Source organism: Enterococcus sp. AZ109 (genome assembly GCF_051714625.1).
In the GTDB taxonomy this organism is placed as follows: Bacteria; Bacillota; Bacilli; order Lactobacillales; family Enterococcaceae; genus Enterococcus_A.
In genome coordinates this window covers 1,620,586-1,677,456 of the sequence record NZ_JBIOSF010000001.1, presented here as the reverse complement: position 1 = coordinate 1,677,456, position 56,871 = coordinate 1,620,586, and the positions used below count along the sequence as shown (strand labels likewise).

At 41.3% G+C, this 56,871-nt stretch carries 69 protein-coding genes (2 of these 69 cut by a window edge); 64 read left to right on the top strand and 5 right to left on the bottom strand.

What is annotated here, in order from left to right; genetic code table 11:
* From IGI42_RS07970 to IGI42_RS07940, 7 genes are all read left to right on the top strand, one after another.
* Positions 1-2,526, top strand: partial view of a sigma 54-interacting transcriptional regulator gene (locus IGI42_RS07970; protein ID WP_438715294.1) — the 3' portion only. The gene continues 246 nt to the left of window position 1, outside the view; the window shows 2,526 of its 2,772 coding nt (coding positions 247-2,772); its start codon lies off the left edge, out of view; the stop codon is at positions 2,524-2,526.
* 73 nt (positions 2,527-2,599) lie between these two features.
* Positions 2,600-3,019, top strand: a complete 420-nt coding sequence (locus IGI42_RS07965) for a PTS sugar transporter subunit IIA (RefSeq protein WP_438715293.1) — start codon at positions 2,600-2,602, stop codon at positions 3,017-3,019.
* A gap of 18 nt (positions 3,020-3,037) precedes the next feature.
* The gene (locus IGI42_RS07960; RefSeq protein ID WP_438715292.1) at positions 3,038-3,508 is read left to right on the top strand and encodes a PTS sugar transporter subunit IIB; all 471 of its coding nucleotides are present in this window, start codon (positions 3,038-3,040) and stop codon (positions 3,506-3,508) included.
* 16 nt (positions 3,509-3,524) lie between these two features.
* Positions 3,525-4,310 carry a PTS mannose/fructose/sorbose/N-acetylgalactosamine transporter subunit IIC gene (locus tag IGI42_RS07955; RefSeq protein ID WP_438715291.1) on the top strand — a complete coding sequence of 262 codons (786 nt, stop codon included), beginning with the start codon at positions 3,525-3,527 and terminating at the stop codon, positions 4,308-4,310.
* On the top strand, positions 4,294-5,115 hold the full coding sequence (locus tag IGI42_RS07950) for a PTS system mannose/fructose/sorbose family transporter subunit IID (protein WP_438717026.1): 822 nt from the start codon (positions 4,294-4,296) through the stop codon (positions 5,113-5,115). The genes IGI42_RS07955 and IGI42_RS07950 overlap by 17 nt, the downstream gene beginning before the upstream one ends.
* A gap of 10 nt (positions 5,116-5,125) precedes the next feature.
* Positions 5,126-6,169: an SIS domain-containing protein gene (locus IGI42_RS07945; RefSeq protein WP_438715290.1), complete on the top strand. Its 1,044-nt coding sequence runs from the start codon at positions 5,126-5,128 to the stop codon at positions 6,167-6,169.
* A 10-nt stretch (positions 6,170-6,179) separates the two neighbouring features.
* A complete protein-coding gene (locus IGI42_RS07940) occupies positions 6,180-7,184 on the top strand; it encodes an SIS domain-containing protein (protein ID WP_438715289.1) in 1,005 nt (334 codons plus the stop codon).
* Positions 7,185-7,238: 54 nt separating this feature from the next.
* Here IGI42_RS07940 and IGI42_RS07935 read toward each other — a convergent pair whose 3' ends face one another.
* A complete protein-coding gene (locus IGI42_RS07935; protein ID WP_438715288.1) occupies positions 7,239-7,859 on the bottom strand; it encodes a 50S ribosomal protein L25/general stress protein Ctc in 621 nt (206 codons plus the stop codon).
* A 478-nt stretch (positions 7,860-8,337) separates the two neighbouring features.
* On the opposite strand from IGI42_RS07935, the gene IGI42_RS07930 reads away from it, so the two are divergent.
* The 4 genes from IGI42_RS07930 to udk all read left to right on the top strand — a co-directional run bounded on the left by IGI42_RS07930 (position 8,338) and on the right by udk (position 11,111).
* Entirely contained in the window at positions 8,338-8,868 is a 531-nt protein-coding gene (locus tag IGI42_RS07930; RefSeq protein WP_438715287.1) for an HdeD family acid-resistance protein, read from the top strand.
* A 132-nt stretch (positions 8,869-9,000) separates the two neighbouring features.
* Positions 9,001-9,717 carry a 16S rRNA pseudouridine(516) synthase gene (locus IGI42_RS07925; protein WP_438715286.1) on the top strand — a complete coding sequence of 239 codons (717 nt, stop codon included), beginning with the start codon at positions 9,001-9,003 and terminating at the stop codon, positions 9,715-9,717.
* Between the two features lie 12 nt (positions 9,718-9,729).
* Entirely contained in the window at positions 9,730-10,413 is a 684-nt protein-coding gene (locus IGI42_RS07920) for a YjjG family noncanonical pyrimidine nucleotidase (RefSeq protein ID WP_438715285.1), read from the top strand.
* A 71-nt stretch (positions 10,414-10,484) separates the two neighbouring features.
* Positions 10,485-11,111 carry a uridine kinase gene (udk, locus tag IGI42_RS07915; RefSeq protein ID WP_438715284.1) on the top strand — a complete coding sequence of 209 codons (627 nt, stop codon included), beginning with the start codon at positions 10,485-10,487 and terminating at the stop codon, positions 11,109-11,111.
* Between the two features lie 99 nt (positions 11,112-11,210).
* On the opposite strand, the gene gpmA is transcribed toward udk, so the two are convergent.
* Positions 11,211-11,897, bottom strand: a complete 687-nt coding sequence (gpmA, locus tag IGI42_RS07910) for a 2,3-diphosphoglycerate-dependent phosphoglycerate mutase (protein WP_438715283.1) — start codon at positions 11,895-11,897, stop codon at positions 11,211-11,213.
* Between the two features lie 116 nt (positions 11,898-12,013).
* Positions 12,014-12,694 carry a ribose-5-phosphate isomerase RpiA gene (gene rpiA, locus IGI42_RS07905; RefSeq protein WP_438715282.1) on the bottom strand — a complete coding sequence of 227 codons (681 nt, stop codon included), beginning with the start codon at positions 12,692-12,694 and terminating at the stop codon, positions 12,014-12,016.
* A gap of 346 nt (positions 12,695-13,040) precedes the next feature.
* Between rpiA and rpsL the strand changes: the two genes are divergently transcribed.
* The 42 genes from rpsL (at position 13,041) to IGI42_RS07695 (ending at position 41,543) form a co-directional block, all read left to right on the top strand.
* Positions 13,041-13,454, top strand: a complete 414-nt coding sequence (rpsL, locus tag IGI42_RS07900) for a 30S ribosomal protein S12 (RefSeq protein ID WP_438715281.1) — start codon at positions 13,041-13,043, stop codon at positions 13,452-13,454.
* A gap of 50 nt (positions 13,455-13,504) precedes the next feature.
* Complete coding sequence (rpsG, locus tag IGI42_RS07895; protein WP_438715279.1) at positions 13,505-13,975, top strand: 30S ribosomal protein S7; 471 nt, start codon at positions 13,505-13,507, stop codon at positions 13,973-13,975.
* A gap of 80 nt (positions 13,976-14,055) precedes the next feature.
* Entirely contained in the window at positions 14,056-16,143 is a 2,088-nt protein-coding gene (gene fusA, locus IGI42_RS07890; protein WP_438715278.1) for an elongation factor G, read from the top strand.
* Positions 16,144-16,300: 157 nt separating this feature from the next.
* A complete protein-coding gene (gene tuf / locus IGI42_RS07885; RefSeq protein WP_438715277.1) occupies positions 16,301-17,488 on the top strand; it encodes an elongation factor Tu in 1,188 nt (395 codons plus the stop codon).
* A gap of 1,007 nt (positions 17,489-18,495) precedes the next feature.
* Positions 18,496-18,804: a 30S ribosomal protein S10 gene (gene rpsJ, locus IGI42_RS07880; RefSeq protein WP_010756438.1), complete on the top strand. Its 309-nt coding sequence runs from the start codon at positions 18,496-18,498 to the stop codon at positions 18,802-18,804.
* Between the two features lie 21 nt (positions 18,805-18,825).
* Complete coding sequence (gene rplC, locus IGI42_RS07875) at positions 18,826-19,455, top strand: 50S ribosomal protein L3 (protein WP_438715276.1); 630 nt, start codon at positions 18,826-18,828, stop codon at positions 19,453-19,455.
* A 27-nt stretch (positions 19,456-19,482) separates the two neighbouring features.
* Positions 19,483-20,106, top strand: a complete 624-nt coding sequence (rplD, locus tag IGI42_RS07870) for a 50S ribosomal protein L4 (protein ID WP_438715275.1) — start codon at positions 19,483-19,485, stop codon at positions 20,104-20,106.
* On the top strand, positions 20,106-20,396 hold the full coding sequence (gene rplW / locus IGI42_RS07865; protein WP_438715274.1) for a 50S ribosomal protein L23: 291 nt from the start codon (positions 20,106-20,108) through the stop codon (positions 20,394-20,396). Before rplD ends, rplW begins: the two co-directional genes overlap by 1 nt.
* Positions 20,397-20,434: 38 nt before the next feature.
* A complete protein-coding gene (rplB, locus tag IGI42_RS07860; RefSeq protein WP_438715273.1) occupies positions 20,435-21,268 on the top strand; it encodes a 50S ribosomal protein L2 in 834 nt (277 codons plus the stop codon).
* A gap of 42 nt (positions 21,269-21,310) precedes the next feature.
* A complete protein-coding gene (gene rpsS / locus IGI42_RS07855) occupies positions 21,311-21,589 on the top strand; it encodes a 30S ribosomal protein S19 (RefSeq protein WP_438715272.1) in 279 nt (92 codons plus the stop codon).
* Between the two features lie 21 nt (positions 21,590-21,610).
* Positions 21,611-21,961, top strand: coding sequence for a 50S ribosomal protein L22 (rplV, locus tag IGI42_RS07850; protein WP_438715271.1), 351 nt, complete (start codon positions 21,611-21,613; stop codon positions 21,959-21,961).
* A gap of 13 nt (positions 21,962-21,974) precedes the next feature.
* On the top strand, positions 21,975-22,631 hold the full coding sequence (rpsC, locus tag IGI42_RS07845; RefSeq protein WP_438715270.1) for a 30S ribosomal protein S3: 657 nt from the start codon (positions 21,975-21,977) through the stop codon (positions 22,629-22,631).
* Positions 22,632-22,633: 2 nt separating this feature from the next.
* Positions 22,634-23,068, top strand: coding sequence for a 50S ribosomal protein L16 (gene rplP / locus IGI42_RS07840; protein WP_010756446.1), 435 nt, complete (start codon positions 22,634-22,636; stop codon positions 23,066-23,068).
* Positions 23,058-23,249, top strand: coding sequence for a 50S ribosomal protein L29 (rpmC, locus tag IGI42_RS07835; protein WP_207672740.1), 192 nt, complete (start codon positions 23,058-23,060; stop codon positions 23,247-23,249). The genes rplP and rpmC overlap by 11 nt, the downstream gene beginning before the upstream one ends.
* Positions 23,250-23,270: 21 nt before the next feature.
* Complete coding sequence (gene rpsQ, locus IGI42_RS07830; protein WP_438715269.1) at positions 23,271-23,534, top strand: 30S ribosomal protein S17; 264 nt, start codon at positions 23,271-23,273, stop codon at positions 23,532-23,534.
* A 225-nt stretch (positions 23,535-23,759) separates the two neighbouring features.
* A complete protein-coding gene (gene rplN / locus IGI42_RS07825; protein ID WP_010756449.1) occupies positions 23,760-24,128 on the top strand; it encodes a 50S ribosomal protein L14 in 369 nt (122 codons plus the stop codon).
* 36 nt (positions 24,129-24,164) lie between these two features.
* Positions 24,165-24,476: a 50S ribosomal protein L24 gene (rplX, locus tag IGI42_RS07820; protein WP_438715268.1), complete on the top strand. Its 312-nt coding sequence runs from the start codon at positions 24,165-24,167 to the stop codon at positions 24,474-24,476.
* A gap of 25 nt (positions 24,477-24,501) precedes the next feature.
* Positions 24,502-25,041, top strand: a complete 540-nt coding sequence (rplE, locus tag IGI42_RS07815) for a 50S ribosomal protein L5 (RefSeq protein ID WP_207672743.1) — start codon at positions 24,502-24,504, stop codon at positions 25,039-25,041.
* Between the two features lie 18 nt (positions 25,042-25,059).
* Positions 25,060-25,245 carry a type Z 30S ribosomal protein S14 gene (locus IGI42_RS07810; RefSeq protein WP_003128010.1) on the top strand — a complete coding sequence of 62 codons (186 nt, stop codon included), beginning with the start codon at positions 25,060-25,062 and terminating at the stop codon, positions 25,243-25,245.
* A 33-nt stretch (positions 25,246-25,278) separates the two neighbouring features.
* Entirely contained in the window at positions 25,279-25,677 is a 399-nt protein-coding gene (gene rpsH / locus IGI42_RS07805) for a 30S ribosomal protein S8 (protein ID WP_207672744.1), read from the top strand.
* Between the two features lie 31 nt (positions 25,678-25,708).
* Positions 25,709-26,245: a 50S ribosomal protein L6 gene (gene rplF / locus IGI42_RS07800; RefSeq protein WP_438715267.1), complete on the top strand. Its 537-nt coding sequence runs from the start codon at positions 25,709-25,711 to the stop codon at positions 26,243-26,245.
* A 52-nt stretch (positions 26,246-26,297) separates the two neighbouring features.
* Positions 26,298-26,654, top strand: coding sequence for a 50S ribosomal protein L18 (rplR, locus tag IGI42_RS07795; RefSeq protein WP_438715266.1), 357 nt, complete (start codon positions 26,298-26,300; stop codon positions 26,652-26,654).
* Positions 26,655-26,674: 20 nt separating this feature from the next.
* On the top strand, positions 26,675-27,172 hold the full coding sequence (rpsE, locus tag IGI42_RS07790) for a 30S ribosomal protein S5 (RefSeq protein WP_438715265.1): 498 nt from the start codon (positions 26,675-26,677) through the stop codon (positions 27,170-27,172).
* A gap of 14 nt (positions 27,173-27,186) precedes the next feature.
* Positions 27,187-27,366 carry a 50S ribosomal protein L30 gene (gene rpmD, locus IGI42_RS07785; protein WP_438715263.1) on the top strand — a complete coding sequence of 60 codons (180 nt, stop codon included), beginning with the start codon at positions 27,187-27,189 and terminating at the stop codon, positions 27,364-27,366.
* A gap of 35 nt (positions 27,367-27,401) precedes the next feature.
* Positions 27,402-27,842: a 50S ribosomal protein L15 gene (gene rplO, locus IGI42_RS07780; RefSeq protein ID WP_207672749.1), complete on the top strand. Its 441-nt coding sequence runs from the start codon at positions 27,402-27,404 to the stop codon at positions 27,840-27,842.
* The gene (gene secY / locus IGI42_RS07775) at positions 27,842-29,143 is read left to right on the top strand and encodes a preprotein translocase subunit SecY (RefSeq protein WP_438715262.1); all 1,302 of its coding nucleotides are present in this window, start codon (positions 27,842-27,844) and stop codon (positions 29,141-29,143) included. The genes rplO and secY overlap by 1 nt, the downstream gene beginning before the upstream one ends.
* A gap of 57 nt (positions 29,144-29,200) precedes the next feature.
* Positions 29,201-29,848: an adenylate kinase gene (locus IGI42_RS07770; RefSeq protein WP_438715261.1), complete on the top strand. Its 648-nt coding sequence runs from the start codon at positions 29,201-29,203 to the stop codon at positions 29,846-29,848.
* A 173-nt stretch (positions 29,849-30,021) separates the two neighbouring features.
* Positions 30,022-30,240 carry a translation initiation factor IF-1 gene (gene infA, locus IGI42_RS07765; protein WP_010756460.1) on the top strand — a complete coding sequence of 73 codons (219 nt, stop codon included), beginning with the start codon at positions 30,022-30,024 and terminating at the stop codon, positions 30,238-30,240.
* A gap of 33 nt (positions 30,241-30,273) precedes the next feature.
* Complete coding sequence (gene rpmJ / locus IGI42_RS07760; protein WP_010742772.1) at positions 30,274-30,390, top strand: 50S ribosomal protein L36; 117 nt, start codon at positions 30,274-30,276, stop codon at positions 30,388-30,390.
* An 18-nt stretch (positions 30,391-30,408) separates the two neighbouring features.
* Positions 30,409-30,774: a 30S ribosomal protein S13 gene (gene rpsM / locus IGI42_RS07755; protein ID WP_438715260.1), complete on the top strand. Its 366-nt coding sequence runs from the start codon at positions 30,409-30,411 to the stop codon at positions 30,772-30,774.
* 23 nt (positions 30,775-30,797) lie between these two features.
* Positions 30,798-31,187 (top strand): 30S ribosomal protein S11, encoded by a 390-nt coding sequence (rpsK, locus tag IGI42_RS07750; RefSeq protein ID WP_438715259.1) that lies wholly within the window; start codon positions 30,798-30,800, stop codon positions 31,185-31,187.
* Between the two features lie 81 nt (positions 31,188-31,268).
* Positions 31,269-32,207, top strand: a complete 939-nt coding sequence (locus IGI42_RS07745; protein ID WP_438715258.1) for a DNA-directed RNA polymerase subunit alpha — start codon at positions 31,269-31,271, stop codon at positions 32,205-32,207.
* Positions 32,208-32,234: 27 nt separating this feature from the next.
* On the top strand, positions 32,235-32,615 hold the full coding sequence (gene rplQ, locus IGI42_RS07740; protein WP_438715257.1) for a 50S ribosomal protein L17: 381 nt from the start codon (positions 32,235-32,237) through the stop codon (positions 32,613-32,615).
* A gap of 265 nt (positions 32,616-32,880) precedes the next feature.
* On the top strand, positions 32,881-33,717 hold the full coding sequence (locus IGI42_RS07735) for an energy-coupling factor ABC transporter ATP-binding protein (protein ID WP_438715256.1): 837 nt from the start codon (positions 32,881-32,883) through the stop codon (positions 33,715-33,717).
* Positions 33,693-34,562, top strand: coding sequence for an energy-coupling factor ABC transporter ATP-binding protein (locus tag IGI42_RS07730; RefSeq protein ID WP_438715255.1), 870 nt, complete (start codon positions 33,693-33,695; stop codon positions 34,560-34,562). Before IGI42_RS07735 ends, IGI42_RS07730 begins: the two co-directional genes overlap by 25 nt.
* Positions 34,552-35,349 carry an energy-coupling factor transporter transmembrane component T family protein gene (locus IGI42_RS07725; protein ID WP_438715254.1) on the top strand — a complete coding sequence of 266 codons (798 nt, stop codon included), beginning with the start codon at positions 34,552-34,554 and terminating at the stop codon, positions 35,347-35,349. Before IGI42_RS07730 ends, IGI42_RS07725 begins: the two co-directional genes overlap by 11 nt.
* A gap of 130 nt (positions 35,350-35,479) precedes the next feature.
* Complete coding sequence (truA, locus tag IGI42_RS07720) at positions 35,480-36,229, top strand: tRNA pseudouridine(38-40) synthase TruA (RefSeq protein WP_438715253.1); 750 nt, start codon at positions 35,480-35,482, stop codon at positions 36,227-36,229.
* Between the two features lie 159 nt (positions 36,230-36,388).
* Positions 36,389-37,435, top strand: a complete 1,047-nt coding sequence (locus IGI42_RS07715; RefSeq protein ID WP_438715252.1) for a hypothetical protein — start codon at positions 36,389-36,391, stop codon at positions 37,433-37,435.
* A gap of 320 nt (positions 37,436-37,755) precedes the next feature.
* The gene (gene rsxC / locus IGI42_RS07710) at positions 37,756-39,093 is read left to right on the top strand and encodes an electron transport complex subunit RsxC (protein WP_438715251.1); all 1,338 of its coding nucleotides are present in this window, start codon (positions 37,756-37,758) and stop codon (positions 39,091-39,093) included.
* Between the two features lie 4 nt (positions 39,094-39,097).
* Positions 39,098-40,162 (top strand): RnfABCDGE type electron transport complex subunit D, encoded by a 1,065-nt coding sequence (locus IGI42_RS07705; RefSeq protein ID WP_438715250.1) that lies wholly within the window; start codon positions 39,098-39,100, stop codon positions 40,160-40,162.
* Positions 40,163-40,178: 16 nt separating this feature from the next.
* Positions 40,179-40,760, top strand: a complete 582-nt coding sequence (locus IGI42_RS07700) for a hypothetical protein (protein ID WP_438715249.1) — start codon at positions 40,179-40,181, stop codon at positions 40,758-40,760.
* 18 nt (positions 40,761-40,778) lie between these two features.
* On the top strand, positions 40,779-41,543 hold the full coding sequence (locus tag IGI42_RS07695) for an SDR family oxidoreductase (RefSeq protein WP_438715248.1): 765 nt from the start codon (positions 40,779-40,781) through the stop codon (positions 41,541-41,543).
* Positions 41,544-41,598: 55 nt separating this feature from the next.
* Here IGI42_RS07695 and IGI42_RS07690 read toward each other — a convergent pair whose 3' ends face one another.
* Entirely contained in the window at positions 41,599-44,205 is a 2,607-nt protein-coding gene (locus tag IGI42_RS07690; protein WP_438715247.1) for a YfhO family protein, read from the bottom strand.
* 52 nt (positions 44,206-44,257) lie between these two features.
* Between IGI42_RS07690 and IGI42_RS07685 the strand changes: the two genes are divergently transcribed.
* The gene (locus tag IGI42_RS07685) at positions 44,258-44,422 is read left to right on the top strand and encodes a hypothetical protein (RefSeq protein ID WP_438715246.1); all 165 of its coding nucleotides are present in this window, start codon (positions 44,258-44,260) and stop codon (positions 44,420-44,422) included.
* A gap of 1 nt (position 44,423) precedes the next feature.
* On the opposite strand, the gene rpmB is transcribed toward IGI42_RS07685, so the two are convergent.
* Positions 44,424-44,612, bottom strand: a complete 189-nt coding sequence (rpmB, locus tag IGI42_RS07680) for a 50S ribosomal protein L28 (RefSeq protein WP_010756473.1) — start codon at positions 44,610-44,612, stop codon at positions 44,424-44,426.
* Positions 44,613-44,891: 279 nt separating this feature from the next.
* Between rpmB and IGI42_RS07675 the strand changes: the two genes are divergently transcribed.
* The 10 genes from IGI42_RS07675 to ftsY form a co-directional block, all read left to right on the top strand.
* Positions 44,892-45,254: an Asp23/Gls24 family envelope stress response protein gene (locus IGI42_RS07675; RefSeq protein WP_438715245.1), complete on the top strand. Its 363-nt coding sequence runs from the start codon at positions 44,892-44,894 to the stop codon at positions 45,252-45,254.
* A 27-nt stretch (positions 45,255-45,281) separates the two neighbouring features.
* Positions 45,282-46,967 carry a DAK2 domain-containing protein gene (locus IGI42_RS07670; protein ID WP_438715244.1) on the top strand — a complete coding sequence of 562 codons (1,686 nt, stop codon included), beginning with the start codon at positions 45,282-45,284 and terminating at the stop codon, positions 46,965-46,967.
* A 63-nt stretch (positions 46,968-47,030) separates the two neighbouring features.
* Positions 47,031-49,064, top strand: coding sequence for an ATP-dependent DNA helicase RecG (recG, locus tag IGI42_RS07665; RefSeq protein WP_438715243.1), 2,034 nt, complete (start codon positions 47,031-47,033; stop codon positions 49,062-49,064).
* Positions 49,065-49,104: 40 nt separating this feature from the next.
* Positions 49,105-50,100 carry a phosphate acyltransferase PlsX gene (gene plsX, locus IGI42_RS07660; protein ID WP_438715242.1) on the top strand — a complete coding sequence of 332 codons (996 nt, stop codon included), beginning with the start codon at positions 49,105-49,107 and terminating at the stop codon, positions 50,098-50,100.
* Between the two features lie 121 nt (positions 50,101-50,221).
* Complete coding sequence (gene acpP, locus IGI42_RS07655) at positions 50,222-50,464, top strand: acyl carrier protein (RefSeq protein ID WP_278252590.1); 243 nt, start codon at positions 50,222-50,224, stop codon at positions 50,462-50,464.
* 70 nt (positions 50,465-50,534) lie between these two features.
* The gene (locus IGI42_RS07650) at positions 50,535-51,503 is read left to right on the top strand and encodes a dipeptidase (RefSeq protein WP_438715241.1); all 969 of its coding nucleotides are present in this window, start codon (positions 50,535-50,537) and stop codon (positions 51,501-51,503) included.
* A 166-nt stretch (positions 51,504-51,669) separates the two neighbouring features.
* Positions 51,670-52,362, top strand: coding sequence for a ribonuclease III (gene rnc, locus IGI42_RS07645; protein ID WP_438715240.1), 693 nt, complete (start codon positions 51,670-51,672; stop codon positions 52,360-52,362).
* Between the two features lie 17 nt (positions 52,363-52,379).
* Positions 52,380-55,988 (top strand): chromosome segregation protein SMC, encoded by a 3,609-nt coding sequence (smc, locus tag IGI42_RS07640; RefSeq protein WP_438715239.1) that lies wholly within the window; start codon positions 52,380-52,382, stop codon positions 55,986-55,988.
* Positions 55,966-56,775 carry a Cof-type HAD-IIB family hydrolase gene (locus IGI42_RS07635; RefSeq protein WP_438715238.1) on the top strand — a complete coding sequence of 270 codons (810 nt, stop codon included), beginning with the start codon at positions 55,966-55,968 and terminating at the stop codon, positions 56,773-56,775. The genes smc and IGI42_RS07635 overlap by 23 nt, the downstream gene beginning before the upstream one ends.
* Before the next feature lie 11 nt (positions 56,776-56,786).
* Positions 56,787-56,871 carry the 5' portion of a signal recognition particle-docking protein FtsY gene (ftsY, locus tag IGI42_RS07630; protein ID WP_438715237.1) on the top strand. The gene runs 1,229 nt beyond the window's last position, so 85 of the gene's 1,314 nt are visible here — the first part of the coding sequence; it begins with the start codon at positions 56,787-56,789; its stop codon lies beyond the right edge, outside the window.

Genomic DNA, 56,871 nt, shown 5'->3' with positions numbered 1-56,871 from the left:
CGCTCCTTTGAGGAGATTAGTAAGGAGCAGCCTTTATTCGATCAACATAAGGATCTGTTCTCATTGCTGATTGGTCACGATAAGAGCTTGAGCCGCAGTGTGGAACAAATCAAAACAGCCTTGGATTATCCCGGAAATGGCTTGCCAGTATTGATTACCGGAGAAAGTGGTACGGGGAAGAGTTTTTTGGTCCAAATCATTTATCAATACTGTCTGGAAAAGGGCTTGATTGAGGAAAATGCGCCTTTTGTTACCTTGAACTGTGCCCAATATGCTAATAATCCCGAACTGCTCACTAGTAATCTCTTTGGTCATGTAAAGGGGGCTTACACCGGAGCGGATCAGGACAAACAAGGGGCATTCGAAGCCGCTGATCAGGGAATCCTGTTTTTAGATGAGGTGCATCGCTTAAATCCTGAAGGGCAGGAGAAGCTCTTCACTTTTCTGGACCAAGGAGTCATTTACCGAATGGGGGATACCAATCATCCGTTGAAAATTAACACTCGCTTGTTTTTCGCTACCACAGAAGACTTGCAGAGCAGCTTTTTAACCACCTTTATTCGCCGGATTCCGATTCAGATCGAACTGCCGACCTTAGCGCAACGGAACCGAACAGAACGCTTGGAGCTGGTCTATTCCTTCTTATTAGAAGAACAGCGGAAATTGCAACGACCCTTGAAAGTCTCGGGACAGGTGTTGCAGCTGTTAGCCAGCGGGACTTGGAATGGCAATATCGGTGAGCTAAAAAATGTCGTGAAGGTAACGGTGGCAAAAGCTTTTTCCGAGCAGAAAGCAGAAGAAGCAATCCAAGTTACTATCTATCATTTGCCAGAAAATAGTTTAAGTACGACCAATCTCACGACACAATCCACCGTGCAGGAAGAAATTGCGATTACTAATCAAGTATCATTGGGACAGTTGGTGGAAAAAGCCCATCCGCAACAGCAGCGGGTGATGAAGACGTTCCAGCGACTTTTAACGGAGTTCCAACAGCAGAACGGTCAACTAGCTGCCTGTGAAGAAAAGTTTAAAAAAGAAGTCGAGGGTCTGTTCGACTTTCTCTTGTTTGAGACCGATCGCCAGCAAAAGCATGAGCTGCTGATCTATTTGACTCAGTATGTGCGCGACACCTTCAACCAAATGGAAAGTGCTTATCAAATTCGTTTCAACGGTAATAGTGTTTACGCCATCAGTTACTATCTGTTCCAACGAGGAAGTAGCCATTGGTACCCGGAAGATCCGGACATCAATCGATTAATCAAAGAACTAGAGCGGCAAGTGGAGCAACGTTATGCTGCCAGCTACCATTATGTCACTCGGATTTTGGAGCTGTGCCGTCCGAAGCTTGATTTGGATGTTTCACCAATGGACAAGGTGTTGTTAACCATTTACTTAAAGAAGACTGACTGGACCAAACTAGCGGGAATTCCCAAGGCGGTGATTGTAGCTCATGGCTATGCGACGGCCAGCAGTATCGCCAGTGTCGCTAATCGCCTGTTAGGAAAGGATATTTTTGAATCCTTCGACATGCCGCTAGATGTAACCCCTCAGCAAATCGCCGAAGAAATATTGAACTACAGCGAGTACAACGATGTTTCAAACGGACTAGTCATTTTGGTAGATATGGGGTCATTGAAGGAAATTTACCAGTATTTTCCTAAACAAATCACCACACCCATTGTTATCATGAATAATGTAACCACTCCTTTAGCAATTGCGATGGGGGAAAATTTACAACAAAAAGGTTCATTGCAGGAATTGGTGCAGCAGACCGCTCAGGCCGCTCCGCTGGACTGGGAGATCATTTATCCGGAGGAGAACAAACTGCAGGTATTGATCACTACTTGCTTTACGGGGATTGGAACAGCCGAACACATTTGCCACTTATTAGAAAAAAGTTTGCCGCCAACCTCTAACTTAAAAATATTGCCTTATGAGTATCATGTATTAAAGGAAAAGAAAGAAGCTGAAACGCTCTTTTCTATGTATGAAGTGTTAGGCATTATTGGAACAGCTGATCCGGAAATCCCGAGTATTCCATATTTATCACTAGAAGAATTGATTTCTGGTGATGAGGAGCAGACCTTGACTCACTGGTTGGCGAAATCTCTAACACCAGAGGAGATTGCTATCTTTAGCGGCAATATTATTCGCAACTTTTCCTTGGAAAAAGTAATTGATTCGGTGACAATCCTGAATACAGACAAGGTGATGGGGGAAATTGAGCTCTTTATGCGGGAGATGGAGAATTTGACGAAATTATCTATCAGTAATGCTAAAAAACTAGCTTTGTATGTACATGTTAGCTGCTTAATTGAACGCTTGATCCGTAATGTTGCGATTGATTCCTATCAAGGCTATGAAGAATTGTATCAGTGTCAAAAAGAAGTCCTTCATCAGATCGAAACGGCCTTTAGTGTCATCGAAAAAGTATATAGTGTCAAAATCCCTGAATCAGAGATTGCCTATATTTACGATATTGTGTTTAGAACCACTGATACATCTGCTGAAATTGAAGATTTTTAAGAAAAGTAGGTCCTTTGCCACTATAGTTGGCACGGGACTTGCTTTTTATATTAATGTAAGCGAGGTGAAGAGCATGACAAGAAAACTTATTTTAGCATCGCATGGAAAATTTGCATCAGGAATATTAAGTTCGTTGCAGCTGATCTGCGGCGCAGACCAAGACATTACCGCTTTGGACTGCTATACAGATGAAGCGTTCGATTTGACGAAAGAGGTACAACAAATTCTGCAGGTCAATGCTGGAGCGGAGTTAATTGTTGTAACGGACGTATTTGGCGGCAGTGTGAACAATGAATTCCTTCATTATATTCATCAGCCGAATTTCTATTTGGTGGCAGGCTTGAATTTACCTTTTTTAATCAGCTTAACGACACGAATGATTGGTTCGAATTCGACAGAAACGATCATTCAGGAAGCTCTAGAAGAAGCGAAGGAAAGTATCCAATTTTGCAACGAAACAATTAAACAAGAATTAGCAGAAGAAGAATTTTAAAAACAGGGGGAACGTATCATGATTTTATTAACCAGAGTGGATCATCGCTTGCTGCACGGCCAAGTAGCCTTTTCTTGGACCCAAACAATCGGGGCTGATTGTATTTTGATCGCCAACGACGATGTACCCAACAATGAGATTCGTAAGACGACGATTAAATTAGCGAAGCCGCAAGGAGTTAAATTAGTGATCAAAAACATCGAGAATTCTATCGCTGCCTTAACTAGTGGGGTTACTGATAAGTACAAATTATTTATTGTCGTTGAATCAATTGCTGACGCATATAAGCTGGCAGAGGCTTATCCAGAAATCAAACGCATCAACTTAGGTGGGATCAAAGCCAAAGATGGCTCTCGCAGCATTGGAAAATCAGTGAACGTTTTGCCGGAGGAAGAGGAATTGTTAAAAGAGCTGGTTGCTAAAGGGATTGACGTGGATATTCAGCAAGTACCATCGGAGAAAAAAGTGAAGGTAACGGAAGTGCTTTAAGAAATGGGGGAGAACAATGGTAGTACAAGCAATCTTACTGGGAATTGTTGCATTTATTGTACAGTCGGAATATGCCATGGGGACATCGTTGCTATCGCGGCCGATTGTCACCGGATTATTTGTCGGAATTGTATTAGGAGATATTAAAACAGGCGTCATTATGGGTGCCACCTTAGAATTAGCATTTATTGGCTCATTTTCAGTCGGCGGTTCGATCCCACCTGACGTAGTAACCGGCGGTGTTTTAGGAACAGCTTTTGCAATTACAGCAGGTGCTGGAACAGAGACTGCCTTATTGTTGGGGTTACCAATTGCGACATTAACCTTGATTTTGAAAAATATTTACTTGGGACTTTTAATTCCAATTATGAACCATAAAGCCGATGACTATGCCGAACAAGGCAATTACAAAGGTGTCGAGCGGATGCACTTGATGGCCGGTTTTGGTTTGTCGCTAATGCTAGGCTTGGTAGTGACCATTTCCTTTATGGTAGGAAGTAAAACAGTAGGGAACTTGTTAAACAGTATCCCAGAATTTGTTCAGCATGGATTGAGCGTTGCTACTGGCTTGATTCCAGCGCTTGGGTTTGCAATGTTGGCACGCTTATTACTAAATAAAAAAGTCGCCCCTTACTTTTTCCTAGGTTTTGCTTTAGCGGCTTACTTGGAAATTCCAGTGACGGGATTAGCGATTTTTGGCGCGATTGTTGCGGTTGTTGTTGTAAATATTATGAACGTTCGGGCAGCTCAACCTGTCCAAGCCACTACCGGGGAGGTAATCGATGATGACGAAGACTTCTAATGAAGAGTTGAAAATCACGAAAAAAGATTTAAATAAAGTATTCTGGCGTTCCTTCCAAATGGAGTTCTCTTGGAACTATGAGCGGCAGATGAACATGGCATATGTCTATGCGATGATTCCGATTTTGAAGAAACTGTATAAAACCAAAGAAACAATGGCTCAAGGTTTGAAACGACATTTGGAATTCTTCAATACGACGCCTCATGTGGTGACCTTGATTTTAGGGATCAATGCGGCAATGGAAGAAGAAAATGCCAACGATCCCAACTTTGACGTATCGGCAATTGACAGTATTAAAACTTCATTGATGGGACCCTTAGCAGGGATTGGCGATTCGCTGTTTTGGGGAACCTTGCGCTTGATCGCTACCGGTGTAGGAACTTCACTGGCAGTTCAGGGAAATGTGTTAGGACCGATCCTGTTTTTGATTATCTTTAATGTCCCTCACCTGCTGTTTCGTTACTTTGCCACTGGATGGGGCTACAAGCTAGGAACAGGCTTTTTGAAGAAAATTCAAGAAAACGGCATGATGGAAAGCTTAACTTTTGGCGCAGCAATTATTGGATTGATGGTTGTTGGTGGGATGACAGCGACCATGATCGATGTAAATATTCCGTTGCAGATCGGTTCTGGTGAAAATGCGGTAACGATTCAAAGTTTGTTTGATGATATTGTTCCGAAAATTTTGTCTCTAGGTGCATTTGGTGCAGTCTTCTATCTATTAAAGAAAGATATGAATCCATTAGTTATTTTAGTCGGAATTGCAGTGGTTGGCATTCTAGGTTCATTTATTGGTATTTTTTAGGAGGGAACGTATGGCAACAATGCTGGATTATATCCACGAAGAAGAAGAAACGCTGCTGCGTATTTTAGATCAGGCGCCAGCGGGAACTGCAGACTTTGCTAAGACGCAAAATATGCTAATTTTAGCCACGGGTTCTTCCTATAATGCTTGTTTGGCAGCTAAGGTAGCAATGGAACAGTTAGGAGATATTACGGTTACCATTGAAGAACCCTATCACTTTCAGCATTATGGAAGACTTTCTTCGGCGGTGGATACCGTAGTGGCAGTTTCTCAAGGTGGGAAAAGTGCTTCGACCATTTACGCGTTAGAAGCCTTAGAAGGACAAGAGTTGTTAACGATTGCCTTAACCAGTAATCTAGATAGTCAGCTGGCGCAGATGTCCGATCAAACCATTGATCTGAACATCGGCATCGAAACAGTTGGCTTTGTTACCAAAGGCTACACAGCAACTGTGCTTCAGTTGATGCTGCTAGGGTTAGCAATTGGTCAGGCTAAAGGCATGGCTGAAGAGAAAAGCCAAGAAGTAAAACAGGAATTACGTCAGTTGATTGAAAAAATCCCTGCGATTATTGCAGCAGCAGAAAACTTTTTTCAAACGCATCAAGCGATTTTCAAACTTTCCGAACGCTTTATTGGGATTGGTTATGGAGCCAATTGGGGGACGGTGAAGGAATTTGAAACGAAGTTCACCGAAACCGTGCGGGAACCTTCGCAAGGATTTGAATTAGAGGCTTACATGCACGGGCCTTACTTAGAGGCAGATAGTCAACATGTCTTATTCTTTGTGGAAACAGAAGATGCCCATGCCCAGCGTGCAGAGATGCTGCGGGAATATATGGCACCAGCGGTTGGACAGACCTTTACGATTACAGCCGGAACAAGTGAAAATGACGCTGTTCTAGGTTTAGAGATCGAAGGTGATCCTGTGCTGGCTTCACTAGTGATGGTGATTCCTTTCCAATTGTTTGCCTGCCGCACAGCAGCTGCTAAAGGGATAGATTTAAGTCAACGGATTTTTGATGATTTTGACGACGTATTAAAAAGTAAATTATAGAGGTGAAACCATGTTAAAGTTTAATGAACAGCAACAAATTGAAGACATTCAAGGAGCGCTAGCGTTACGACCAGAGGTAGAAAAATTGGTGGATGGCATTTGTGAGCGAGGTTATGATGCAATTTACTATCTAGGAATTGGCGGAACGTATGCTTCTGCGATGCAAGCAGTCACTTACATCAATGGCAAAAGTGCGTTACCTGCTTATGTTCAACATGCCGCTGAATATTATACGACCGGCAATCGCCGCTTAACGAAAGATTCGGTAGTTATTCTGTCATCAGTAACCGGCACGACTGAGGAAGTTGTTAAAGCTGTGAAGGAAATCAAACAAACGGGGGCAGTCCTAGTTGGATTTATCGATACACCAGATAGTATTTTAGCTGAACTATGTGATCATGTGGTATCTTATCCTAATCCAGGGACCGAACAATTGAAATTCTTTATGGCAGCCGATCGGTTCATGAAGAATAGTGGAGATTTCGAAGACTACGAAGAATATTACAAAGAGCTAGATGAGCATTTAGCAGTTGGTCTAGTAGAGGCAGAAAAACAAGCCGATGCCTTCGGATTGAAATTTGTAGAAAAACATCGCCATGACCCAATGCATTATTTCATTGGTGCTGGGAATCAATGGGGAGCTGTTTACTCGTATGCGATGTGCTATTGGGAAGAGCAAAGCTGGTTACGTTCCAAATCGATTCATGCAGCAGAATTTTTGCATGGTACCTTGGAAGTAGTAGATGAAACAACACCTGTTACTTTGTTCTTAGGAGAAGACGAACAGCGACCTTTAGCTGAACGAGTAGCCAATCTATTACCACGTATATGTGGAGATTATACCTTTATTGATACGAAAGATTATCCTGTTGCGGGGATTAGTGAAAAATATCGGGGCCGTATCTTATCACCGCTATTAATGCATTGTGTGACCCAACGGATCGATGCCCACATTGAAAAACTAAATTGCCATCCGCTAGATATTCGTCGTTACTATCGTCAATTTGATTATTAAAAAAAGAGCTAGAAAATCTTTCTACAAGATTTTCTAGCTCTTTTAAATTTAGACTTATTCAGCGTCAGTTTCACCAATAACTTCAGGTTCTGCTGCTTCACCAGGTACTTCAAGTTCAGCTGATTCTTCTTGAGCGCCTTGGATCGCCGCTACTTGTTCGTCAGCATCAGTGATAATGGTGTAGTCTGCATGGGCAGCCAAGTCACCAACAGTGATTGATTGGCCAATTTGCAAGTCAGTGATGTCCACTTCAACGTTTTCAGGCAATTTGTCTGGAGTTGCTGAAACGACCATGTTGTACAATGTTTGTGCCAAAGTACCACCAGCTTTTACACCAGCTGCTTCGCCGACTAACACAATTTCAGTTTCTACTTCAGTTGTTTCTGCCATATCTACTGACAAGAATTCAACGTGGGTTAATTCGCGCGTAAATGTTTCAGATTGGTAATCATGAAGCAAAGTATTTACTTTTTTACCATTCAAATCCATTGTGAAGACGGTGTTTGCTCCATTTTCCCGTAATAGACGCATCAATTCGCGGTCATCCACTGAAATAGGTGTGCTTTCTACTTGGTATCCATAAACGATACCAGGGATTTTGCCTTCGTGACGTAGCTTGTTGCGTAGGGAACGGGGACGAGTTGCTCTTTCTTCTACTTTCAATGATACTGCCATAACCAAATTCCTCCTTAAAATGTCACTGACTGCTGGTTTCCAGCCAGATCTCTTAAAGTGACGGGTTATTCTCAGCACGATGGTTTTGCGAAATTACGCAAAAAGACAGTCGCACGCGCAACTGTCTAAAAAAAGTCTAGGTTCAACTTTCTCTACCAGGTCATTACGCTGTGTATGAGAAACCTTTGATTCACTTAGCAGACCGCAGAAATTTACGATCTAATTAAAGACTAACGCTTTTTTTATCAAATTGCAAGGAAAAGCGATTTTAAATGAAAAGACTAAGGTTCATTTTAAACTATTGGAAAGTAGCAGCTTTTCATAATTGTAAGTCTAGTTACAGCAATAGTAACGTGATCCTAGTACGACAAAGCTGAACGCGTTTGTGAAGCTTTTCTTAGTAAAACCATTTTCAAAGCAGGAAAACTGACGAGAATTTGAACTTGTGCTACGGTTTTAAGGAGAGGAGGAATAACGAATGGACACACAACAACCGAAACGAGGGTTCAATTGGAGCTCGCTTATCTTAGGCATTCTATTTATTATCGTTGCTTTACTATCATTTCAAGACCCAATTGGAAATCTGGTAGCGATCGTTATTGTTATTGGCGCTTTCGCTATCATTAAAGGTCTATTTGAAATCTTTGTACGAAACAGAGTCAAAGAGTTGACGGGTTATCAAAGCAAGATGCCGATTGTCATTGGGGTTATTGATATCATTATCGGGGTTTTCCTACTATTTAACATTGGTGCTGGTGTGATTACTTTGCCATTTCTTTTTGCCTTTTGGTTCTTATTCGATTCCATTTTAGGCTTGCTGACAGCTGGCAGTGCCCGCACCTTCAGTAATGGGTACTATTGGTTCACTGTAGTAGTCAACATCATTGGGATTTTACTGGGAATTTATTTATTGTTCAATCCACTATCTTCTGTGTTGACACTAAGCTTTTTAGTAGGTGCTTATTTCATGTTAGTGGGAATTACCGAAATCATCTATGCGTTTCGTTAAATACCAAAGACACAGATTCTCTGATTGAAGAGGGTCTGTATTTTTTTTACTTCCGACAACTGCTTGTTCTAGTGATTGCATTCATTCTGGAATCCAGTATAATGTATCCGACAAGTTAAAGGAGTTTTCAGTGTGCGTTTAGATAAATTAATCGAGACTCGTTTGCAGACGACTCGTAAAGAAATGAAGCGCCTATTCCTCATGAAACGGGTACGGATAGATGATATAGTAGAAATGAATCCGCAGCGCAATGTGGATAGTCAGTTGCATCAGATTGTGGTGGACGGCCAGCAACTGTTTACCGAGCACGTATACTATTTACTGAATAAACCTCGCGGCGCAGTGACCGCAAAGCAAGATGCGCGGTGTCAAACGGTTCTGGAACTAATTGAAGAAGCGGATCGACGGAAAGAGTTATACCCGGTGGGGCGTTTGGATCGTGATACTACCGGTTTGCTTTTACTGACCGATAATGGCCAGTTAGGCTATGATTTACTGCAACCAAAGCAAAAAGTTCATAAGACCTATCGCGCTATCGTGAAGGAAGAGGTAACCCAGCAAGATGTAGCTGCATTTGCTGACGGCATTGTTTTCCACTGGGGCATTGTTTGCCAACCAGCCGACTTAAAAATAATTTCGACCAGTCCCACGGCTTCTGAAGTGGAATTAACTATTCAAGAAGGCAAGTTTCATCAAGTGAAGAAAATGTTCTTAGCTTGCGGGAAAAAAGTGGTTGAGCTAGAGCGCTTGTCAATGGGACCTTTGCGCTTGCCGCCTGAACTTGCCGCAGGCGCTTACCGCTCTTTGACCCAAAGTGAATTACAGCAGTTAAAAAAATACTTTAGATAGAAGGAAAAATGCATGTACAATACGTTATTGTTTGATATTGATGATACCTTGTTGGATTTTCAAGATGCGGAAGAGCAAGCCTTGAACAAGCTCTTTACTGAAATGGGTGTGCCGCTAGATGAAGAGGTAAAGGATGCCTATAAAGAAATGAACCGCAGCTTTTGGCGTGAGCATGAGCAAGGCCGGCTTTCAAGACAAGACTTGCTGAATAAGCGTTTTAGTATCTTTTTTGCCGACTTCGGTAAAACAGTGGATGGTCCTGCGACCGAGGAACGCTACCGCTATTATCTGAACCAAGGCCATACATTAATAAAAGATGGACTTGAGGTTGTGCAGCGATTAAGTCAAAGCAAAGATTTGTATGTAGTAACTAATGGTGTGGCAGCAACCCAGCATCAACGATTGGAACAATCTGGCCTTGCTCCTTACTTCAAGAAATTTTTCATTTCTGAAGAGATGGGTGTACATAAGCCGATGAAGGAATATTTTGATATTGTTTTTGCTGAAATTCCTTCTATTAATAAGGAAGAAACAGTGATTATTGGTGATTCATTGACTTCAGATATTAAGGGCGGTCAGGTTGCTGGCATCGACACGGTGTGGATGAATCCCCACAACAAGCCAGCAGATATTATTCAGCCAACGTATCAAATCAAACAATTAACCGATCTTTACAAGATTTTGCAAGAATTTTGATAAAGCAATAGTAATTACCTTGATTTTCGCTATAATAGGTGTAGCAAAAGACACGAAAGAGGTTGTATTTCATGAAAAGTAAGCCAATTATCATTGGTGTAACAGGTGGTTCCGGTAGTGGAAAAACCAGCGTCAGCCGGGCGATTTACAATAATTTTCCCGATCATTCAATTATGATGCTGGAGCAGGATTCTTATTATAAAGATCAAAGTAATTTAAGCTTCGAGGAACGGTTGGAAACCAACTATGACCATCCTTTCGCTTTTGATACCGATCTATTGATTGAACACGTGCAAAAATTGTTGAATTTTGAGGCGATTGAAAAGCCAGTTTATGATTACGTGGCCCATACCCGCAGCACAGCGGTGGTGGTGCAGGAGCCTAAAGAAGTCATCATCTTAGAAGGTATTCTGATTTTAGAAGACGAACGCCTGCGAGATTTAATGGATATCAAAATTTATGTAGATACCGATGACGATATTCGGATTATTCGCCGGATCAAACGGGATATGGAAGAACGGGGCCGTACCTTGGACTCGGTTATCGAACAGTATTTGTCAGTGGTAAAACCGATGTATCACCAATTTATCGAGCCAACCAAACGCTATGCTGATGTTATTGTGCCAGAAGGCGGCGAAAACCACGTGGCGATAGATCTCTTAACTACTAAGGTGTCCTTCTTTTTAAATCACGAATAGATTATTGCAGCAGGCAGACTCTTCAAAGGGATGTCTGCTTTTTTTATTAGAGCATAAAAAATACCGCTGAAACTTCTTGTTTCAGCGGTATTGCTATTCTTATAAGTAGTATTTTTTCGCTACTGTTAAGTCGTCATTCAATTCATAAACAAGTGGTTGACCTGTTGGGATTTCTAAGTCCATGATATCTTCATCAGAAATACCTTCAATATGTTTAGCCAATGCACGTAATGAATTACCATGAGCGGCTACTAAAACAGTTTTGTTGTCTTTCAAAGCAGGAGCAATTTCGTCTTGCCAGAAAGGAAGTGCGCGTTCTAACGTAACTTTCAAGTTTTCGCCACCAGGGATGTCGCGAGGGTCTAACATTGCATAACGACGTTCTTGTGCAGCTGAACCTTCGTCAGTTGCTTCCATTAATGGAGGCAATACATCGTATGAACGACGCCAGATGTGTACTTGTTCGTCACCGTATTTTTCAGCAGTTTCTTTTTTGTTTAAGCCTTGTAATTTACCATAGTGACGTTCGTTTAAGCGCCAAGATTTAACAGTTGGTACCCAAAGTTGGTCAGATTCTTCTAAAATGTAGTTACAAGTTTTGATGGCACGAGTCAAGACAGAAGTGTAAGCAACGTCAAATTCGATTCCAGCTTCTTTGATTTTACGTCCGCCTTCTTTTGCTTCTTCGACACCTTCTGGAGCTAAATCAACGTCTGCCCATCCAGTAAATTGATTCAATTTGTTCCATTCGCTTAGTCCGTGACGAGAAAAAACTAATTTTGGCATAATATTCTCTCCTTTAGTCCATTTCTGAAATTTTCAATTCCTGATTCATTGTACAATGTTTTCAGTGTTTTTTCCATCGTTTTCGTTTAATAGAAGCGGAATTTAAAGAAAGGAGCCTATTTACCAGGTACAATTAGTTCTTTTGGTCCATCGGGTGTACCGACAACAACCCGTGAAATCATATCGATAAACAATCCATGTTCTACGACGCCTACATAACGATCCAGCTCATCAGCCAGCGCTTTCGGATCTTCGATTACTTCTAATGCCAAGTCAATGATATAGTGACCGCCATCTGTTACTAGTAACTCGCCTTCTGCTGTTTTGCGCCATTTTGGATTGTAGCCTTTTTCTTCAAATAAGCGGAAAATGTTATGGCTGCCAAATGGAACAACTTCAACTGGTAGCGGGAAGTTTCCTAATTTATCCACCATTTTACTTTCATCTACGATCCAGATGCATTCATCTGAATAAGTTGCGACAACTTTTTCAAACAATAGAGCTGCCCCGCCCCCTTTAATTCCTTGGAAGTCGCTGCTGATTTCATCTGCACCATCGATTGTCAAATCTACATGATCTACTTCGTCAATTGCTTTTAAAGGGATGCCTAATTCTTTTGCTTGTTTTTCTGTTGCTGAAGAAGTGACTACGCCGGTAACCTTAAGTCCTTCTTCTTTCATGCGGCGTCCAACTTCTTTTACCATGTAATAAGCAGTTGATCCCGTACCTAATCCAACAACCATCCCATCTTTTACGTATTTCGCGACCTCAATGCCCACTAATTCCTTTAGATTCATCGAAAAATCCCACCTTCGTTTAAGTTACTTCTATTGTAATCGGAACCACTAAAAAAAGATAGTTCTTTTGAGTAAAAAAGACCAAAAAGCGTTCTTCCTATTAAATAAAGAAAGTTTAAGCGAATGAAAATATCTGAAAAAACTTCCAACTGACTGTTGACAGGTAAAACCAACCATGATATGCTATCTGAGGTGCTTTGTGAACAGGTCTCTCAAGTGAGACGTGCTGACTGTGTCAAGGTACGCTTGATAAAGAATGCATAGAGTGCATTATTTTTTATCGCCGAAAAAGAACCACCAGGATGTGTGGTACTAGAAAGCGAATCGAGGAAGGAGGAAACAAGGAATGCCTACAATTAATCAATTAGTACGTAAACCTCGTAAATCAAAGGTGGAAAAATCAGGTTCACCTGCATTGAATAAAGGATATAACAGCTTTAAAAAGGTTCAAACAGACGTTAACTCTCCACAAAAACGTGGGGTATGCACACGTGTGGGTACTATGACACCTAAGAAACCTAACTCTGCATTACGTAAATATGCCCGTGTTCGTTTGTCTAACTTGATCGAAGTAACAGCATATATCCCAGGTATCGGCCATAACTTGCAAGAACACAGCGTTGTGTTATTGCGTGGTGGACGTGTAAAAGACTTACCAGGGGTACGTTACCACATCGTTCGTGGCGCGCTAGATACAGCCGGCGTTAATGATCGTAAACAAAGCCGTTCTAAATACGGTACTAAGAGACCTAAAGCTTAATAACGAACTAGATAAAAGAAAAGACATATTTTCGGAAGGAGGAGTTACGCATGACTCGTAAGGGTGCTGCTATAAAACGCGATGTTTTACCAGATCCTATGTATAACTCAAAGCTAGTAACTCGTTTAATCAACCGTGTAATGGTTGACGGTAAACGTGGGATTGCTTCAAATATCGTTTATAACGCATTTGATACAATCAAAGAATCAACAGGAAATGACCCATTGGAAGTTTTTGAACAAGCAATGGAAAATATTATGCCTGTATTGGAAGTTAAAGCTCGCCGTGTCGGTGGTTCTAACTACCAAGTACCAGTTGAAGTACGTCCAGAACGTCGTACAACACTTGGTTTACGTTGGGTTGTTAACTATGCACGTTCTCGCGGAGAACATACAATGGAAGACCGCTTAGCAAAAGAAATCATGGACGCTGCTAACAACACTGGAGCTTCTGTGAAAAAACGCGAAGATACTCACAAAATGGCTGAAGCCAACCGTGCTTTTGCTCATTATCGTTGGTAAAATCCTCTCTGCATTTGACAACTGTCAGCAGAAAGATATTCGTACGCTTAATTTGATTTAAGAGAGGAGAAACAGAAGAAATGCCAAGAGAATTTTCTCTAGACAACACTCGTAACATTGGTATCATGGCCCACATCGATGCTGGTAAAACGACTGCAACTGAACGTATCTTGTATTACACTGGTAGAATCCACAAGATTGGTGAAACTCATGAAGGAGCTTCACAAATGGACTGGATGGAACAGGAACAAGAACGTGGTATCACTATCACTTCAGCTGCGACTACCGCTGCATGGAAAGGTCATCGTATCAATATCATTGACACACCAGGACACGTGGACTTCACTGTAGAAGTTGAACGTTCATTACGTGTACTAGATGGTGCTGTAACTGTACTGGATGCTCAATCTGGGGTTGAACCTCAAACTGAAACCGTATGGCGTCAAGCAACTACTTATGGTGTGCCACGTATCGTATTTGCTAACAAAATGGATAAAATCGGTGCAGACTTCTTATATTCTGTAGAAACTTTGCATGACCGTTTGAACGCAAATGCTCATCCAATCCAATTACCAATTGGTGCGGAAGATGATTTCACTGGTATCATCGACCTTGTGAAGATGAAAGCTGAAATCTATGCAAATGACTTAGGTACTGAAATCGAAGAAACTGACATTCCTGAAGAGTATCAAGAATTAGCTCAAGAATGGCATGAAAAATTAGTTGAAGCTGTTGCTGAAACTGATGAAGAATTGACGATGAAGTATCTTGAAGGTGAAGAAATCACTGAAGCAGAATTGAAAGAAGGAATCCGTAAAGCAACAGTTAACGTTGAATTCTATCCAGTTCTATGTGGTTCAGCCTTCAAAAACAAAGGGGTTCAATTATTGTTGGATGCCGTTCTTGACTACTTGCCTTCACCATTGGATATTCCTGCAATTAAAGGAATCAATCCTAAGACTGAAGAAGAAGAAGAACGTCCAGCTGACGACAGCGCTCCATTTGCTGCATTAGCATTTAAAGTAATGACAGACCCATTCGTTGGTCGTCTAACTTTCTTCCGTGTGTACTCTGGTGTCTTACAATCAGGTTCATATGTACAAAACGCAACTAAAGGCAAACGTGAACGTGTTGGCCGTATCTTACAGATGCACGCTAACTCACGTTCTGAAATCTCTGAAGTTTACGCTGGAGATATCGCTGCTGCAGTTGGTTTGAAAGATACAACTACCGGGGATACATTGTGTGCTGAAAAATCACCAGTTATCCTTGAGTCAATGGAATTCCCAGAACCAGTTATCCAAGTTGCGATTGAGCCTAAATCAAAAGCAGACCAAGATAAAATGGGTGTTGCCTTGCAAAAACTATCTGAAGAAGATCCTACCTTCCGCGCTGAAACAGACGTGGAAACAGGCGAAACAATCATCGCTGGTATGGGTGAACTTCACTTAGACATTATCGTTGACCGTATGCGTCGCGAATTCAAAGTTGAAGCAAGCGTTGGAGCTCCTCAAGTATCTTACCGTGAAACATTCCGTAAAGGTACTCAAGCAGAAGGTAAGTTCGTACGTCAGTCTGGTGGTAAAGGTCAATACGGTCACGTATGGATCGAATTCGAACCAAACGAAGAAGGCGCAGGCTTTGAATTTGAAAATGCAATCGTCGGTGGGGTTGTCCCTCGTGAATACATTCCAGCTGTTGAAGCAGGTTTGAAAGCATCAATGGACAACGGTGTATTAGCCGGTTACCCTATGGTTGACATTAAAGCAAAACTTTACGATGGATCTTACCATGATGTCGATTCAAATGAAACAGCCTTCCGTGTTGCCGCTTCTATGGCATTACGTGCAGCTGCGAAGAAAGCTGATCCAGCGATCCTTGAACCGATTATGGCAATTGAAGTTGTTATCCCAGAAGATTACTTAGGTGATATTATGGGTCACGTGACTGCACGTCGTGGTCGCGTAGAAGGAATGGATGCTCGTGCCGGCGGCATACAAGTTGTTCGTGCAATGGTTCCATTGGCTGAAATGTTTGGTTATGCAACCACTCTACGTTCAGCAACACAAGGTCGCGGTGTCTTCACTATGACATTTGACCACTATGAAGCTGTTCCAAAAGCAGTTCAAGAAGAAATTATTAAGAAAAACGGCGGAAAATCTGAGTAATTTTTAAATTCTCGGGTAAAATACAGTTGTTTTCCTAAAAGAACTGTATTTTTGGTAACAATTCAGCTAAAATAATAGCGATGATATGGGCTCACGGTGCAAGCGTACCGTGGACCTATCAGATAAAAAACAACTCACTCAGGAGGAACATATTTAAATGGCTAAAGAAAAATTTGACCGTTCAAAACCCCATGTAAACATTGGTACTATCGGACACGTTGACCATGGTAAAACTACTTTAACTGCTGCAATTACAACTGTACTTGCTAAAACTGGCGGCGCGACTGCTATGGATTACGCACAAATCGATGGTGCTCCAGAAGAACGCGAACGTGGAATCACAATCAATACTGCTCACGTTGAGTACGAAACAGCTAACCGTCACTACGCTCACGTTGACTGCCCAGGACACGCGGACTATGTTAAAAACATGATCACCGGTGCTGCACAAATGGACGGAGCTATCTTAGTAGTATCTGCTGCTGATGGCCCTATGCCTCAAACTCGTGAACACATTCTATTGTCTCGCCAAGTTGGCGTACCTTACATCGTTGTTTTCTTAAACAAAGTTGATATGGTTGATGACGAAGAATTACTAGAATTAGTTGAAATGGAAGTTCGTGACCTATTAACAGACTACGATTTCCCAGGCGACGACACTCCAGTTATCGCTGGTTCAGCTTTGAAAGCTTTGGAAGGCGACGCTGCTTACGAAGAAAAAATCGTTGAATTGATGGCAGAAGTTGATTCTTACATCCCAACTCCAGAACGTGACACTGACAAACCATTCATGATGCCAGTCGAAGATGTATTCTCTATCACTGGTCGCGGAACAGTTGCTACTGGCCGTGTTGAACGTGGACAAGTACGCGTTGGTGACGAAGTTGAAATCGTTGGTATCGCTGAAGAAACTGCGAAAACAACTGTTACTGGTGTTGAAATGTTCCGTAAATTGTTGGATTACGCTGAAGCTGGCGACAACATCGGCGCATTGCTACGTGGTGTAGCACGTGAAGATATCCAACGTGGACAAGTATTATCTAAACCAGGTACTATCACTCCACATACAAAATTCTCTGCTGAAGTTTACGTTTTATCAAAAGAAGAAGGCGGACGTCATACTCCATTCTTCACTAACTACCGTCCTCAGTTCTACTTCCGTACAACTGACGTAACTGGTGTAGTTGAATTGCCAGAAGGAACTGAAATGGTTATGCCTGGCGATAACGTAGCAATGGAAGTGGAATTAATCCACCCAATCGCTATCGAAAACGGTACTAAATTCTCAATCCGCGAAGGCGGACGTACAGTTGGTGCCGGCGTCGTTTCAGCAATCAACGCTTAATTCGAACTTACAAAACTTTTTATACATGCATTACCTATACTCGGACGTAAAGGGTCGCTTTCTAGCGGCTCTTTTTTTGTCAGTTCCACTTTTCGTAGTATGTATGGTAAGAAAAAACCTAACAAACGACCAGCCAACAATGCTTCGTGTTGTCTAGTGGAATGATAGACGTACGAGGATAAAACATTTTTTGCGAACTTTGAAAAATGTTTCCTTGAATACGAGTTAGCTGCCATTCGTGCTTTTTGCAGTTTGTTTTGATAGAAATAAGTTTGCTGGTTAACAGCTCAATATAGGACTCGTACTATTTAGCACGATGGTATGCGTACGAAGATCAGGCTTATTTTTCCCGGTCTTGGAAAAATAAATTCCTCAAAATGAGCTAGTTGTCAGTTCCACTTTTCGTAGTATGTATGGTAAGAAAAAAACCTAACAAACGACCAGCCAACAATGCTTCGTGTTGTCTAGTGGAATGATAGACGTACGAGGATAAAACATTTTTCGCGAACTTCGAAAAATGTTTCCTTGAATACGAGTTAGCTGCCATTCGTGCTTTTTGCAGTTTGTTTTGATAGAAATAAGTTTGCTGGTTAACAGCTCAATATAGGACTCGTACTATTTAGCACGCTAGTTGTCAGTTCCACAGTGGTCGCTGTAGTTGATCTGACGGCCTTTCTCCGATCCAAGTCATATAAAAAAGTCGAGTTTCTACTATTATATATGGGTAGTGATAGGCAGACTTATTTTCACGTTTTGAAAAAATTTCTGAAAACTAGCGAATTAACGGGATTTTTATTTAGAAAATCCTTGCAATGGCTGTTCTAATGTAATATAATCATAAAGGTGCTGTTCACAGGAGTGTGAGTGCACTGGGGGGTTCTAATTTGAATCTTCCGGCTTTGAAACGAGAGGTTGCGACACGCCCGGACGCTTTGCCACGAACAGGCGTGACGGAAAATTTTCGTGGAGCTATGTCTACTTTTAAAATAGGCGAAGGAGGGAACAAGATGGCAAAACAAAAAATTCGTATCCGTTTAAAAGCGTATGAACATGGTATTTTAGATCAATCAGCGGATAAAATCGTTGAAACTGCAAAGAGAACTGGAGCTAGTGTATCTGGTCCAATTCCATTACCAACAGAACGCAGTCTTTACACAGTAATCCGTGCGACTCATAAATACAAAGATTCACGCGAACAATTCGAAATGCGTACACACAAACGTCTAATCGACATTGTGAACCCTACACCAAAAACAGTTGATGCTTTAATGAAGCTAGACTTACCAAGCGGTGTAAATATTGAAATCAAACTATAATAAAAAGATGGAGGTGTAATCATGACCAAAGGAATCTTAGGGAAAAAAGTGGGAATGACTCAAATCTTCACAGAGTCTGGTGAATTAATTCCAGTAACTGTTGTCGAAGCAACACCAAACGTTGTTTTGCAAGTGAAAACATTAGAAAACGACGGTTACGAAGCAGTTCAATTAGGTTACCAAGATAAACGTGAAGTTTTGTCTAACAAACCTGCGAAAGGTCATGTTGCAAAAGCAAACACGGCTCCTAAGCGCTTCATTCGAGAATTCAAAGATGTTGAGCTAGGAGACTATGAAGTAGGACAAGAAGTGAAAGTTGATACTTTCCAAGCTGGAGACATCATTGATGTAACCGGAACGACTAAAGGTAAAGGATTCCAAGGCGTTATCAAACGTCACGGACAAAGCCGCGGCCCAATGGCTCACGGATCTCGTTACCACCGTCGTCCTGGATCTATGGGTCCTGTTGCACCGAACCGTGTATTTAAAAATAAAAAATTGGCTGGACGTATGGGCGGCAATCGCGTAACAATTCAAAACCTTGAAGTTGTACGTGTTGACGTTGAACGCAATGTTATCTTAGTTAAAGGTAACGTACCAGGCGCTAAAAAATCATTAATTACAATCAAAGCAGCTGTAAAAGCTAAATAATTGTTATAGGAAAGGAGGAACTAAGGAATGCCGAATGTAGCATTATTTAAACAAGATGGAACTCAAAATGGTGAAATCACTTTAAACGAAGAAATCTTCGGAATCGAACCAAATGAAAGTGTTGTGTTTGATGCAATTATCATGCAACGCGCTTCATTAAGACAAGGAACACACGCTGTTAAAAATCGTAGCGCTGTTCGTGGCGGTGGCCGCAAACCATGGCGTCAAAAAGGTACTGGTCGTGCCCGTCAAGGTTCAATCCGTTCACCACAATGGCGTGGAGGTGGCGTTGTCTTCGGACCTACACCACGTTCATACAGCTACAAACTTCCTAAAAAAGTTCGTCGCTTAGCAATCAAATCTGTTTTATCAGAAAAAGTTGCCGGAAATAACTTGGTTGCTGTTGAAGCTTTAAGCTTTGATGCACCAAAAACAAAAGAATTCAAACAAGTTTTAAGTAACTTGTCAATTGACTCAAAAGTATTGGTTGTTTTAGAAGCAGGTAATGAAGCTGCTGAACGTTCAGCACGTAACTTGCCAAACGTTACTGTTACTACTTCATCAAACGTTACTGTACTTGATGTAGTCGCTAACGAAAAAATCTTAGCAACGCAAACTGCTCTTAACCAAATTGAGGAGGTGCTTGCATAATGGAATTACTAGACGTAATCAAACGCCCTGTGATCACTGAAAAAGCTGTCTTGAAAATGGACGAAAAGAAATACACTTTCGAAGTAGACACTCGCGCGAACAAAACTTTAGTTAAACAAGCTGTTGAAGCTGCGTTTGACGTTAAAGTAAAAAACGTAAACATTCTAAATGCTAAACCAAAAGCGAAACGTATGGGTAAATACACTGGTTTCACTAAAAAACGTCGTAAAGCAATCGTGACGTTAACAGAAGATTCAAAAGAAATCCAAATTTTCGACGCTGCTGAATAAGCACAAGAAATAGCGATTAATATAGGAGGGAAACAGACGTGGCGATTAAAAAGTACAAACCTACCACAAATGGCCGTCGTAACATGACAAGTTCTGACTTCGCTGAGATTACAACTAGCACGCCAGAAAAAACATTGTTAGAGCCATTAAAAAACCATGCCGGTCGTAACAACAACGGTCGCATTACTGTACGTCATCAAGGTGGCGGACATAAACGCCAATACCGTGTCATCGACTTTAAACGTAATAAAGATGATGTAGTTGCAACTGTTAAAACGATCGAATACGATCCAAACCGTTCAGCAAACATCGCATTGGTTCATTATACAGACGGAGTGAAAGCTTACATCTTAGCACCTAAAGGCTTAGAAGTTGGCATGACTATCGTTTCTGGATCAAATGCTGATATCAAAATCGGAAACACTTTACCTCTAGAAAACATTCCAGTGGGTACTGTGGTTCATAACATCGAAATGAAACCTGGCAAAGGCGGACAATTAATCCGTTCAGCTGGTACAAGTGCTCAAGTACTTGGTAAAGAAGGAAAATACGTATTAGTTCGTTTGAACTCAGGCGAAGTTCGTATGATCTTAGCAGCATGCCGTGCAACTATTGGTTCTGTTGGTAACGAACAACATGAATTGATCAACATCGGTAAAGCTGGCCGTTCTCGTTGGATGCGTAAACGCCCAACTGTACGTGGTAGCGTAATGAACCCTAACGATCACCCACACGGTGGTGGTGAAGGTAAAGCTCCTATCGGACGTAAAGCTCCAGTATCTCCATGGGGACAACCTGCATTGGGTTACAAAACTCGTAACAAAAAAGCTGCATCAGACAAACTTATCGTACGTCGTCGTAAGAATAAATAGTATCATTGACCATGTGTCGCACATTTTGAGAGGAGGTACACCATGGGTCGTAGTTTGAAAAAAGGACCTTTCGCAGATGAACATTTGATGAAAAAGGTCGAAGCACAACAAGGCGCTGAAAAGAAAAAAGTCATTAAAACTTGGTCTCGTCGTTCAACAATTTTTCCTAATTTCGTAGGATTTACAATTGCTGTTTATGACGGACGTAAACATGTACCAGTTTACATCCAAGAAGATATGGTAGGACATAAATTGGGTGAATTTGCACCAACTAGAACTTATCGTGGCCACGGAGCCGATGATAAGAAAACAAGACGTTAATTTTGAGGGGAGGATATCATCATGGCAGAACAACAAATCACATCAGCTAAAGCAACTGCAAAAACAGTTCGCACGTCTCCTCGTAAAGCACGTTTAGTAATCGATCTTATCAGAGGAAAAAGCGTAGCAGAAGCAATTTCAATTTTAAAGTTCACACCAAACAAATCTGCTGGTATAATTGAAAAAGTTTTAATGTCAGCAGTTGCTAACGCAGAAAACAACTATGACTTAGACGTTGAAACTTTGGTTGTTTCTGAAGCTTTTGTTAACGAAGGACCTACAATGAAACGTTTCCGTCCACGTGCAAAAGGATCAGCTTCACCAATTAACAAACGTACAAGTCACATTACCGTAGTGGTATCAGAAAAATAAGGAGGGATAATCAGTGGGACAAAAAGTTAATCCTATTGGAATGCGTGTAGGCATCATCCGTGATTGGGATGCTAAATGGTATGCCGAAAAAGAGTATGCTGAGTTTCTACACGAAGATTTGAGAATCCGTAAGTTCATCGCAACTAAACTTGCTGATGCCGCTGTGTCAACAGTTGAAATCGAACGCGCTGCAAACCGTGTGAACATTTCAATCCACACAGCTAAGCCTGGTATGGTTATCGGTAAAGGCGGATCTGAAGTTGAAAGCCTAAGAAAAGAATTAAACAAATTAACTGGTAAACGAGTTCACATCAACATCGTAGAAATCAAAAAACCAGATTTAGATGCAAAATTAGTCGGAGAAGGTATTGCACGTCAATTAGAAAACCGTGTAGCTTTCCGTCGCGCACAAAAACAAGCCATCCAACGTACTATGCGTTCTGGCGCTAAAGGAATCAAAACTCAAGTATCTGGTCGTCTAAATGGCGCGGACATCGCTCGTTCAGAAGGATACTCTGAAGGAACTGTTCCTCTTCATACATTGCGTGCCGACATCGACTACGCTTGGGAAGAAGCAAACACAACATACGGAAAACTAGGAGTTAAAGTGTGGATTTATCGTGGAGAAGTTCTTCCAACTAAAAAAAACACTGAGAAAGGAGGGAAATAATCATGTTAGTACCAAAACGTGTGAAACACCGTCGTGAGTTTCGTGGAAAAATGCGCGGAGAAGCTAAAGGCGGAAAAGAAGTAGCATTTGGTGAATATGGTTTACAGGCTGTAGAATCTCACTGGATCACAAACCGTCAAATCGAAGCAGCGCGTATTGCGATGACTCGTTATATGAAACGTGGTGGGAAAGTATGGATTAAAATTTTCCCTCATAAATCTTATACTGCCAAAGCTATTGGGGTACGTATGGGTTCTGGTAAAGGTGCTCCTGAAGGCTGGGTTTCACCAGTTAAACGCGGCAAAATCATGTTTGAAGTTGCCGGTGTTCCTGAAGAAGTTGCCCGCGAAGCATTACGTCTTGCTTCTCACAAATTACCAGTGAAAACTAAGATCGTTAAACGTGAGGAAATGGGTGGTGAATCGAATGAAGGTTAAAGATATCAGAGAATTAACCACTGCCGAAATGCTTGATCAAGAAAAACAATTAAAAGAAGAATTGTTCAATCTTAGATTCCAACTAGCAACAGGTCAATTAGAAAACACTGCACGTATTAAAGAAGTACGTAAATCGATTGCACGCATCAAAACTGTGTTGCGTGAACAAACTGTAAAATAGTGGAAGGAGGCCATTTCAGGTATGTCTGAAAGAAATCAACGTAAAGTTTACCAAGGCCGCGTGGTGTCTGACAAAATGGACAAGACAATTACCGTTGTCGTTGAAACCCAAAAGAACCACCCAATCTATGGCAAACGCATGAAATATTCTAAAAAATATAAAGCTCATGACGAAAACAACGAAGCAAAAATGGGTGATGTTGTGAGAATTATGGAAACTCGTCCATTATCTGCTACTAAGCGATTCCGTTTGTTAGAAATCGTGGAAAAATCAGTGATTATCTAATCACTCAAGAGTTTCAACTGTTTTAAAAATGCCAGCCCTACTTAATAGAAGAGGCATATGACATAAGAACTAAACCTAAGTTTCTCAAAAACTTATTTCTTGAAATTGAGAAGGGATGCCAGTTTCGCTTTTACTAAGTATTCTAGTGAAATGGTATACGTCTCGAAAATAAGATAAGTTTCTTAAGAACTTATTTCCTTGAATTTGAGAAAGGAGGATACACAAGTGATCCAAGCAGAAAGTCGTTTAAAAATCGCGGACAACTCAGGCGCTCGTGAAATTTTAACTATTAAAGTTCTCGGCGGATCTGGTCGCAAAACCGCTAATATCGGTGATGTGATTGTTGCTACGGTTAAACAAGCAACGCCAGGTGGGGTTGTCAAAAAAGGTGAAGTTGTTAAAGCTGTTATCGTTCGTACGAAAACAGGAGCTCGCCGTCCCGATGGTTCATATATCAAATTTGACGAAAACGCAGCAGTTATCATTCGTGATGACAAGAGCCCAAGAGGAACTCGTATCTTCGGTCCTGTTGCTCGCGAATTGCGCGAAGGCAACTTCATGAAGATCGTTTCATTGGCACCGGAAGTATTATAATCGGAAAGTTTCAACCAAAGGAGGTGCGCAACAGTAATGTTCGTTAAAAAAGGCGATAAAGTAAAAGTTATCTCTGGTAAAGACAAAAATAAAGAAGGCGTAATTCTAGAAGTCCTTCCTAAAAAAGATAAAGTCGTTGTTGAAGGCGTCAATGTCGTTAAAAAACACCAAAAACCTTCTCAGACTGCCGCTCAAGGTGGAATTCTGGAATTTGAAGCACCGATTCATGTTTCAAATGTAATGGTTATTGATCCTTCAAACGGAGAAGCAACTCGCGTTGGCTACAAAGTAGTTGACGGAAAAAAAGTCCGTGTTTCTAAGAAAACCGGCGAAGTTTTAGATAAATAATTACAGGAAAGGAGGATCTTATTAGATGAACCGCCTAAGAGAAAAATATTTAAATGAAGTAACCCCATCATTGATGGAAAAATTTAACTATAGTTCAATCATGGAAGTACCTAAAGTTGACAAGATCGTCATCAACATGGGTGTTGGTGATGCGGTATCAAACGCAAAGAACTTGGATAAAGCAGTTGAAGAATTGGCATTGATTTCTGGTCAAAAACCAATTATCACAAAAGCTAAAAAATCAATCGCTGGATTCCGTTTGCGTGAAGGCATGCCGATTGGTGCGAAAGTAACACTACGTGGAGAAAGAATGTATGAGTTCTTAGACAAATTAGTGTCTGTATCTCTTCCACGTGTACGTGACTTCCACGGAATCAGTAAAAAAGCCTTCGATGGCCGCGGTAACTACACTTTGGGTATCAAAGAACAATTGATCTTCCCTGAAGTTGACTATGATTTAGTTGATAAAGTACGCGGAATGGATATCGTTGTTGTTACAACAGCTAACTCTGACGAAGAATCACGCGAATTATTAACACAACTTGGAATGCCATTCCAAAAATAATCAAGGAGGCGAAAAAATTTGGCTAAAAAATCAATGATTGCTAAAAACAAACGCCCTGCTAAGTTCTCAACACAAGAGTATACTCGTTGCGAACGCTGCGGACGTCCACATTCAGTTTATCGTAAATTTCATCTTTGCCGTATTTGCTTCCGCGAACTTGCCTATAAAGGACAAATTCCCGGCGTGAAGAAAGCTAGCTGGTAAAATACAACTCGCATAAAGGAGGTAAACAGTTCAATGGTCATGACAGATCCAATTGCAGATTTTCTAACACGTATTCGTAACGCCAATATGGTTAAACACGAATCACTTGAAGTACCTGCATCAACAATCAAACGTGACATCGCAGAAATCTTAAAACGTGAAGGTTTCATCCGTGATGTTGAATATATCGAAGATGACAAACAAGGCATGATCCGTGTTTTCCTTAAATACGGAAAAAATGACGAACGCGTTATCACAAATCTAAAACGTATCTCTAAACCAGGCTTGCGTGCTTATGTCAAAGCTGACGAAGTACCAAAAGTATTAAACGGTTTAGGTATTGCAATCATCTCTACTTCAGACGGTGTTATCACTGATAAAGAAGCAAGAGCAAAAAACGTCGGCGGCGAAGTATTAGCTTACGTTTGGTAATTTCAAACAATCCATGAGGAGGTGTCTTTAAGTGAGCCGTATTGGTAATAAAATCGTCGTTTTGCCTGCAGGAGTTGAAGTAACTCAAAAAGGAAACGACATTACTGTAAAAGGACCAAAAGGTGAATTAACACGTACGTTTTCTTCTGATATCAACATGAGTATCGAAGGTAACGAAGTAACATTCACTCGTCCTAATGACAGCAAAGAAATGAAAACTATTCACGGAACTACTCGTGCAAACTTCAATAACATGGTTGTTGGTGTTTCCGAAGGTTTCCAAAAAGCATTAGAATTAATCGGGGTTGGGTACCGTGCGCAATTACAAGGTTCAAAACTTGTTTTAAACGTTGGTTACTCACATCCAGTTGAAATTGTAGCTCCAGAAGGAATTACAATCGAAGTTCCTGCAAACACACAAGTAGTGATTAAAGGTTCAAACAAAGAAGTAGTCGGTGAAGTTGCAGCGAAAATTCGCAGCACTCGTCCACCAGAACCTTACAAAGGCAAAGGAATTCGTTATGTTGGCGAATACGTACGCCGTAAAGAAGGTAAAACTGGTAAATAGTAGGCTTGCCCTACATGCGGCCTAGGCCAGCTTAATTTAAGAGGTGACAATTGTGATTACAAAACCAGATAAAAACAAAACACGCCAAAAGCGCCACATGCGTGTACGTAGCAAAATCTCTGGTACTGCTGAGTGCCCACGCTTGAACGTTTTCCGTTCTAACAAAAACATCTACGCGCAAGTAATTGATGACGTAGCGGGTGTAACGCTAGCAAGTGCCTCTACCTTGGATAAAGAAATTTCAGGTGGAAACAAAACTGAACAAGCACAAGAAGTCGGCAAATTAGTCGCTGAACGTGCTTCTGAAAAAGGTATTAAAGTAGTAGTCTTTGACCGTGGTGGATACCTTTACCATGGCCGTGTAGCAGCTTTAGCTCAAGCAGCTCGCGAAAATGGACTAGAATTTTAGGAAAAGGAGGAACACCATTCATGGTTTATATCGATCCAAAACATTTGGAATTAGAAGACCGCGTTGTTGCGATTAACCGTGTAACTAAAGTTGTTAAAGGCGGACGTCGTATGCGTTTTGCAGCCCTAGTTGTTGTCGGTGACAAAAACGGTCATGTAGGCTTTGGTACCGGTAAAGCACAAGAAGTACCTGAAGCAATTCGTAAAGCAATTGAAGATGCGAAGAAAAACCTAGTCGAAGTACCAATGGTAGGAACAACTCTTCCTCACGAAGTTATTGGTGTATTCGGCGGCGGACGTATCTTAATGAAACCTGCCGTAGAAGGTTCTGGGGTTGCCGCTGGTGGACCTGTTCGTGCCGTCTTGGAATTAGCTGGAGTAGCGGATGTTACTTCTAAATCTCTAGGCTCAAACACACCAATCAACGTTGTTCGTGCAACTGTTGAAGGTTTGAAACAATTAAAACGTGCAGAAGAAGTAGCGCAATTGCGCGGCGTTTCTGTAGAAGACTTAGCATAAGGAGGACGGAAATAATGGCTGAATTAAAAATTACTTTAAGACGCAGTGTTATCGGACGTCCTCAAAACCAACGTGATACAGTGAAAGCTCTAGGCTTAGGTAAAATCAACAGCACGGTTGTAAAACCTGCGAACGATGCTATCAAAGGTATGGTTAACACTATTTCACATTTAGTGGACGTAGAAGAAGTCTAGAAATTAGATTTAGATTGTTAAGGAGGTGCCAATTAATGAAACTTCATGAATTAAAACCTGCAGAAGGTTCTCGTAAAGTGCGTAATCGTGTCGGTCGCGGAACATCATCAGGTAACGGTAAAACTTCTGGTCGTGGACAAAAGGGTCAAAACTCTCGTTCAGGTGGAGGCGTACGTTTAGGCTTTGAAGGGGGACAAACTCCTTTATTCCGTCGTTTGCCAAAACGTGGATTTACTAACGTAAACCGCAAGGAATACGCTGTAGTAAACTTAGATGTTCTCAATCGCTTTGAAGATGGAACAGAAGTAACCCCAGTTGTCTTAGTAGAAGCTGGAATCGTTAAAAACGAAAAATCTGGAATCAAAGTATTAGCTAAAGGTTCTCTAGATAAAAAGTTAACAGTTAAAGCGACAAAATTTTCGAAAGCTGCACAAGAAGCAATAGAAGCTGCAGGTGGATCAATCGAGGTGATCTAATGTTTAAACTTTTAAAAGACTCTTTTAAGGTAAAAAACATCCGATCTCGTATTCTATTTACGGTACTTATCCTACTTGTTTTTAGAATCGGTGCTCAAATCACTGTACCTGGTGTAGATGCCAGAGGCTTGCAAGGCTTGAGTGAAATGCCATTTTTCAGAATGTTGAATATGGTCAGCGGCTCAGCTATGCAAAACTTCTCAATCTTCTCTATGGGGGTATCCCCTTATATCACAGCATCCATTGTAATTCAATTATTGCAAATGGATATTGTGCCTAAATTTGTTGAATGGTCCAAGCAAGGGGAAGTAGGACGGAAGAAGTTGAACCAAGCCACTCGTTACTTAACGTTGGTTTTAGCGTTCATCCAATCAGTTTCTATTACCGCAGGGTTTAACTATTTTGCTCAATTTGGCTTCGTGCCAGATAATGATATGCAAACCTTTGTAACTATCGGTGTCATCTTAACGGCTGGTACGATGGTTGTTACTTGGCTAGGTGAACAAATTACGGAAAAAGGAATCGGAAATGGCGTTTCGATGATTATCTTTGCGGGGATCGTTTCACGGTTGCCACAAAGCATCGTAGACATTTACGAAGACTATTTCGTAAATATTGAATCCAGTGAAATTTGGAAATCTGCTATCTTTGTTGTCATATTAGTACTGGCAATGCTATTAATTATTGTCTTTGTTACTTTCTTTCAACAAGCAGAACGAAAAATTCCAATTCAATATACTAAACAAGTTGTTGGAGCACCAACTAGCAGTTATTTGCCATTAAAAGTAAATGCTGCCGGGGTTATTCCGGTTATCTTCGCTAGTTCGTTTATTGCAACACCTAATGCAATACTGCAAGCTTTAGCAAATCGCTATGGCGCAGAGGATTGGTTTGAGGTTTTAAGAAACCTCTTTAGTTATAACACGGTACCAGGTGCAACGATTTATACTGTTCTGATTGTTGCCTTCACCTTCTTCTATGCCTTTGTTCAGGTTAATCCCGAAAAATTGGCAGAGAACTTGCAAAAACAAGGAAGTTATATTCCGCGTGTGCGCCCAGGTAAGGGAACAGAAGAATACGTTTCGCAAATCTTAATGCGTTTAAGTGTAGTTGGTGCGATTTTCTTAGGACTAATTGCCTTAATTCCAATCATTGCTCAAATGGTTTGGGACTTGCCTCAATCGATTGGATTGGGTGGTACCAGCTTGCTGATCGTGGTAGGGGTAGCGTTGGAGACTGCGAAACAGTTAGAAGGACTTATGTTGAAACGACGTTATGTCGGTTTCATGGATGCAGAGTAAGTGGGTTGAGGGGTTCCTCAACACCCTTCTCGCTTCGCATTATAAGGAGGGAAAACAATGAACCTCATCTTAATGGGGCTGCCTGGTGCAGGTAAAGGAACTCAGGCTGAAAGAATTGTAGAAACATACAATATTCCACACATCAGTACTGGTGATATGTTCCGTGAAGCAATTAAAAACGAGACTGAACTCGGATTAAAAGCAAAATCCTTTATGGATGCAGGGAATTTGGTCCCAGACGAAGTAACTAACGGAATCGTGAAAGAACGTCTAGCACAACAGGATACTGATAAAGGTTTCTTGTTAGATGGTTTCCCACGTACGTTGGATCAAGCAGAAGCACTAGCTGCGATGCTTGAAGACTTGAACAAAAAGATCGATGCTGTGATCGAAATTCAAGTTGCTGAATCAGTGTTAGTTGAACGACTAGCAGGACGCTTTATTTGTCGAAATTGTGGAGCGACTTATCATAAGATATTCAATCCTACAAAAGTCGATGGAACCTGTGATCGCTGCGGCGGCCATGAGTTTTATCAACGTGATGATGATAAGCCTGAAACGGTTAAGAATCGTTTAGCTGTGAATGTAAAAGCAAGTGAACCTATCTTAGCTTTCTACAATGAAGCAGGTCTGTTATATCCAGTCGACGGAGATCGAGACATTGATGCCGTATTTGCGGATGTAGAAAAAATCATTGCAAAATAGTTTTTACTACCGACTTGAAAAATGCAGTTTGTCTTGCCAAGTTTAATGTTTTATGATAGAATATGTCAGTCCGACTTCTAACTAGAAGTGAAACTTAAAAATTAAGGTGGGAACTGCAGTTTCCGCCATTTTATCGTGTGAAAATGCGAAACAAAAACAAGGAGGTACTCTGCGTGGCAAAAGATGATATGATCGAAATCGAAGGAACAGTCGTCGAAACTTTGCCGAATGCAATGTTTAAAGTCGAATTGGAAAATGGGCACGAAGTACTTGCACATGTTTCCGGTAAAATTCGGATGCATTATATTCGAATCTTGCCGGGGGATAAAGTAACTGTTGAACTTTCTCCTTATGATCTAAGTCGTGGTCGCATTACCTATCGCTTTAAGTAAATTGTACTCCGTAAAACTTCAGGAGGTATTATCATGAAAGTAAGACCATCAGTAAAACCAATGTGCGAACATTGTAAAGTGATTCGTCGTAACGGACGAGTTATGGTGATTTGCCCAGCAAATCCAAAACACAAACAACGTCAAGGATAATTGGAGGTGTAATTTAATATGGCTCGTATTGCAGGAGTAGATATTCCTCGTGATAAACGCGTAGTAATTTCTTTAACTTATATTTTTGGGATTGGAAATACTACAGCGAAACAAATTTTAGCCGATGCTGGCGTATCTGAAGACATTCGTGTACGTGATTTAACGAACGAACAAACAGACGCTATTCGTGCAGAAATTGATAAATTAAAAGTTGAAGGTGACCTTCGTCGTGAAGTCAACCTAAACATCAAACGCCTGATGGAAATCGGTTCTTACCGTGGAATCCGTCATCGTCGTGGATTACCAACTCGTGGTCAAAACACGAAAAACAATGCGCGCACTCGTAAGGGTCCAGCTCGCGCGATTGCCGGTAGGAAAAAATAATTAGTGAAGGAGGTTAAATCTTCATGGTAGCAAAGAAAGTTAATCGCAAACGTCGTGTGAAGAAGAATATTGAGTCAGGAATTGCTCACATTCATTCGACTTTTAACAATACAATCATCATGATTACTGACACAAACGGTAATGCTCTAGCTTGGTCTTCTGCTGGTTCATTAGGCTTCAAAGGAAGTAAAAAATCTACTCCTTTCGCTGCTCAAATGGCTGCTGAAACAGCTACAAAAGCTGCAATGGAACATGGTTTGAAAAGTGTTGAAGTGACTGTTAAAGGACCTGGTTCTGGTCGTGAAGCAGCAATTCGTTCATTGCAAGCAACAGGTTTGGAAGTAAGCGCAATTCGTGACGTGACTCCAGTACCTCATAATGGATGCCGCCCTCCAAAACGCCGTCGTGTTTAATGAGTGCCCCTCTCACTATGAGTTATACAGGAACGTCATTGAACAAGACACTTTTCGTTTTGAAAGGGGTAAATGATAAGAATGATTGAATTCGAAAAACCAAGAATCACAAAAATTGATGAAGACAGAGATTATGGCAAGTTCGTTGTTGAGCCTCTAGAAAGAGGTTATGGAACTACTTTAGGTAATTCTCTACGTCGTATTCTACTTTCTTCTTTACCTGGTGCTGCTATCACTAATATTCAAATTGACGGCGTACTGCATGAATTCTCTACTGTAAAAGGTGTAAGAGAAGACGTTGTACAAATTATCTTGAATATCAAAGGTTTAGCGTTAAAATTATTCACCGAAGAAGAAAAAACCCTTGAGATCGATATTACTGGACCAGCTACGGTCACTGCCGGCGATATTATCGTTGACAGCGACGTTGAAATCTTGAACAAAGATCTGTACATTTGTACAGTTGCTGAAGGCGCAACATTCCACGCTCGCCTAACAGTAAGACCTGGTCGAGGTTATGTTCAAGCAGACGAAAATAAAAAAGAAGATATGCCTATCGGTGTACTTCCTGTCGATTCTATCTACACACCTGTACGTAAAGTCAACTACCAAGTTGAAAATACACGTGTTGGTCGTAGAGATGATTTTGATAAATTAACGATGGAAATTTGGACAGACGGTTCGATCATTGCACAAGAAGCGTTAAGCTTAGCTGCGAAGATTTTAACTGAACATTTGGACATCTTTGTAAATCTAACAGATGAAGCAAAAAATGCGGAAATCATGGTAGAAAAAGAAGAGACTCAAAAAGAAAAAATGTTGGAAATGACCATCGAAGAACTAGATTTGTCTGTACGTTCATACAACTGTTTGAAACGTGCCGGAATCAATACGGTTCAAGAATTAACGAATAAGTCTGAACCTGAAATGATCAAGGTTCGTAATTTAGGTCGTAAATCACTTGAAGAAGTGAAAGCTAAATTACACGATTTAGGCCTTGGCCTACGTAAAGACGATTAATATTGTTGACAAAGGAGGGAAACCTACGTGAGTTATCGTAAATTAGGACGCACATCTAGCCAACGTAAAGCTATGTTGCGTGACTTAACAACTGACTTAATTATCAACGAACGCATCGTAACGACTGAAGCTCGTGCGAAAGAAATTCGTTCGACAACTGAAAAGATGATTACCTTAGGAAAACGCGGAGATCTTCATGCACGTCGCCAAGCTGCAAGCTTTGTACGTAATGAAACCGCTGGTGTTCGCGAAGTAAACGAAGAAATCGTTGTTGAATCTGCTTTACAAAAGCTATTTAACGACATTGCTCCTCGTTACGCTGAACGTCAAGGTGGATACACTCGTATCTTAAAAACAGAACCTCGTCGCGGCGACAACGCCCCTATGGTTGTTATTGAACTTGTTTAATAATCACTCTTCACTTTAAGATGATTCTTTTAGAGTGTTATGATGTTGGAGAGCAATCTCCGAGTCTAGCTCAGCGCAGCTTCCCAGATTTATCTGGGAAGCATGCACTCATCATAAAGTGTTTTTTTGTACCCTGATTTCCTGTCAAGACATCAAGGTATCAAAAAGCATTTTAAGAAGAACGGATTGAAAAAAGACCATTTTTTTGCTAGTCTTAGAACAGGTTTTGCAGGAAACGAAATATATGTAAATGAAGGGTGCTGTCATGGATCCAATTATTGAGATCAATCAGATTGAATTTAGTTACCAAGAAGATACGCCACCAGCATTAAAAGATGTTTCTTTTACGATAAATAGAGGTGAATGGATCGCCATCGTCGGGCATAATGGTTCAGGTAAATCTACCTTAGCTAAAACGATCAATGGTTTGCAAATGCCGCAAAAGGGCAGTGTGAAGGTTGGTGGGCAACTGCTCTCTGAAGAGTCCGTGTGGGATATTCGACGGATGGTAGGGATGGTTTTTCAAAATCCAGACAATCAATTTGTTGGAGCAACAGTAGAAGATGATGTGGCCTTTGGTTTAGAAAATCAAGGCATTGAACGCAGCGAAATGCAAAAACGAGTAGCGAATGCATTGGAACAAGTAAAAATGACTTCTTTTGCGACGCGTGAACCTGCTCGCTTATCTGGTGGACAAAAGCAGCGGGTAGCAATAGCGGGTGTTGTGGCATTACGACCAGATATCATTATTTTGGATGAAGCGACTAGCATGCTAGATCCTGAAGGCCGAGAAGATGTCATTGCAACAATTCGCCAAATTAAAAATGAAAATGAATTGACCGTTATTTCCATTACGCATGACATTGATGAGGCGGCTAGCGCCAATCGAATTTTAGTCATGCGAGAAGGGCAACTCTATCAAGAGGGAACACCTGAAGAGATTTTTTCAGCTGGTCCTGAACTTGTTACTTTAGGACTTGATTTGCCATTTCCGGAAAAATTAAAAATGGCGCTGAAGAACCGTGGGGTTGATGTCCCAACTACCTATTTGGATGAAGAAGGGATGATGGACTGGTTATGGACATCCGTTTTGAAAAAGTAAGTTATGTTTATCAACCCAATACTCCCTTTGAACAGCGAGCGCTTTTTGACATTGATTTAGCGATTGAAGAAGGATCTTATACAGCATTAGTAGGACATACTGGAAGTGGAAAGTCGACACTTTTGCAGCATTTGAATGCCTTGTTGAAACCGACCGATGGACAAGTGAAAATTGGTGATCGTATAATTACGCCGACCACTGATAATAAAAATCTAAAGCCTGTTCGTAAAAAAGTAGGGATTGTCTTCCAATTTCCTGAAGCACAGCTATTTGAAGAAACCGTTGCTAAAGATATCGCATTTGGTCCTCAAAACTTTGGCGTTAAAGAAGATGAGGCGATGAATCTAGCGGCAGAAATGCTGAGTTTGGTGGGGTTAGATGACAGCTATTTGGAGCGTTCACCTTTTGAATTGTCTGGTGGGCAAATGCGTCGGGTAGCGATTGCTGGAGTATTAGCAATGCAGCCAGAAGTACTCGTCTTAGATGAACCAACAGCTGGATTAGATCCAGCGGGGCGCAAAGAAATGATGGAAATATTCTGGCGTTTGCATAAAGAACGCAATATGACCATCGTTTTGGTCACCCATTTAATGGATGATGTAGCGAACTTTGCTAATTATATGTATGTGTTGGAAAAAGGACAAGTGGTTAATAGTGGAACGCCACAAGCCGTCTTTCAAAATGTTGAATGGTTGAAAGAAAAGCAGCTTGGGGTACCAGCAGCTAGTGCCTTTGCTGAAAAGATGCAAGAAAAAGGGGCACACTTTACTCAGCTGCCTTTGACTGAAACTGAATTAGCCGATTGGATTGTTCGTGAGGCAGGAGGTATTGCCCATGATGAATAAATTAATTTTTGGACGGTATATTCCTGGAGATTCGCTGATTCATCGCTTGGACCCCCGAGCAAAGCTGGTAGCAAGTTTCTATTTTATTGGGATTATCTTTTTAGCCAACAATTGGCAAAGTTATTTGTTTCTTGGAGCGTTCACTTTGTTTGCGGTGATGCTGTCTAAAGTAGATTTGAGCTTTTTTATTCGCGGGGTACGACCACTCATCTGGTTGATTTCGTTTACGGTGATTTTACAGATGCTCTTTACTCGAGGCGGAACGCTCTATTGGTCTTGGGGAATTTTTAGTCTCTCTGAGTATGGGATTCAAAATGGACTATTTATTTTTTGCCGCTTCATTTTGATTATTTTTATGTCCACATTGCTAACGTTAACAACACCACCGTTATCGATGTCAGACGCAATAGAGTCGCTTTTAGGACCTTTTCGTGTGGTACATGTTCCTGTTCATGAAATTGCGTTGATGCTGTCTATCGCGCTGAGGTTCGTTCCTACACTAATGGATGAGACCGAGAAGATCATGAATGCCCAAAGAGCTCGTGGTGTAGACTTTGGTGAAGGTAATTTGATCCAAAAAGTCAAAGCAGTGGTTCCCTTGTTAATTCCGTTATTTGTCAGCAGTTTTAATCGGGCTGAAGATTTGGCAACAGCGATGGAAGCGCGAGGTTATCGTGGTGGTGAAGGTCGTAGTAAGTACCGGATACTGAAATGGTCTGGCCGAGACACAGCAGTAATCGTTGTTTTTCTAATAGTTACTGTGGTGCTAGTCTTTTTCCGTAGTTAAATGTACTAGTAATTGATATAAATAATATCCGAACTATTATTTAGCTGATGCTCTGATTGGTAGGAGCAATACTAAGATGGTTCGGTTTTTTTCATTTTATGAGAATAAATCGCTTTTTAGGAGAGAATTTATGGTTAGATATAAGGCAGTGATTGCCTATGATGGTACGCACTTTCATGGATTTCAGAAGCAGCCGAACGGTCGAACGGTGCAATCAGAAGTAGAGAAAACGTTGCAGAAAATGAACAATGGATTACCGGTAACTATCTTTGGCTCAGGTCGTACAGATGCGGGGGTGCATGCAATCGGTCAGGTGATTCACTTTGATTTTCCTCAGAAGCGTCCGGAAGAACGAATGCGTTTTGCTTTGGATACACAAACACCTGAGGACATTGCGGTGCGCTCAGTTGAGATTGTAACCGAGGATTTTCATGCACGGTATGATGTAGTAGAAAAGACCTATCATTTTAAAGTGCAGATTCAAAAACCGCGTAGTCCTTTCCGACGGTTTTATGCATCTTACTATCCTTACCCGTTGAACTTAGAGAAAATTCAGCAGGCATTGCCTGATTTGTTAGGAACCCATGACTTTACTTCTTTTTGTGCAACTGGGGGCTCAATCGAAGATAAGGTGCGGACGATTTATCAAGCGGACATGGAACTCAGCTCGGACGGTAGTGAGATAACCTTTATTTTTCGCGGCAATGGTTTCTTATACAAGATGATTCGAATCTTGGTTGGAACATTGTTAAAAATCGGCAATGACCGTCTGCCCGTTGATAGTATTCCTAGAATTATTGCTCAGAAGGACCGTAATGCAGCAGGTCCGACTGCGCATCCAGAAGGGTTATACTTAGCTGAAGTAAAATACAAAAAATAATAACAGGGATCAATAGCGATAAAAGCTATTGATTCTTTTTTTTGTACATTCGCACAATAAATTGTCAATAAATATGCTTAAAGTCATATTATTTGATAAAAAAAACTAACTCTTGTTACACTATTTGTATATTCAGAAATAGAAAGAGGAGGAATTATTATGAATAGAGGACTTAGAAGATATTGGCAGGTGGACGGAAGAGAAGCAGGATACAATATTTCCTGGGGATCAATTTTTGCCGGAGTTGTAACATTTTTTGCACTTTTATTTACATTTTCATTAATTGGTTCAGCGATTGGTTTTGGTATGGTGGAACCGACATCTAACAACCCATTAGATGGTGTTGGCACCGGTGTGCTGATTTGGACAGTTGTAACGATGGTATTATCATTCTTTGGTGCTGGATTAGTTTCAGGGATTGCGGCTAGAAGAGTTGGTTTGCTTCATGGATTTCTAACTTGGGCTACTAGCGTTTTTGCGTTGATTGCTATTTTGTCATATGTCACGATCGGGGCTTTTTCAGCTGTGGGTTCATTACTAGGCAACGTTACTTCAGCTATTGGAGACGGTGTAGAAACGGTTGCTTCAGGAGCTGGCGATGCTATTACTCAAGGCTTTGAAGATGTATCTGGCAATATTAGTTCTGTCGACACGCAAAATGTCCAAAATGAGGTGGAGGAAGTATTACAGGATACCGATATCCCTGAACTTCAACCAAATTATTTAAGAGATCAATTATCAGCAACTACAGATGAAATTACGGAAGCTGGTAAACAAATCGTAACCAATCCCGACAATTCAGACCAAATCATTAGTGATTTATCCAATCGTTTAGAAGAGCGAGCACAAACAATCGGCGATTCTGTTGATGAGCAAGCAATTGCCAATGCAGTAGAATCTAATACAGATTTGAACCAACAAGAAGCCGAAGAAGCAACGCAAAATATTGTTAACGGCTTGCGCACAGCGTCTGATGAAGCTCAAACACAAGTAGAGAATGCTAGAAACGCATTAAATCAAGCGCAGGATGATTTAGATGATGCGATCCAAGAAGCACGTCAAACAGCCGATGAAGCAGCCACAGCGACTTCGCAAGCCTCTATCTGGGCCTTTGTTGCAATGATCTTAGGTTTAGTGTTAACTGCGGCAGCTGGCTACTTGGGTGCAAACATGGTAAAAGATCCTGTCATTGAAGATAAAATGTAAAAAGGATTGTTGAATAGGTAAAGAGATAAAAGCACGTACGTAGACACTTAACGAGGATACGGCGCTTTCAATCCTCTGGGAAAAAGGCGTAGAACATGATTCTAACGCCTTTTTTCTTGATTCTAACGAGGTCTAGTTTTTTATAATTGGAAAGTTTGTTAAACCAACGTTATCTATGTTGGGCTTCCTTGGCTAATTTTGTCGGATTAAGTGGAAAATTGATAGAAACTTGTGGATCAGTTTATCTCAGTTTTAGTTTCCCAATGTTTAGCAAGTTTGCGAAGTCTTTCTTAGTACATGCCGAAAAAGGAGGAAATGCAATGAAAAGAACGGCACCAGGTAAGTTTTCCGGCGGGTTTATTTTTGCCCCGTCGACAGAAGCGTTTAAAGAGAAGTGGAAGGTTGAACAACGTGAGGTGATCACGTTTATTCCAGAACGGGTATATGTTCCTATGCAGCAGCATATTGGGGCTCCAGCAGAAGCAGTAGTTGAAGTCGGAGATCATGTGATGGCAGGGGATTTGATTGCCGAAGCTGGGGGATTCGTCAGTGCTAATACCCATGCGACGATTTCAGGAACAGTCATAGATATTTTGGATTGGCCGGATAATTCTGGCAGTGAGGTACCTACGATTGTAATTAAAAAAGAAGAAAATGAAGTTCGTGAAGCACCAGAAAAGACGAAAAGTTTTGATCATTTGGATAAAGAGGCGTTGATCGAACGTGTTTCTGACGCTGGTGTTGTTGGTATGGGGGGCGCGACTTTTCCTACCCATGTCAAGTTGACAGTCGATGATGATGTGGAAGTTGAAACAATTGTCCTAAATGGGGCTGAATGTGAACCATTTTTAGAAGCGGATAATCTATTAATGCAAGTAGAAAGTGCCAAAGTATTGACCGGTGCGCGAATTGCCCAAAAGATTTTAGGTGCAAAAAAAGTCATTGTTGCCATTGAAGATGATAAGCCGGATGCTATTAAGAAGATGAAAGAAGCGGCAGCTGATTTTTCTGATGTAACGGTAGAAACGGTTCGTACTAGTTATCCTCAAGGCGGAGAGAAACAGTTGCTGGAAGGTCTGTTAGGCGTAGAAGTGGATTTGGACGGATTGCCGGTAGATTCAGGTGTCTACTTGATGAACGTGGCAACTTCAGCAGCTGTGGCCGATGCGGTGGAAAGACAGGAGCCGCTGATCAATCGTTTTTGCACAGTAACTGGAGATGTGCAAAAGAAGCAAACAGTCTCTTGTCCGATCGGCACTTTGACTGGCGATTTGATTGATTTTTGTGAAGGCTTTGTCGGCGATCCGCGAAAAATTTTTGTGGGTGGACCGATGATGGGACAATCCATTGATACGTTAGAGGTGCCGATTACCAAATCCAGCAATGGTTTGGTTGTGATAAATACAGAGCATGCCATGTATTATGAGGAAAGTCCTTGTATTCGTTGCAATTTATGTGCGGAGGTTTGTCCGATGCGCTTAGAACCGCAAAATCTGGATTTGTTTTATCGTGCGGGAGAATTCAAACGTTGTCAGGATTTGATGGCAGAAGCCTGCATTAATTGTGGTGCTTGCACGTATGTTTGTCCAGCAAGACGTGATTTGGCTAAGAATATCACGGCGGCTGCGGCTAAGATTGAAAAATTACAGGAGGCCTAAGACGATGAAAAATGACGAAAAACAAGTAGATCACGTTTCTGGCAAAAGTGCTGAGATATTTGCCAAAGCGCAAAAAAATGTTCCGCCACCCGAAGCGAATCCGCATATTCGCGGCGATTATACGACTAGAAAAATTATGATGTGGATGATAATTGCTCTGGTTCCGTCAATGTTAGGAGCGGGGTATTATTTCGGTGTTCGGGTGTGGGGATTGTATCTAGTGGCGATCGTTACGGCTCAGTTAAGTGAAATTTTATGGTTTAAGCTATGTAAAAAAGAATTAACGTGGGATCTTAGTGCAGTAGTGACGGCGATTTTATTGACGGCAAATATGCCGCCTTCTGCACCTTGGTATTTTCCGGCAATTGGTTCTGCCTTTGCCATTATTGTTGTGAAAGAATTTTTCGGCGGAATCGGGTTCAATTTTATCAATCCGGCTTTAGGTGGCCGGGCCCTGTTGGTTGGCTTATTCTTTACTGAAATGTTCAAAATCAGTTGGCCAGACCCACCCTTTAATCGAATTAGTCCGGATGTTGTTTCTAGTGCGACGCCTTTAGAAATTTTGAATAGTGGGGGAAGCTTGTCAGGACAAGAGTTGTTTAATACCTTTATCGGAAATATTGGCGGACGTTTAGGTGAGACTAGTACGCTGTTGATTTTAATTGGTGCGGCGATTTTGCTTTACAAGAAGATCATTCATCTGCGAATTCCGCTAACTATGCTAGGAACAATTGCGGTAATTGCCTTTGTCTTTGATGGACAAAACTTTTTCACAGCGGATTTAAATACGGTTTTGGGCTATGTCTTTAGTGGTGGTGCGGTGTTCGGAGCTTTCTTTATGGCCACCGATTATGCGTCGACTCCTTCCACTCGAGCTGGTGAGTATCTGTTCGCCTTTTGTTGTGGTTTGCTGGTGATGGTTTTCCGGTATTACGGTGTGACAGAAGAAGGTGTTAGCTACAGTATTTTGATTATGAACTGCTTAACGCCATTGATTGATTATGTTTTGCGTAATCGGGTGCTAGGTGAAGCAGGCAATCAACTGCTGAACATCAAGTGGAACAAGTAGAAGGAGGGAACAGAAGATGACGATAGCGAATCGGTTGGTATTTTTTATCTGTATTTTGCTTACCTGTTATTGTGCACAGAAATACAAGCAAAAAAGCGTGCCGGCAGAAGGTCCGAGTCCAGTTGCGCGAACTGCCTATAGTGCTGTACTAAATTATCTAGCTTATTGTGTGGCAGGTTTTCTTTTTGCGGTATTGGTGACACAGGTAGGAATTCCGGGAACCGAAAGTGTAATGGAGCTTGTCTATGCTGGCGGAGTTGCGTTAGTGATTAGCGGTATTACGTTATTTGCACCCAAGCATAAAATATTTTTGACTATTGATCTGAAAAAGATGATGGTAGCAGTCGTCTTTTTGTTAAGCACAGCGACTTTTTCACGGATTGAAGCCGTAGACGTGGCTGACTTCATGTACCAAGTGATTATCTACGGTGCGATGTATTTTGTGTTCAGTGTGGCTTATATTGGTGCGTTGGATCGGATGTCAATGGCAACCATCCCCAAGTTTTTAACCGGTGTGCCGATTGGGATTATCACCATGTTTTTAATGTACCTAAGTTTTTCATTCTTTAATGGTGTCTTTTTTGGCTATTTATTTTAATAGAAGGAAGGGTTTTGAATGAGTTTAAAAGATCAAGTAGCCATTGTAACGGGTGGCGCTTCTGGCATGGGGGCAGCCATTGCCGAAACTTTGGCGGCTCAAGGGGCAAAAATAGTTATTGCTGATTTGGATATGAAAGCGGCAGAAGAGTTAGTTGAAAAATTAGAACAAGCAGGTGGCTCGGCTTTAGCAGTGGAAACGGATGTTAGTGACCAAGCAGCACTAGAAAAAATGTTTAAGAAAACAGTAGATGAATTTGGCACCTTGGATATTTTGATTAACAATGCGGGGGTTATGGACGGTCGCGAAGCTGTTCATGATGTCACGGATGAGCTTTGGGAAAAAGTAATGGCGACCAATTTGAACAGTGTATTCTATACGTCACGTTTAGCGTTAGATATCTTTTTAAAAAAAGAAGCGGGTGTCATTTTGAATATCGCATCAGTTGCTGGTTTACATGGTGCTAGAGGTGGTGCAGCCTATACAGCAGCCAAGCATGCGATCGTGGGCCTTACTCGTAATACGGCTTATATGTACGCAAAAAAAGGTATACGAGCGAATGCAATCGCACCTGGAACAATTGATACTGGTATTTTAGATTCCGATTCTTCTGATGATGCTAATGAATTTGGTGAGAAACGTCAAGACTTAGGCAAGGGAACTAATCCCCGTTCAGGAGATCCCGAGGAGATTGCTAAAGCAGCTTTGTTCTTGGTTTCTGACGATGCCAGCTTTGTAAATGGTGATGTCTTAGTAGTCGATGGCGGCTGGACAAGCTATTAGACAAATAAATAGGCACTTAAGATGTCAAAAAGCATCTTAGGTGCCTATTTATTCGTTATTTTTGCAAAGGTATTTGGTTATTAGCTTTGCGCCTTAACCAATAAAGATAAAGAACAAATAATAAAATCGAAACTACAAAGGAAATGGCACCTGGAATAAATCCTTCAGGTGTGTAAGTAAAGGTCACCTTATGTTTCCCCTTTTCGATTGGAATGCTGACAAAGGCATCTTCAAAGGCAGTGATAGCGACTGCTTTTCCATCAACTTTAGCTTTCCAGCCTTCATCGTAAGGAATGGTGGTTACCAGTGTCTGATCTTCATCGGCAGTCACTGTACCAGAGGCGCTATTTTTACCGACGCTCATCGCTACACCATTTTCCTGAATTTTACGACTGGCTAAATGATAATTCACCGTATTTAAAGCGAGAACCTGCGGATTTTGGAAGCTGACAGAGTCAGTTCCATAGAAACTAGCAGTGAAGGTCACGTAGGTTTCCGTTGGATAGTATCCTAAGTCATAGTACTGGCCATTGATGTTGATTTGTGTTTTACGGGTACGGCCATTCACTGTGACACTAGCAGTGGAGCTTTCCAGTTCACCGAAATCATAAGGGAACAAGCTTAAGTACGCTTGGGTATTGGCGGGTACTCGGACTTGCCAGGTCACTTGTTTAGCGACATTATTTTCTTCCTCTGTAATAGTCATGATATTGCCAGTATTAGTAATCAGAGCATTTTCAGTCCCCACCTCTTGAATAGGTAAAAATTGATAATACTGATAATTTTCTTCAGCCAAGGCATTGTATAACTGCGTTTGTGTACCTAAGTTGTCATTTGGTAAGGGTTTAAGGTCCGTTACGTCTTTTGGTGCTGTAAAAGCCAACGGAAGCTGGTAATCATTTTCGTATAAATGATAGTCGCCTTCTTTTCCTACCTGACTAAAGCCATATTTTGCCAAGTCATCGGTTTTAGCAATATTATATTTAATCCCCGTAAAGGAGTCCATTAGCAACGTATTGTTCGGGTAACGAATATTCAAATTAGTTCCTCTTGAACGAAAGCCTAGCTGATCTAGATAGCCAGAAGAGTGGCGATTACGAATCGAAGAGAACATACTGATACCGCTGTAGCCGTAATTGAAAGCATCGTTAGAAGAAACGGGATCGAGATTTTCCAAGCGATAAAAGCTGTCGCTTTCTTCTTTTGTCTGATCTACCAGTGATTTAATGTTAGGGTAAGGATCGGTGTACAGACTGCGGGATGCATAGTTCCAGTCGTTCAAAACACCATGAATCATAGCGTTCCCGTTTACGAAGGCCTCCGTTCCCATTAACAATAAAAATAAAACAGTCATGGTTTTAAGCGGAATCCGCTTGAAGTAGTGTCCCGTCAAAATCAGCGCGTAAAAAGCTAAAAAAGCCAGAGAAACATACAAGGAATAGTTTGCGATATAATCATAGTCTTTGCCCTTCATTCCCCAAAAAATTGAGATAACGGCAATCATCATTAGTAAAATGGCCACTAGCTGAACACTGTTTTCCTGCGTGAGCTTTTCCCATCCCCAAGCGCCTAACGTAATGATCAAGAAAGAGAGCAGATAGGCATAACGGAACAAGAACATATTTGGTGCATGCATTCCGTGCCAAAATAGATTCATTGGTACAATGTAAAAACTGGCGATTAATAAAGCCGCAACAAAGCCATAAAGAACCTTGTTTTTCCAAGGAACCTTTTTGGAGACAAAATAAAACAAACAAAGTGCCAAAGGAAATAGACCAATGTAAATGAAAGGAATCGATCCATACTTCGTGGTATCGTAAACGCCGACCATATTTTTTGCTACAAAGTCCCACCAACCTGTTGCTTCTGTTTTTAATTGAGTGATTTTCGTTAATTCTTCTCCGTTGGTTCGCAAATCAACGATAGCCGGTAAAATCATAATCATCGAAGCAAAACCAGCTAATAGCGAAGTAATACCGTAAGGAACGATACTTTTTTTATAGTATTTCCAGTTGGTCAGCAGGCGAGCCATAAAATAAAGAACTGAAAAGACGCCGATCATAAACCCCATATAAAAGCTGGTTAAAAACAACATTAAATAGGAAACAAAAAGCACAGTCGGTTTTTGTTTGTCCATAATCCGGTTGATCCCTAGGATAACTAATGGCAAGTAAACAAAAGCATCCAGCCACATAATAATTTCCGAATGGGCTGTGGCAAAGGACATTAAAGCATAGCTGGTACTTAGCGCAACCTTTGACCAATCAGGTAATCGGAAGCTTTCTTTTGCATAAAACCAGAAAGCCAATCCTGCTGAACCAATTTTCAATAAAGTGATGACATATAAAGCATCCGGCATATACTGATTAGGAAAGAAAATTACCAAAGGAGTAAAGAACCCTCCCAAGTAATAGGAAACTAGCGAGAGATAGTTCAGCCCCATCGAAGCATTCCAAGTATAAAATAAGCCTTGTTTCCCTAGCAGCATATTTCTAAAGCTGGCATGGAAGTTGGAAAATTGGGAAAAGGCATCACTAGCTAAGATACTTCGGCTAGAGCCAGGATAAATTCCAAGGGTTAAATAAGCAATCATCATTAATATAAAAGGTATTCCAAAGCTGGCTAATAAGTACCAGCGGTTTTCACGAAGATATTTTTTCAAAAGGGTCACCAAATTTCTATCAACTATCAATATATATAGAAGTTTACCATAGATGAAAAGAATTGAAGAAGAAGATCATCCGAAAGAAGTGTTAAAAATTCTTGAAGAAAAAAGCGCAGCAAGCCATCTTGTAGAAAAAAGACAGTTTGCTGCGCTTTTGCTTAGAAAAATAAAAAACCGTTCAGTCGAACGGTTTGGTTGTGTTCGATTAATTTGAATTAAACGCGCTCAACTTTTCCAGATTTCAAAGCACGAGTTGACACCCAAACTTTTTTAGGTTTGCCGTCGATCATTACACGAACTTTTTGTAAATTAGGTTTTACAGTACGTTTTGTTGCATTCATAGCGTGTGAACGGTTGTTACCGCTGCTTGTTTTACGACCAGTGAAATAGCAAACTTTTGCCATGTTTTGTTTCCTCCTTTTGCCTTGATATTGGAGCGCTTCTTTGGCTCATACTAAAATAATTTAGCACAAAAGAAATAAAATAGCAAGTATATTTTCTAAGAAAGATTGACAAGACGGGTTTTTGCAGGTAAATTAGACTCTGTTAGCTCAAAAGTGGAAAAGTTGCAAGTACAATAGTCAGGCTTTTAGTCGAACTTCCTTTTAATTGCATAGGGGCTATGATAAAATATTATAGTAGAAAAAATGGGCAATTAGGCCTATTTAAGGAGGCTAACAATAATGGCTGTGAAGATTAATACCCAAACAGGCATGATCGAAATTTCCAACGATGTCATCGCAACAGTAGTCGGTGGGGCAGTAACCGACGTTTTCGGAATTGTCGGTATGGCAAGCAAAAAACAAATTAAAGACAATATTACTGAAATTTTACGTAAAGAAAACTATTCCCGCGGGGTCGTCGTGCGTCAAGAAGAAAATGGAATCGCGGTTGATGTGTATACTATCGTCAGCTATGGAACAAAAATTTCTGAAGTATCCCGCAACGTACAAGAAAAAGTGAAGTACAATCTTGAAACGTTACTAGGTGTGACAGCCAATTCAGTGAATGTATTTGTCCAAGGTGTACGTGTACTGCCAGATTAGGCAGTGTTCTTAAGGAGGATTATCTAAGTGAAGGTAACAGAAATCAGCGCGAGCCAATTCCAAGAAATGGTAGAGGCTGGCGCTAAACGTCTGCAGAATAATGCAGAATATGTCAACTCATTAAATGTTTTTCCGGTGCCAGACGGCGATACTGGAACCAATATGAATTTATCTATGACCAGTGGTGCAACTGCAGTGGTTAACTCCCCTTCTGAAAAAGTCGGTGAATTAGCAAATGTGTTAGCTAAAGGGTTGTTAATGGGCGCTCGCGGCAATTCAGGTGTCATTTTGTCGCAATTATTCCGTGGTTTTTCTAAAGAAATTCCTGATGTCGTAACGTTAAACGCCCAAGACTTCGCTAAAGCCTTAGTTCATGGTGTTGAGACTGCCTACAAAGCAGTGATGAAACCTGTTGAAGGAACGATTCTAACCGTGTCTCGTGAAGCAGCCAAAGCTGCTGATCGCAAAGCCAAGCAAACCGATGATGTGATTGAAGTATTAGAAGCCGTGGTAAAATACGGAAAACGAGCATTGGATAAAACACCTGAAATGCTGCCAGTTTTAAAAGAAGTCGGCGTAGTGGATAGCGGCGGACAAGGTTTGCTGTTTATTTATGAAGGATTCTTAAGTGCACTAAATGGCGAATATTTCTCTGATGAAGCCTTTGAACCAAGTCCTGCTGAAATGGATGAAATGGTAAATGCTGAGCATCACCGTAGTGTTCAAGGCCATATGGCAACTGAAGACATCAAATTTGGCTACTGTACTGAAATCATGGTGCAGCTAGGTCAAGGTCCGACTGTCGACAGTGAATTCGATTACGATACTTTCCGTAATTATTTAGACGGAATAGGCGACTCTTTATTAGTTGTAAACGATGACGAAATTGTCAAAGTACATGTGCATACTGAACATCCTGGTGAAGTCATGAATTACGGTCAAAAATTTGGTTCATTGGTTAAAATCAAAGTCGATAACATGCGAGTACAGCATGAAACGATTTTGGAGCACGATGAGCAAGTTGCTGAATTTGAAGGAACCGCCAGCACTGAGCGCAAACCTTATGCAGTAATTGCTATTGCAGCAGGTGAAGGCGTAAAAGAACTGTTCAAAAGCTTAGGCGTTTCTTACGTCATCAGTGGCGGACAAACGATGAACCCAAGTACACAAGACATCTTGAAGGCAATCAAGGAAGTTAATGCCGATCAAGTAATTGTATTACCTAACAATAAAAACATCTTTATGGCAGCCGATCAAGCTGCTGAAGTAGCAGATGTTCCAGTTGCTGTTGTACCTAGTAAAACTATTTCTCAAGGAATGACAGCTATGCTGGCTTTCAATGAAGAACATAGCTTAGAAGACAACAAAACTGCCATGTCCGAAATGTTAGAATCAGTCGTCAGTGGACAAATTACGAATGCAATCCGAGATACATCAATCGATGGCGTAGAAATTCACGAAGGTGATTATCTTGGCATGATCGATGGTAAGATTGTCTTATCTGAAGCTGACTTGTTCCAAACGACCTTGGACACCTTAAAACGAATGATCACTGCTGATATTGAGATCATCACTATCATTTATGGTGAAGAAGGTACCAAAACACAAGCCCAACAATTAGCAGAAGCGATCGAATCCATGGATGCTGATTTAGAAGTTGAAATCCACGAAGGAAATCAACCTGTATATCCTTACTTGCTTTCAGCTGAATAAACCAAAGAGGCCGGGATTTCCCGGCCTTTTTTTATCTTAAGTTTTTACGATAGGAGGAATTGTATGACGTTGCAAGATAGTGTCAGTGTTTTACCAGGAGTTGGTCCCAAACGAGCGCAAAATCTTGCGGAGTTAGGCATCCTCACGGTTGAAAACCTGCTAAGCTACTATCCTTTCCGCTATGAAGATATTCAGGAAAAGAATCTGCTGGAAATTAACGACCAGGAAAAAGTTACCCTAAAAGGAGTGGTCGTCTCAGCACCGGTATTAAATCGGTTTGGCTACAAAAAGAGTCGGCTGCAATTTCGCATGATGCAGGATCATGCCGTATTCACGGTTTCCTTCTTTAATCAGCCTTATCTGAAGGATAAAGCTGAAGTAGGTGAAGAAATTGCTGTTTATGGAAAATGGGACGCAAAGCGCAAAGCCTTAACGGGGATGAAAATTCTTGGCGGTAAACAGACTGAAGAGTTTGCACCGATTTATCATGTATCAAAATCAGTCCGACAGAGCACGATAGTTGAGCTGATTAAAGTAGCTTTTGAAAAATACGGCAATGAGATTCCAGAGAATCTACCAGCCTATCTATTGGAAAAATACCGTCTGATTCCACGAAGACAGGCAATGTTTGCGATGCATTTTCCTAAAAATCCTGAAGAAAGTCGACAAGCTAAGCGGCGAGTAGTTTTTGAGGAATTCTTCTTGTTCCAAATGCGCATGCAAGGCTTGAAAAACAGTGAACGCAGTGAGAAGAATGGAATCTCAATTAGATATGACGTGCAGCGCCTGAAAAAATTTACGCAAAGCTTGCCATTTGAGTTAACTGATGCGCAAAAACGAGTAACCAACGAAATCTGTTATGATTTGCGCAGTAAAAAGCACATGCAGCGATTGTTACAAGGAGATGTAGGTAGTGGAAAAACGGTAGTTGCGGCAATTGCGCTGTATGCTACCATGACTGCTGGATTTCAAGGGGCATTGATGGTACCTACAGAAATCTTGGCGCAGCAGCATTTAGAAAGTTTAACCCAGCTCTTTGATCCGTTAGAAGTCAGCATTGCTTTGTTAACGGGCTCTACTAAGACGCGAGAACGTAAAGTTATTTTAGAAGCGCTAGCCAATGGTGAGATCGATGTGATTGTCGGTACTCATGCATTGATTCAAGACAATGTTCAATTTGCTAAGCTAGGATTAGTAATCACCGACGAACAGCATCGTTTCGGTGTTAATCAACGCCGGGTGCTGCGAGAAAAAGGATTGCATCCCGACGTGCTCTTTATGACGGCCACGCCGATTCCGCGAACGTTAGCGATTACGGCTTATGGCGAGATGGATGTCTCGATTATTGATCAAATGCCAGCTGGTCGAATCCCAGTAAAAACTAGTTGGATTAAGCCAAAGCAGTTGGATCATACCTTGGATTGGGCACGGCAAGAGCTCCAACGAGGACACCAAATCTATGTGATTTGTCCCTTAATTGAAGAATCAGAGGCACTGGATGTCCAAAATGCGACTGAAATTTATGAACAGCTAAAAGCCTTTTATGCGCCCGATTACCAAGTGAGTCTGTTGCACGGTAAGATGAAAAATGCTGAAAAAGAAGCAATTATGGAAGAATTTAAGGATAATCGAAGTCAGATATTAGTCTCAACGACTGTAATTGAAGTCGGAGTAAATGTTCCGAATGCTACAGTCATGTTTATTATGGACGCTGAACGTTTCGGCTTGGCCCAATTGCATCAATTAAGAGGGCGAGTAGGACGGGGATCAGAAGCCTCTTATTGTATTTTAGTGGCTAGTCCGAAAAATGAGCTAGGTAAAGAGCGAATGAAGATTATGACGGAAACCAACAACGGTTTTGTCTTAAGTGAGAAGGACTTGGAGCTACGTGGTCCCGGAGAAGTATTTGGCTTCCGTCAATCCGGTTTGCCTCAGTTTATCATTGCTGACTTGGTGAATGACGCCAATGTTCTAGAAGTAGCTCGCGATGAAGCAACCGCTATTTGGCAAGTTGAAAATTGGCAGGTCCAACCGGAATATTCGCCATTGGATCAAGTGATCCAGCCAACACAAAGCGGTGAAACATATTTCGATTAGTGTGCTATACTAAAATAAAAATCAAAGGAGTGATGCTCAAATGAGAATCGCAGTTGATGCGATGGGTGGCGACTTTGCCCCACAAGCAATTGTGGAAGGTGTTATGCTGGCAAAGAAAAATCATCCAGACATTGAGTTCCAATTATACGGAAAAGAAGACGCAATCCGTCAATATATTACCGATGAAACCAATATTACCGTTATTCATACAGATGAAAAAATTAACAGTGATGATGAACCGGTTAAGGCAATTCGCCGTAAAAAAACCGCTTCGATGGTATTGGCAGCTCAAGCAGTTAAAGAAGGCCGAGCTGATGCCATCTTCTCGGCAGGAAATACCGGAGCTTTGTTAGCAGCAGGCTTGTTCATTGTTGGCCGAATTAAAAAAATCGAACGACCTGGTTTAATGTCTACGATGCCTGTTTTAACTGGTGATCTAGGCTTTGATATGTTGGATTTAGGAGCGAATGCTGAAAACAAGCCCGAGCATTTGCACCAATATGCGATCTTAGGTTCTTTTTATGCCAAGCATGTTCGGGGCATTCAAAACCCACGGGTAGGACTTTTGAACAACGGCACAGAAGAAACGAAGGGCAGTGAATTAACTAAGCAAGCATATCAACTGCTGCAAGCTGAAAAAAGCATTAACTTCATTGGTAATGTAGAAGCGCGGGAATTATTAAACGGTGCTGCCGATGTAGTAGTTACAGACGGCTTTACTGGTAACGCAGTATTAAAAACTATTGAAGGAACAGCAATGGGCTTAATGCAATTAATTAAAGGCAGTATTAATGATGCAGGGACTAAAGGGAAATTTGGCGCCTTGTTATTGAAGGATACATTGTACAGTTTGAAGGACAAATTAGATTATTCTTCCCATGGCGGTGCTGTACTATTTGGTCTAAAGGCCCCAGTAATCAAAACGCATGGCTCTACGGGTCCTGAAGCGGTTTCTCACACGATTTCACAAATTCATACGATGCTGGAGACCGATGTTGTGGGTCAATTGGTCCAGTTCTTTGAGTTAGAGCAATAAATGCTCTAAACGTGGAATTTACCGAAAAAGGTAGACAAACCCTTGAAACACCAGTAAAATGTACAATGATCTTCTGGTAGTTGATTTGGAAATGAAGTTAATCGTATGGAGGTGAATGTTGTTGACGCGCGAAGAAGTATTTGGCAAAGTGGCGGAGATAATCTCTAATCATTTTGAATTAGACAAAGAAAAGGTAACACCGGAGTTAAGTATCAAGGACGATTTAAATGCGGACTCAATCAGTATCATGGAATTTATTTTAGAACTAGAAGATGAATTCGGAACAGAAATTTCTGATGACGAAGCAGAAAGAATTGAAACCGTTGGTGCAGCAGTTGATTACATTTTAGAACACCAAGGATAAGAACAAAAGCGCAGAATCGCAGGATTTTGCGTTTTTTTCGTCATCTTTTAAATCAAAGGAGTTGATTGAAATGAAAGCTATTGATATGCATTGCGATACGATCATGAAAATCTATCAGACACCCGCAGCCCATTTGCGGGAAAATGAATTTCAAATTGATCTAAAAAAAATGAAGGAAAGTGGCACGGTTCTACAAAATTTCGCCATGTTTGTTCCTTTAGATGAAGTGGACGATCCTTATCAGGTTTGTCGGGAAATGATCGCCTGCTATAATAAAGAGCTATCTAAGAATAAGGAGCTAATTCGTCCAATTACGACTATGTCTGATTATGAGGCCAATCAACAAAAGGGACGACTGAGTGCTCTGTTGACGATGGAAGAGGGCGCACCTTTGGCTGGGCGCTTAGATCGATTACAGGAGTTCTATGATTTAGGTGTGCGGATGCTGACGTTGACTTGGAATTTTGAAAACGAAATCGGATACCCCAATACAATTTATTGGGACGATGCCCAACAAAAATTAAATGCCATTCAACAAGGACTAACAGAAAAAGGGATTGCTATTGTTCGACGAATGGAAGAGCTAGGGATGATTATTGATGTTTCCCACGGTTCTGATCAGCTAGTACGAGATGTGTTGACTTATACAAAGCGTCCATTTGTGGCGAGTCATTCTAATGCACGGGCGATTTGCAACCATCCACGAAATTTGCCAGATGAGCTGATTCGAGGAATTGCTGAACGTGGGGGTGTGATAGGGATGAATTACTACGAAGCCTTTATTCGACCTGCTGGCAGCCAGCAATCATTGGTGGAAGGTTTGGTAGCTCACATCAAACATGTTATCCAAGTAGGCGGTATCGAGTGTATCGGATTAGGTTCTGATTTTGATGGTATAGAAGAGAATCCTGAATTGGCTGACATTCGTTCTATTCAAAAAATTCAGCATGGGCTGAAGACAGCGGGATTTTCTACAAGTGACATTGAAAAGATTTTTTATCAAAATGTAGAACGTTTATACCGTGAATTGTTAGTTTAATGAAGAACCGTTCGAGAACTTTTTTCGCGAGCGGTTCTTTTATTTGAACACGGCAGCAGCAGTTGTTTTTCAAGTTTTTCTTACTATTATCGCTTCTCGTTTAAAAATCCGTAAAAAAACAGTATAATAGATCGTGATGTAAAACTTTAAAAAAGGAATGTAGCCAATGGATACGCAATTGATCATCGAGTTAAAAGAACGCTATGGCATTGTCTTTCAAGATGTCACGTTACTAGAACAGGCTTTTACCCATTCGTCCTATGTCAATGAGCACCGAAATATGCAGCTTTCTGATAATGAGCGTTTAGAGTTTTTAGGAGATGCAGTATTAGAGCTTCAAGTTTCTCATTATTTATATCGTCAATATCCAGATGTGCCAGAAGGCAAATTAACTAAATTGCGTTCGGCGATTGTTCGGGAGGACAGCTTGTCTAAATTTGCGAAAGAATGTCATTTTGATCAATACGTATTGTTAGGCAAAGGGGAAGAAAACTCTGGCGGCCGCAATCGCGCATCGTTATTATGCGATCTTTTCGAGGCCTTCTTAGGAGCTTTGTATTTGGATCAAGGTTATGAAACAGCCCTTCACTTCATTCAAACAGTTATCTTTCCTAAGATTGAAGCTGGCGAATTCACTCGAGAAATGGATCATAAGACCCGATTGCAGGAAGTTTTGCAAAAAAGTGGGGATGTGACGATCGAGTACCGGTTGGTTAGTGAAGAAGGGCCCGCCCATGAAAGGACCTTTTCGATTGAAGTTTATGTAGACAATCGTTTAATTGGTTCGGGCAAAGGGAAGTCAAAGAAATTAGCAGAACAAGATGCTGCAGCCAAAGCCTTGGCAGCACTTAAAGTATAATTGGAGGTACACCTTTCGTGTATTTGAAACGTATAGAAATAGCCGGATTTAAGTCCTTCGCTGAGCGAACTAAAATTGAATTTGAAACGGGAGTAACAGCGGTCATCGGACCAAATGGCAGTGGCAAAAGCAACATCACTGAAGCCATCCGCTGGGTTCTAGGAGAGCAATCAGCGAAAAGTCTGCGGGGCGGCAAAATGCCGGACATCATTTTTGCCGGCTCTGAAGCAAGAAAACAATTGAATATTGCGGAAGTAACGGTTGTTTTAGATAATACGGATCATTATTTGCCTTTGGATTTTAGCGAAGTCAGTGTTACTCGGCGCTATCGTCGAACGGGAGAAAGTGATTTTTTTATCAACAAGAAAGCCTGCCGCCTAAAAGACATCCAAGAGTTATTCATGGATTCTGGTTTGGGAAAGGAATCATTTTCGATTATTTCTCAAGGGAAGGTAGAAGCAATTTTCAGCAGTAAGCCGGAAGATCGCAGAGGTATCTTTGAAGAAGCTGCCGGTGTTTTGAAGTATAAACAGCGTAAACGTAAAGCAGAACAAAAGTTGTTTGAAACAGAAGACAATTTGAATCGTGTTCAGGACATTATTTACGAATTAGAAGATCAGCTAGTTCCCTTGGCTGCCCAAAGTGAAGCGGCCAAGGAATTTTTAGCGCTAAAGGAACAGTTGACGGAAATGGATGTCAGCTTAACCGTTGCTAAAATCAAAACCAACAAACAAGCTTGGGAAACTGCTTGTCAAGATTTTGAGCAGTTATCGGCAACTGTTGAAGAGCGTTCGGTTTTTATTCGGCAAACGGAAGAAAAACTGGGCACCTTACGGGAAAAGCGCGGTAAGCTGGATGAAAAACTGGAAAATGGACAACAACAATTACTTCATTTAACCGAAGCGCTCAAGCAAACTGAAGGACAAAAGGAACTGTTAAGCGAGCGCTCCAAGAATACTCGAAAAACCAGTGAAGAGTACCAAGCAGCACTAGCTCAGAACGGTGAAAAACAAAAAGCCGTAGAAACGACCATTCAACACTTAGAAAAACAACAGCAGCAAAAAGAAGTCGAAAAAACAGCTTTAGACAAAGAAATTGCTCAATTAACTACAGAAGCAATTAAGTATCAAAAATCCACTAAGGAAGTTTTGGAGGATTTACGCGGTACCTATGTCGAGCTGATGCAAGAGCAAGCCAATGTCAGTAACGAATTAAAATATTTAGATCGTCAATACCATCAAGAAACTGCAAAAAACCAGCAAAGTGTCACTCGCTTTGAAGCCTTGCAAACCCAAGTCAAGGAAATGCAAGAAAAAAGAACAGCCGCCCAAGAACGGGCAGCGTCGGTGGAAAAACAATTAACAACTGAACAGCAAGCCTATCGTCAATTAACCGAAGAGACCACCAAGCAGCAAAAACGCTTAAGTCATGAACAGGGCTTAATGTATGAGTTAATGAATCAAGTTCAACAAGTTCGTGCTCGTAAAAAAAGTTTGCAGGAAATTCAAGAAAACTACAGCGGTTTTTATCAAGGTGTCCGCAGTGTCCTGCAGCAGAAAGAGAAGCTAACTGGTGTTGTGGGTGCGGTAGCAGAATTAATTGAAGTGCCTAAGGATTATGCCTTGGCGATCGAAACGGCTTTAGGAGCGGCTGCCCAACACGTTATCGTGGAGAATGAAGCGGATGCTCGTAAAGGGATCACCTATTTAAGTCAACAGCGCAGTGGTCGTGCAACCTTCTTACCTTTAACCACGATCAAACCTCGTAGTTTGGCTAACCATCACTACCAAGCAGTGAAAGATCATGCGGGGTTTGTGGGAGTGGCTAGCCAACTAGTCTCTTTTGAGTCAAAAGTTTCGACAGTTATGGAGAATTTGCTTGGTGGGATCGTTATCGCCCGCGATTTGGACAGTGCTAACCAATTAGCCAAACAGCTTCACTACCAGGTACGGGTCGTTTCTTTAGAAGGCGATGTGATGAACGCTGGAGGATCAATGACTGGTGGTGCGACTAAGCAAGGAAACCGGGGGAATCTATTCAATCAAGGACATGAATTAGAATCATTAACCAAACGCTACGAAGAATTGACTCGTGATTTAAAGAATAAAGAACAGCAAGTAAAAAAAATCCAACAATCAATCCAAACGCAAACAGCTGAAATCGAAGCGCTGCGAACCAAGGGTGAACAAACTCGGTTGACCTATCAGGAAGCACAAAGTGAACTAGAACGCTTTGCGGTTGATTTAACACGATTAGAAAAAGAACATACGCTGTTTTCTCACGAAGCGAAAGAATTGGAGCGTTTTTTAACCGATTATCAGCAGCAAAAGGCTCAATTAGAAGAGCAGGCTGAGCGTCTACAAGCTGAACAGCAGCGGATTGATCAGGAAATTAAACAGTTAAACCAAGAAAGTGATTTGCTAGAAGAACGTCGGTCAACAATCGCTACCCAACTGAGCCGTTTCCAAGCGGACCGGGCAGTAATGGAAGAACAGCTGAATCATTTGAATCAGCAACAAATCATGCAGCATCAGCAGTTAACCGTTTTGGTGAATGAAATGGACAGTTTGGAAAACCAGTTAATGGCTTTATCCAACGACTCCTCAACACACGAAGAAACGGTAGAAAGTCTGAACCAGCGCTTAGCAGAATTAGAAATCACTCACGAAAAGCTGGTGACACAGCTTGCAGACTGGAAACAGGAACGACAAAAGCTGCAAATGCAGGTGGACAAAGCCGATGGTGAACTAACTTTAGCCAACCGCGAGCAAAAAGATTTGCTAGCTCAACAATCACAAGCGGATGTACAAAAAAACCGCTTGGAATTGCAGCTGGATAATGAATTGGATTATTTGCAGGAAGAATACAGCTTGTCCTTTGTTGCGGCAGAAGAGATGGCAGATATGACGATTGACGTCGGTCCTGCTCAACAGGAAGTGACCCGTTTAAAACAGGCCATCGAAAAATTAGGACCGGTCAATCTAAATGCGATTGAACAATTTGAACAGGTTGAGGAACGCTATGATTTCTTGACTACCCAAAGAGACGATTTATTGTCTGCCAAGGAACAGTTATTTGAGACCATGGATGAAATGGACGATGAGGTAAAATCACGGTTTTATACCACCTTCCAAGCTATTCGTGAGCAGTTCAAAGAAGTATTCCCCAATATGTTTGGCGGAGGACGTGCTGAGCTATTGCTAACCGATCCTAATGATTTATTGAATACGGGGATTGAAATTGAAGCACAGCCTCCTGGTAAGAAGCTACAGAGCTTATCGCTACTTTCAGGTGGCGAACGGGCATTAACAGCAATTGCACTGTTGTTCTCGATTATTCAAGTTCGGCCGGTTCCGTTTTGTGTGCTGGATGAAGTGGAAGCAGCCTTAGATGAGGCGAATGTCTCGCGATTTGGTCGTTACTTAAGCTCATTTGAAGATGACACGCAGTTCATCGTGGTGACTCACCGTAAGGGAACGATGGAAGCGGCTGATGTCTTGTATGGTGTGACTATGCAAGAATCCGGCGTGTCGAAGATTATTTCGGTTCGTCTGGAACAAGTAAATGAAGGTGGGAAATTTGAAACTGGAGAGGAGCTGTCCCATGATAAAATTAGTAGCAATTGATTTAGATGGTACATTATTAACCGATGCTAAAACAATTTCTGATAAAAACAAAGAGGCACTTGCCGAAGCAAAAGCACAGGGGGTTAAAATTGTCATCTGTACTGGACGCCCTTTGATCGCAATTGGCGACTATCTAGAAGAGTTGAATTTAGTTGACGAAGGCGATTATTCTATCACCTTTAATGGTGGGTTAATTCAAAAGAATAATACGGGCGAGCTATTGGGAAAAACGGCGTTAAATTTAGAACAAGTAAAAGATATTTATGACTTGTTTACCCAATTACCTTTACCAATGGATATTTTATCAGATGCTCGTTGTCTGCAATTAGCGACTGCCCCTGAGCACTTATCTCTATATCCAACCATGAATAAAAAAGTAACCTATTTCTCAGCGACGATTGAGGAGTTAACTACAGATGCTCTTTACAACAAAGTAGTTGCTGCTATTGATGTTGACTATTTAGATGAAAAAATAGCTGAGATTCCGGCTGAATATATTGAGCGCTATGAAGTCTGCAAAACACGTCCCAATTTATTAGAGTTTATGCCTAAGGGAGTTACCAAAGCATACGGTTTAAAAGTATTAGGTGAAGAATTAGGCATTGATGCCAGTGAAATGCTGACTTTAGGCGATGAAGCGAATGACCTGCCAATGATCGAATATGCCGGAGTCGGTGTGGCGATGGAAAATGCAACAGATGACGTGAAGGCAGTTGCCAATTACATTACAGGCACCAACCAAGCCGATGGTGTCGCTCAAGCAATTGAAAAATTTGTTTTGAACTAAGGAGGAACACGATGGGATTATTTGATCGAATAAAAAATGCCTTCAAGAGTGAGAAGAAAGAAGAGCAGGAAACACCGGAATCAACTGAATTGCAAG

Coding starts and splice junctions, on each gene's coding strand:
- IGI42_RS07930 (WP_438715287.1), top strand. CDS start 8,338: ATGGACACACAACAACCGAAACGAGGGTTCAATTGGAGCTCGCTTATC.
- gpmA (WP_438715283.1), bottom strand. CDS start 11,897: ATGCCAAAATTAGTTTTTTCTCGTCACGGACTAAGCGAATGGAACAAA.
- IGI42_RS07960 (WP_438715292.1), top strand. CDS start 3,038: ATGATTTTATTAACCAGAGTGGATCATCGCTTGCTGCACGGCCAAGTA.
- rpiA (WP_438715282.1), bottom strand. CDS start 12,694: ATGAATCTAAAGGAATTAGTGGGCATTGAGGTCGCGAAATACGTAAAA.
- secY (WP_438715262.1), top strand. CDS start 27,842: ATGTTTAAACTTTTAAAAGACTCTTTTAAGGTAAAAAACATCCGATCT.
- recG (WP_438715243.1), top strand. CDS start 47,031: ATGACGTTGCAAGATAGTGTCAGTGTTTTACCAGGAGTTGGTCCCAAA.
- IGI42_RS07695 (WP_438715248.1), top strand. CDS start 40,779: ATGAGTTTAAAAGATCAAGTAGCCATTGTAACGGGTGGCGCTTCTGGC.
- IGI42_RS07965 (WP_438715293.1), top strand. CDS start 2,600: ATGACAAGAAAACTTATTTTAGCATCGCATGGAAAATTTGCATCAGGA.
- IGI42_RS07945 (WP_438715290.1), top strand. CDS start 5,126: ATGGCAACAATGCTGGATTATATCCACGAAGAAGAAGAAACGCTGCTG.
- rpsL (WP_438715281.1), top strand. CDS start 13,041: ATGCCTACAATTAATCAATTAGTACGTAAACCTCGTAAATCAAAGGTG.
- rplW (WP_438715274.1), top strand. CDS start 20,106: ATGGAATTACTAGACGTAATCAAACGCCCTGTGATCACTGAAAAAGCT.
- IGI42_RS07650 (WP_438715241.1), top strand. CDS start 50,535: ATGAAAGCTATTGATATGCATTGCGATACGATCATGAAAATCTATCAG.
- rpsQ (WP_438715269.1), top strand. CDS start 23,271: ATGTCTGAAAGAAATCAACGTAAAGTTTACCAAGGCCGCGTGGTGTCT.
- IGI42_RS07950 (WP_438717026.1), top strand. CDS start 4,294: ATGACGAAGACTTCTAATGAAGAGTTGAAAATCACGAAAAAAGATTTA.
- truA (WP_438715253.1), top strand. CDS start 35,480: ATGGTTAGATATAAGGCAGTGATTGCCTATGATGGTACGCACTTTCAT.
- IGI42_RS07700 (WP_438715249.1), top strand. CDS start 40,179: ATGACGATAGCGAATCGGTTGGTATTTTTTATCTGTATTTTGCTTACC.
- IGI42_RS07745 (WP_438715258.1), top strand. CDS start 31,269: ATGATTGAATTCGAAAAACCAAGAATCACAAAAATTGATGAAGACAGA.
- rpsH (WP_207672744.1), top strand. CDS start 25,279: ATGGTCATGACAGATCCAATTGCAGATTTTCTAACACGTATTCGTAAC.
- plsX (WP_438715242.1), top strand. CDS start 49,105: ATGAGAATCGCAGTTGATGCGATGGGTGGCGACTTTGCCCCACAAGCA.
- rplE (WP_207672743.1), top strand. CDS start 24,502: ATGAACCGCCTAAGAGAAAAATATTTAAATGAAGTAACCCCATCATTG.
- IGI42_RS07955 (WP_438715291.1), top strand. CDS start 3,525: ATGGTAGTACAAGCAATCTTACTGGGAATTGTTGCATTTATTGTACAG.
- rsxC (WP_438715251.1), top strand. CDS start 37,756: ATGAAAAGAACGGCACCAGGTAAGTTTTCCGGCGGGTTTATTTTTGCC.
- rpmJ (WP_010742772.1), top strand. CDS start 30,274: ATGAAAGTAAGACCATCAGTAAAACCAATGTGCGAACATTGTAAAGTG.
- rnc (WP_438715240.1), top strand. CDS start 51,670: ATGGATACGCAATTGATCATCGAGTTAAAAGAACGCTATGGCATTGTC.
- IGI42_RS07635 (WP_438715238.1), top strand. CDS start 55,966: ATGATAAAATTAGTAGCAATTGATTTAGATGGTACATTATTAACCGAT.
- rplV (WP_438715271.1), top strand. CDS start 21,611: ATGGCAGAACAACAAATCACATCAGCTAAAGCAACTGCAAAAACAGTT.
- rplO (WP_207672749.1), top strand. CDS start 27,402: ATGAAACTTCATGAATTAAAACCTGCAGAAGGTTCTCGTAAAGTGCGT.
- rpsE (WP_438715265.1), top strand. CDS start 26,675: ATGGTTTATATCGATCCAAAACATTTGGAATTAGAAGACCGCGTTGTT.
- IGI42_RS07735 (WP_438715256.1), top strand. CDS start 32,881: ATGGATCCAATTATTGAGATCAATCAGATTGAATTTAGTTACCAAGAA.
- IGI42_RS07725 (WP_438715254.1), top strand. CDS start 34,552: ATGATGAATAAATTAATTTTTGGACGGTATATTCCTGGAGATTCGCTG.
- IGI42_RS07715 (WP_438715252.1), top strand. CDS start 36,389: ATGAATAGAGGACTTAGAAGATATTGGCAGGTGGACGGAAGAGAAGCA.
- rpsM (WP_438715260.1), top strand. CDS start 30,409: ATGGCTCGTATTGCAGGAGTAGATATTCCTCGTGATAAACGCGTAGTA.
- IGI42_RS07705 (WP_438715250.1), top strand. CDS start 39,098: ATGAAAAATGACGAAAAACAAGTAGATCACGTTTCTGGCAAAAGTGCT.
- IGI42_RS07920 (WP_438715285.1), top strand. CDS start 9,730: ATGTACAATACGTTATTGTTTGATATTGATGATACCTTGTTGGATTTT.
- IGI42_RS07935 (WP_438715288.1), bottom strand. CDS start 7,859: ATGGCAGTATCATTGAAAGTAGAAGAAAGAGCAACTCGTCCCCGTTCC.
- fusA (WP_438715278.1), top strand. CDS start 14,056: ATGCCAAGAGAATTTTCTCTAGACAACACTCGTAACATTGGTATCATG.
- rplC (WP_438715276.1), top strand. CDS start 18,826: ATGACCAAAGGAATCTTAGGGAAAAAAGTGGGAATGACTCAAATCTTC.
- rpmD (WP_438715263.1), top strand. CDS start 27,187: ATGGCTGAATTAAAAATTACTTTAAGACGCAGTGTTATCGGACGTCCT.
- udk (WP_438715284.1), top strand. CDS start 10,485: ATGAAAAGTAAGCCAATTATCATTGGTGTAACAGGTGGTTCCGGTAGT.
- rpsJ (WP_010756438.1), top strand. CDS start 18,496: ATGGCAAAACAAAAAATTCGTATCCGTTTAAAAGCGTATGAACATGGT.
- rpmC (WP_207672740.1), top strand. CDS start 23,058: ATGAAGGTTAAAGATATCAGAGAATTAACCACTGCCGAAATGCTTGAT.
- IGI42_RS07685 (WP_438715246.1), top strand. CDS start 44,258: ATGAAAAGAATTGAAGAAGAAGATCATCCGAAAGAAGTGTTAAAAATT.
- rpsK (WP_438715259.1), top strand. CDS start 30,798: ATGGTAGCAAAGAAAGTTAATCGCAAACGTCGTGTGAAGAAGAATATT.
- IGI42_RS07940 (WP_438715289.1), top strand. CDS start 6,180: ATGTTAAAGTTTAATGAACAGCAACAAATTGAAGACATTCAAGGAGCG.
- IGI42_RS07675 (WP_438715245.1), top strand. CDS start 44,892: ATGGCTGTGAAGATTAATACCCAAACAGGCATGATCGAAATTTCCAAC.
- rpsG (WP_438715279.1), top strand. CDS start 13,505: ATGACTCGTAAGGGTGCTGCTATAAAACGCGATGTTTTACCAGATCCT.
- rplP (WP_010756446.1), top strand. CDS start 22,634: ATGTTAGTACCAAAACGTGTGAAACACCGTCGTGAGTTTCGTGGAAAA.
- IGI42_RS07770 (WP_438715261.1), top strand. CDS start 29,201: ATGAACCTCATCTTAATGGGGCTGCCTGGTGCAGGTAAAGGAACTCAG.
- rplD (WP_438715275.1), top strand. CDS start 19,483: ATGCCGAATGTAGCATTATTTAAACAAGATGGAACTCAAAATGGTGAA.
- rplX (WP_438715268.1), top strand. CDS start 24,165: ATGTTCGTTAAAAAAGGCGATAAAGTAAAAGTTATCTCTGGTAAAGAC.
- rpmB (WP_010756473.1), bottom strand. CDS start 44,612: ATGGCAAAAGTTTGCTATTTCACTGGTCGTAAAACAAGCAGCGGTAAC.
- rpsS (WP_438715272.1), top strand. CDS start 21,311: ATGGGTCGTAGTTTGAAAAAAGGACCTTTCGCAGATGAACATTTGATG.
- IGI42_RS07730 (WP_438715255.1), top strand. CDS start 33,693: ATGGACATCCGTTTTGAAAAAGTAAGTTATGTTTATCAACCCAATACT.
- tuf (WP_438715277.1), top strand. CDS start 16,301: ATGGCTAAAGAAAAATTTGACCGTTCAAAACCCCATGTAAACATTGGT.